The 55,201-nt window shown below is 61.8% G+C and carries 59 protein-coding genes (2 of these 59 cut by a window edge); 25 read left to right on the top strand and 34 right to left on the bottom strand.

The features are described from left to right. Both AC2FML_RS12560 and AC2FML_RS12555 read right to left on the bottom strand, forming a co-directional pair. Positions 1 to 590, bottom strand: the beginning of a protein-coding gene (locus AC2FML_RS12560; protein WP_496783382.1) for an aminotransferase class I/II-fold pyridoxal phosphate-dependent enzyme. It extends 592 nt beyond the left edge of the window; the window shows 590 of its 1,182 coding nt (coding positions 1-590); it begins with the start codon at positions 588 to 590; its stop codon lies off the left edge, out of view. Between the two features lie 109 nt (positions 591 to 699). Then, complete coding sequence (locus tag AC2FML_RS12555) at positions 700 to 2,028, bottom strand: amidase (RefSeq protein WP_496783380.1); 1,329 nt, start codon at positions 2,026 to 2,028, stop codon at positions 700 to 702. 57 nt (positions 2,029 to 2,085) lie between these two features. Here AC2FML_RS12555 and AC2FML_RS12550 point away from each other — a divergent pair, with 57 nt between their 5' ends. Beyond that, positions 2,086 to 3,348 (top strand): FAD-dependent monooxygenase, encoded by a 1,263-nt coding sequence (locus AC2FML_RS12550; protein WP_496783378.1) that lies wholly within the window; start codon positions 2,086 to 2,088, stop codon positions 3,346 to 3,348. On the opposite strand, the gene AC2FML_RS12545 is transcribed toward AC2FML_RS12550, so the two are convergent. The 5 genes from AC2FML_RS12545 to AC2FML_RS12525 form a co-directional block, all read right to left on the bottom strand. After that, on the bottom strand, positions 3,345 to 3,530 hold the full coding sequence (locus AC2FML_RS12545; RefSeq protein WP_093964266.1) for a Trm112 family protein: 186 nt from the start codon (positions 3,528 to 3,530) through the stop codon (positions 3,345 to 3,347). The two genes, AC2FML_RS12550 and AC2FML_RS12545, sit on opposite strands and share 4 nt — an antisense overlap. Continuing rightward, positions 3,527 to 4,168, bottom strand: coding sequence for an LON peptidase substrate-binding domain-containing protein (locus AC2FML_RS12540; protein ID WP_093964265.1), 642 nt, complete (start codon positions 4,166 to 4,168; stop codon positions 3,527 to 3,529). The genes AC2FML_RS12545 and AC2FML_RS12540 overlap by 4 nt, the downstream gene beginning before the upstream one ends. Before the next feature lie 27 nt (positions 4,169 to 4,195). Next, the gene (locus tag AC2FML_RS12535) at positions 4,196 to 5,113 is read right to left on the bottom strand and encodes a thioredoxin family protein (RefSeq protein WP_170360825.1); all 918 of its coding nucleotides are present in this window, start codon (positions 5,111 to 5,113) and stop codon (positions 4,196 to 4,198) included. 88 nt (positions 5,114 to 5,201) lie between these two features. Further along, on the bottom strand, positions 5,202 to 5,990 hold the full coding sequence (locus AC2FML_RS12530; protein WP_496783377.1) for an exodeoxyribonuclease III: 789 nt from the start codon (positions 5,988 to 5,990) through the stop codon (positions 5,202 to 5,204). Between the two features lie 192 nt (positions 5,991 to 6,182). Beyond that, positions 6,183 to 6,869, bottom strand: coding sequence for a response regulator transcription factor (locus AC2FML_RS12525; RefSeq protein ID WP_093964262.1), 687 nt, complete (start codon positions 6,867 to 6,869; stop codon positions 6,183 to 6,185). A 162-nt stretch (positions 6,870 to 7,031) separates the two neighbouring features. Between AC2FML_RS12525 and ribA the strand changes: the two genes are divergently transcribed. Next, positions 7,032 to 8,126 (top strand): GTP cyclohydrolase II, encoded by a 1,095-nt coding sequence (ribA, locus tag AC2FML_RS12520; protein WP_170360820.1) that lies wholly within the window; start codon positions 7,032 to 7,034, stop codon positions 8,124 to 8,126. Beyond that, a complete protein-coding gene (locus tag AC2FML_RS12515) occupies positions 8,123 to 8,623 on the top strand; it encodes a L,D-transpeptidase family protein (RefSeq protein WP_496783375.1) in 501 nt (166 codons plus the stop codon). The genes ribA and AC2FML_RS12515 overlap by 4 nt, the downstream gene beginning before the upstream one ends. Here the strand turns inward: AC2FML_RS12515 and AC2FML_RS12510 are convergent. Both AC2FML_RS12510 and AC2FML_RS12505 read right to left on the bottom strand, forming a co-directional pair. Further along, a complete protein-coding gene (locus tag AC2FML_RS12510) occupies positions 8,607 to 9,266 on the bottom strand; it encodes a YggS family pyridoxal phosphate-dependent enzyme (RefSeq protein ID WP_496783374.1) in 660 nt (219 codons plus the stop codon). The two genes, AC2FML_RS12515 and AC2FML_RS12510, sit on opposite strands and share 17 nt — an antisense overlap. A 103-nt stretch (positions 9,267 to 9,369) precedes the next feature. Further along, positions 9,370 to 10,461: a porin gene (locus tag AC2FML_RS12505; protein ID WP_496783470.1), complete on the bottom strand. Its 1,092-nt coding sequence runs from the start codon at positions 10,459 to 10,461 to the stop codon at positions 9,370 to 9,372. Positions 10,462 to 10,741: 280 nt separating this feature from the next. On the opposite strand from AC2FML_RS12505, the gene AC2FML_RS12500 reads away from it, so the two are divergent. The 5 genes from AC2FML_RS12500 (at position 10,742) to AC2FML_RS12480 (ending at position 16,030) form a co-directional block, all read left to right on the top strand. Beyond that, positions 10,742 to 11,230 (top strand): DUF3576 domain-containing protein, encoded by a 489-nt coding sequence (locus AC2FML_RS12500; protein WP_170341302.1) that lies wholly within the window; start codon positions 10,742 to 10,744, stop codon positions 11,228 to 11,230. A 72-nt stretch (positions 11,231 to 11,302) separates the two neighbouring features. Beyond that, positions 11,303 to 13,840, top strand: a complete 2,538-nt coding sequence (leuS, locus tag AC2FML_RS12495; RefSeq protein ID WP_496783372.1) for a leucine--tRNA ligase — start codon at positions 11,303 to 11,305, stop codon at positions 13,838 to 13,840. Then, on the top strand, positions 13,827 to 14,327 hold the full coding sequence (lptE, locus tag AC2FML_RS12490) for an LPS assembly lipoprotein LptE (protein ID WP_170342238.1): 501 nt from the start codon (positions 13,827 to 13,829) through the stop codon (positions 14,325 to 14,327). The genes leuS and lptE overlap by 14 nt, the downstream gene beginning before the upstream one ends. Next, entirely contained in the window at positions 14,324 to 15,352 is a 1,029-nt protein-coding gene (gene holA, locus AC2FML_RS12485; RefSeq protein WP_496783370.1) for a DNA polymerase III subunit delta, read from the top strand. Before lptE ends, holA begins: the two co-directional genes overlap by 4 nt. Positions 15,353 to 15,433: 81 nt before the next feature. Then, the gene (locus AC2FML_RS12480; RefSeq protein ID WP_496783368.1) at positions 15,434 to 16,030 is read left to right on the top strand and encodes a glutathione S-transferase family protein; all 597 of its coding nucleotides are present in this window, start codon (positions 15,434 to 15,436) and stop codon (positions 16,028 to 16,030) included. Here the strand turns inward: AC2FML_RS12480 and AC2FML_RS12475 are convergent. Continuing rightward, positions 16,027 to 17,217, bottom strand: coding sequence for a TIGR03862 family flavoprotein (locus AC2FML_RS12475; protein ID WP_496783366.1), 1,191 nt, complete (start codon positions 17,215 to 17,217; stop codon positions 16,027 to 16,029). The two genes, AC2FML_RS12480 and AC2FML_RS12475, sit on opposite strands and share 4 nt — an antisense overlap. A gap of 48 nt (positions 17,218 to 17,265) precedes the next feature. Between AC2FML_RS12475 and AC2FML_RS12470 the strand changes: the two genes are divergently transcribed. Then, the gene (locus AC2FML_RS12470; RefSeq protein WP_170342229.1) at positions 17,266 to 17,562 is read left to right on the top strand and encodes an HNH endonuclease; all 297 of its coding nucleotides are present in this window, start codon (positions 17,266 to 17,268) and stop codon (positions 17,560 to 17,562) included. Here AC2FML_RS12470 and AC2FML_RS12465 read toward each other — a convergent pair whose 3' ends face one another. From AC2FML_RS12465 to AC2FML_RS12455, 3 genes are read right to left on the bottom strand one after another with little or no spacing between them, the layout of a single operon-like run. Next, complete coding sequence (locus AC2FML_RS12465; RefSeq protein ID WP_496783365.1) at positions 17,563 to 18,297, bottom strand: VOC family protein; 735 nt, start codon at positions 18,295 to 18,297, stop codon at positions 17,563 to 17,565. Further along, on the bottom strand, positions 18,294 to 18,902 hold the full coding sequence (locus tag AC2FML_RS12460; RefSeq protein ID WP_496783363.1) for an enoyl-CoA hydratase/isomerase family protein: 609 nt from the start codon (positions 18,900 to 18,902) through the stop codon (positions 18,294 to 18,296). The genes AC2FML_RS12465 and AC2FML_RS12460 overlap by 4 nt, the downstream gene beginning before the upstream one ends. After that, the gene (locus tag AC2FML_RS12455; RefSeq protein WP_496783361.1) at positions 18,899 to 19,648 is read right to left on the bottom strand and encodes an SDR family oxidoreductase; all 750 of its coding nucleotides are present in this window, start codon (positions 19,646 to 19,648) and stop codon (positions 18,899 to 18,901) included. The genes AC2FML_RS12460 and AC2FML_RS12455 overlap by 4 nt, the downstream gene beginning before the upstream one ends. Before the next feature lie 133 nt (positions 19,649 to 19,781). Here AC2FML_RS12455 and AC2FML_RS12450 point away from each other — a divergent pair, with 133 nt between their 5' ends. After that, complete coding sequence (locus AC2FML_RS12450) at positions 19,782 to 21,305, top strand: DUF2125 domain-containing protein (protein ID WP_496783359.1); 1,524 nt, start codon at positions 19,782 to 19,784, stop codon at positions 21,303 to 21,305. Positions 21,306 to 21,383: 78 nt separating this feature from the next. Here AC2FML_RS12450 and AC2FML_RS12445 read toward each other — a convergent pair whose 3' ends face one another. Continuing rightward, positions 21,384 to 22,310: a hypothetical protein gene (locus tag AC2FML_RS12445; RefSeq protein ID WP_480434335.1), complete on the bottom strand. Its 927-nt coding sequence runs from the start codon at positions 22,308 to 22,310 to the stop codon at positions 21,384 to 21,386. 210 nt (positions 22,311 to 22,520) lie between these two features. Here AC2FML_RS12445 and AC2FML_RS12440 point away from each other — a divergent pair, with 210 nt between their 5' ends. The 4 genes from AC2FML_RS12440 to lpxK are packed head-to-tail and all read left to right on the top strand — an operon-like array spanning position 22,521 to position 26,871. After that, complete coding sequence (locus AC2FML_RS12440) at positions 22,521 to 23,867, top strand: TldD/PmbA family protein (RefSeq protein WP_496783356.1); 1,347 nt, start codon at positions 22,521 to 22,523, stop codon at positions 23,865 to 23,867. Next, a complete protein-coding gene (locus AC2FML_RS12435) occupies positions 23,854 to 24,654 on the top strand; it encodes a 3'(2'),5'-bisphosphate nucleotidase CysQ (protein ID WP_496783354.1) in 801 nt (266 codons plus the stop codon). The genes AC2FML_RS12440 and AC2FML_RS12435 overlap by 14 nt, the downstream gene beginning before the upstream one ends. Beyond that, positions 24,651 to 25,886, top strand: coding sequence for a 3-deoxy-D-manno-octulosonic acid transferase (locus AC2FML_RS12430; RefSeq protein WP_170433969.1), 1,236 nt, complete (start codon positions 24,651 to 24,653; stop codon positions 25,884 to 25,886). Before AC2FML_RS12435 ends, AC2FML_RS12430 begins: the two co-directional genes overlap by 4 nt. Next, positions 25,873 to 26,871 carry a tetraacyldisaccharide 4'-kinase gene (gene lpxK / locus AC2FML_RS12425; RefSeq protein WP_170420008.1) on the top strand — a complete coding sequence of 333 codons (999 nt, stop codon included), beginning with the start codon at positions 25,873 to 25,875 and terminating at the stop codon, positions 26,869 to 26,871. Before AC2FML_RS12430 ends, lpxK begins: the two co-directional genes overlap by 14 nt. Here the strand turns inward: lpxK and AC2FML_RS12420 are convergent. Genes AC2FML_RS12420 through AC2FML_RS12410 form a run of 3 tightly spaced genes read right to left on the bottom strand, consistent with a single transcriptional unit; the run spans position 26,868 to position 29,165 of the window. Next, the gene (locus AC2FML_RS12420) at positions 26,868 to 27,980 is read right to left on the bottom strand and encodes a CaiB/BaiF CoA transferase family protein (protein WP_496783351.1); all 1,113 of its coding nucleotides are present in this window, start codon (positions 27,978 to 27,980) and stop codon (positions 26,868 to 26,870) included. The genes lpxK and AC2FML_RS12420 overlap by 4 nt on opposite strands. Next, a complete protein-coding gene (locus tag AC2FML_RS12415; RefSeq protein ID WP_170360782.1) occupies positions 27,980 to 28,645 on the bottom strand; it encodes a DsbA family protein in 666 nt (221 codons plus the stop codon). The genes AC2FML_RS12420 and AC2FML_RS12415 overlap by 1 nt, the downstream gene beginning before the upstream one ends. Positions 28,646 to 28,658: 13 nt before the next feature. Beyond that, on the bottom strand, positions 28,659 to 29,165 hold the full coding sequence (locus AC2FML_RS12410; RefSeq protein WP_496783348.1) for a DUF721 domain-containing protein: 507 nt from the start codon (positions 29,163 to 29,165) through the stop codon (positions 28,659 to 28,661). Positions 29,166 to 29,246: 81 nt separating this feature from the next. Here AC2FML_RS12410 and mutY point away from each other — a divergent pair, with 81 nt between their 5' ends. Further along, positions 29,247 to 30,338 carry an A/G-specific adenine glycosylase gene (mutY, locus tag AC2FML_RS12405; protein WP_496783345.1) on the top strand — a complete coding sequence of 364 codons (1,092 nt, stop codon included), beginning with the start codon at positions 29,247 to 29,249 and terminating at the stop codon, positions 30,336 to 30,338. 23 nt (positions 30,339 to 30,361) lie between these two features. Beyond that, the gene (locus tag AC2FML_RS12400) at positions 30,362 to 31,498 is read left to right on the top strand and encodes an alkane 1-monooxygenase (protein ID WP_496733634.1); all 1,137 of its coding nucleotides are present in this window, start codon (positions 30,362 to 30,364) and stop codon (positions 31,496 to 31,498) included. Between the two features lie 6 nt (positions 31,499 to 31,504). Here AC2FML_RS12400 and AC2FML_RS12395 read toward each other — a convergent pair whose 3' ends face one another. From AC2FML_RS12395 to AC2FML_RS12380, 4 genes are all read right to left on the bottom strand, one after another. After that, positions 31,505 to 32,890: an adenylate/guanylate cyclase domain-containing protein gene (locus AC2FML_RS12395; protein ID WP_170341274.1), complete on the bottom strand. Its 1,386-nt coding sequence runs from the start codon at positions 32,888 to 32,890 to the stop codon at positions 31,505 to 31,507. A gap of 145 nt (positions 32,891 to 33,035) precedes the next feature. Next, the gene (locus AC2FML_RS12390) at positions 33,036 to 34,139 is read right to left on the bottom strand and encodes a site-specific DNA-methyltransferase (RefSeq protein WP_170341272.1); all 1,104 of its coding nucleotides are present in this window, start codon (positions 34,137 to 34,139) and stop codon (positions 33,036 to 33,038) included. 106 nt (positions 34,140 to 34,245) lie between these two features. Continuing rightward, positions 34,246 to 34,863, bottom strand: coding sequence for a ribonuclease HII (gene rnhB / locus AC2FML_RS12385; RefSeq protein WP_480637289.1), 618 nt, complete (start codon positions 34,861 to 34,863; stop codon positions 34,246 to 34,248). A 111-nt stretch (positions 34,864 to 34,974) separates the two neighbouring features. After that, complete coding sequence (locus tag AC2FML_RS12380) at positions 34,975 to 35,439, bottom strand: hypothetical protein (protein ID WP_496783343.1); 465 nt, start codon at positions 35,437 to 35,439, stop codon at positions 34,975 to 34,977. Between the two features lie 176 nt (positions 35,440 to 35,615). Here AC2FML_RS12380 and AC2FML_RS12375 point away from each other — a divergent pair, with 176 nt between their 5' ends. From AC2FML_RS12375 to AC2FML_RS12365, 3 genes are all read left to right on the top strand, one after another. Further along, a complete protein-coding gene (locus AC2FML_RS12375) occupies positions 35,616 to 35,903 on the top strand; it encodes a hypothetical protein (protein ID WP_093964235.1) in 288 nt (95 codons plus the stop codon). Continuing rightward, on the top strand, positions 35,875 to 36,576 hold the full coding sequence (locus tag AC2FML_RS12370; RefSeq protein ID WP_093964234.1) for a winged helix-turn-helix domain-containing protein: 702 nt from the start codon (positions 35,875 to 35,877) through the stop codon (positions 36,574 to 36,576). Before AC2FML_RS12375 ends, AC2FML_RS12370 begins: the two co-directional genes overlap by 29 nt. 103 nt (positions 36,577 to 36,679) lie before the next feature. Further along, positions 36,680 to 38,251, top strand: a complete 1,572-nt coding sequence (locus AC2FML_RS12365; protein WP_170360768.1) for a DUF427 domain-containing protein — start codon at positions 36,680 to 36,682, stop codon at positions 38,249 to 38,251. Positions 38,252 to 38,359: 108 nt separating this feature from the next. Here the strand turns inward: AC2FML_RS12365 and AC2FML_RS12360 are convergent, their stop codons facing one another. The 6 genes from AC2FML_RS12360 to AC2FML_RS12335 form a co-directional block, all read right to left on the bottom strand. Beyond that, complete coding sequence (locus AC2FML_RS12360) at positions 38,360 to 39,121, bottom strand: DUF1217 domain-containing protein (RefSeq protein WP_496733626.1); 762 nt, start codon at positions 39,119 to 39,121, stop codon at positions 38,360 to 38,362. Between the two features lie 32 nt (positions 39,122 to 39,153). Beyond that, positions 39,154 to 39,555, bottom strand: a complete 402-nt coding sequence (flbT, locus tag AC2FML_RS12355) for a flagellar biosynthesis repressor FlbT (RefSeq protein WP_496783341.1) — start codon at positions 39,553 to 39,555, stop codon at positions 39,154 to 39,156. Continuing rightward, the gene (gene flaF / locus AC2FML_RS12350) at positions 39,555 to 39,929 is read right to left on the bottom strand and encodes a flagellar biosynthesis regulator FlaF (RefSeq protein ID WP_170370107.1); all 375 of its coding nucleotides are present in this window, start codon (positions 39,927 to 39,929) and stop codon (positions 39,555 to 39,557) included. The genes flbT and flaF overlap by 1 nt, the downstream gene beginning before the upstream one ends. Before the next feature lie 78 nt (positions 39,930 to 40,007). Next, positions 40,008 to 41,255 (bottom strand): flagellin N-terminal helical domain-containing protein, encoded by a 1,248-nt coding sequence (locus tag AC2FML_RS12345; RefSeq protein ID WP_170360760.1) that lies wholly within the window; start codon positions 41,253 to 41,255, stop codon positions 40,008 to 40,010. A 207-nt stretch (positions 41,256 to 41,462) separates the two neighbouring features. After that, positions 41,463 to 41,822 (bottom strand): flagellar biosynthesis protein FlgN, encoded by a 360-nt coding sequence (locus tag AC2FML_RS12340; RefSeq protein ID WP_170360758.1) that lies wholly within the window; start codon positions 41,820 to 41,822, stop codon positions 41,463 to 41,465. Beyond that, on the bottom strand, positions 41,812 to 42,087 hold the full coding sequence (locus AC2FML_RS12335; protein WP_170391183.1) for a rod-binding protein: 276 nt from the start codon (positions 42,085 to 42,087) through the stop codon (positions 41,812 to 41,814). The genes AC2FML_RS12340 and AC2FML_RS12335 overlap by 11 nt, the downstream gene beginning before the upstream one ends. Positions 42,088 to 42,198: 111 nt before the next feature. On the opposite strand from AC2FML_RS12335, the gene AC2FML_RS12330 reads away from it, so the two are divergent. Genes AC2FML_RS12330 through AC2FML_RS12320 form a run of 3 tightly spaced genes read left to right on the top strand, consistent with a single transcriptional unit; the run spans position 42,199 to position 45,028 of the window. After that, entirely contained in the window at positions 42,199 to 43,440 is a 1,242-nt protein-coding gene (locus AC2FML_RS12330; protein ID WP_496783338.1) for a flagellar hook-length control protein FliK, read from the top strand. A 3-nt stretch (positions 43,441 to 43,443) separates the two neighbouring features. Beyond that, entirely contained in the window at positions 43,444 to 44,109 is a 666-nt protein-coding gene (locus AC2FML_RS12325; RefSeq protein ID WP_496783336.1) for a flagellar hook capping FlgD N-terminal domain-containing protein, read from the top strand. A gap of 25 nt (positions 44,110 to 44,134) precedes the next feature. Then, positions 44,135 to 45,028: a phosphotransferase gene (locus AC2FML_RS12320; protein WP_496783334.1), complete on the top strand. Its 894-nt coding sequence runs from the start codon at positions 44,135 to 44,137 to the stop codon at positions 45,026 to 45,028. 12 nt (positions 45,029 to 45,040) lie between these two features. Here AC2FML_RS12320 and AC2FML_RS12315 read toward each other — a convergent pair whose 3' ends face one another. The 5 genes from AC2FML_RS12315 to AC2FML_RS12295 form a co-directional block, all read right to left on the bottom strand. Beyond that, positions 45,041 to 46,342 (bottom strand): NAD(P)/FAD-dependent oxidoreductase, encoded by a 1,302-nt coding sequence (locus AC2FML_RS12315; protein WP_496783332.1) that lies wholly within the window; start codon positions 46,340 to 46,342, stop codon positions 45,041 to 45,043. Beyond that, entirely contained in the window at positions 46,339 to 47,157 is an 819-nt protein-coding gene (locus tag AC2FML_RS12310) for an ABC transporter permease (RefSeq protein ID WP_496783331.1), read from the bottom strand. The genes AC2FML_RS12315 and AC2FML_RS12310 overlap by 4 nt, the downstream gene beginning before the upstream one ends. Further along, the gene (locus AC2FML_RS12305) at positions 47,154 to 48,044 is read right to left on the bottom strand and encodes an ABC transporter permease subunit (protein ID WP_170342177.1); all 891 of its coding nucleotides are present in this window, start codon (positions 48,042 to 48,044) and stop codon (positions 47,154 to 47,156) included. The genes AC2FML_RS12310 and AC2FML_RS12305 overlap by 4 nt, the downstream gene beginning before the upstream one ends. Beyond that, positions 48,044 to 49,171 carry an ABC transporter ATP-binding protein gene (locus AC2FML_RS12300; RefSeq protein WP_170342175.1) on the bottom strand — a complete coding sequence of 376 codons (1,128 nt, stop codon included), beginning with the start codon at positions 49,169 to 49,171 and terminating at the stop codon, positions 48,044 to 48,046. The genes AC2FML_RS12305 and AC2FML_RS12300 overlap by 1 nt, the downstream gene beginning before the upstream one ends. Before the next feature lie 74 nt (positions 49,172 to 49,245). Then, positions 49,246 to 50,331 carry a polyamine ABC transporter substrate-binding protein gene (locus AC2FML_RS12295; protein WP_093964222.1) on the bottom strand — a complete coding sequence of 362 codons (1,086 nt, stop codon included), beginning with the start codon at positions 50,329 to 50,331 and terminating at the stop codon, positions 49,246 to 49,248. 140 nt (positions 50,332 to 50,471) lie between these two features. Between AC2FML_RS12295 and AC2FML_RS12290 the strand changes: the two genes are divergently transcribed. Both AC2FML_RS12290 and AC2FML_RS12285 read left to right on the top strand, forming a co-directional pair. Continuing rightward, the gene (locus AC2FML_RS12290; protein WP_093964408.1) at positions 50,472 to 51,155 is read left to right on the top strand and encodes a GntR family transcriptional regulator; all 684 of its coding nucleotides are present in this window, start codon (positions 50,472 to 50,474) and stop codon (positions 51,153 to 51,155) included. Positions 51,156 to 51,230: 75 nt separating this feature from the next. After that, the gene (locus AC2FML_RS12285) at positions 51,231 to 52,628 is read left to right on the top strand and encodes an aspartate aminotransferase family protein (protein WP_170433940.1); all 1,398 of its coding nucleotides are present in this window, start codon (positions 51,231 to 51,233) and stop codon (positions 52,626 to 52,628) included. 50 nt (positions 52,629 to 52,678) lie between these two features. Here AC2FML_RS12285 and AC2FML_RS12280 read toward each other — a convergent pair whose 3' ends face one another. Both AC2FML_RS12280 and AC2FML_RS12275 read right to left on the bottom strand, forming a co-directional pair. Beyond that, positions 52,679 to 53,992 (bottom strand): lytic murein transglycosylase, encoded by a 1,314-nt coding sequence (locus AC2FML_RS12280; RefSeq protein WP_170588557.1) that lies wholly within the window; start codon positions 53,990 to 53,992, stop codon positions 52,679 to 52,681. 65 nt (positions 53,993 to 54,057) lie between these two features. After that, positions 54,058 to 54,771 carry a helix-turn-helix transcriptional regulator gene (locus AC2FML_RS12275; RefSeq protein WP_170360739.1) on the bottom strand — a complete coding sequence of 238 codons (714 nt, stop codon included), beginning with the start codon at positions 54,769 to 54,771 and terminating at the stop codon, positions 54,058 to 54,060. Positions 54,772 to 54,853: 82 nt separating this feature from the next. Here AC2FML_RS12275 and AC2FML_RS12270 point away from each other — a divergent pair, with 82 nt between their 5' ends. Continuing rightward, a protein-coding gene (locus tag AC2FML_RS12270) for a glutathione S-transferase family protein (RefSeq protein ID WP_496783327.1) crosses the window boundary here: on the top strand, positions 54,854 to 55,201 show its 5' end (the start). 351 nt of this gene lie beyond the right edge of the window; the window shows 348 of its 699 coding nt (coding positions 1-348); it begins with the start codon at positions 54,854 to 54,856; the stop codon falls past the right edge of the window.

Genomic DNA, 55,201 nt, shown 5'->3' with positions numbered 1-55,201 from the left:
TCGGCCAGCCGGATCAGCTCGGCCCAGTAGTCGCGCGAGGCGACGGCACCCTGCGGGTTGGCGGGCGAACAGATATAGGTGACGGCGGTGCGGTTCAGCACATCCTCTGGCAGGCCGGCATAGTCCGGTAGATGCCCGGTGGCCGCGGTGGCCGGCACGAAATACGGCTGCGCCCCGACCGAGATCGAGGCCACCATGTAGACTTGATAGAACGGGTTGGGGCACAAAACGATCGGCTGCTGGCCGTTCTTCTGCTCGGGGCAGAGCGCCATGGCGGCGTTATACAACCCCTCGCGCGTGCCGTTCAGTGCCATGATGTTGGTCTCGGGGTCCATCCGCACGCCATAGCGACGGTCGATCCAGTCGGCGATGGCCCCGCGCAGCGCGTCGGACCCCTCGTTCGGCGGGTATTTCTGAAATCCGGCGGCATTTTCCACGATGACATCGGTCACCCAGGGCGGAAAGTCATGCTTGGGCTCGCCAATCGTCATATGCACGACATCACCGCCCGGCACGTGATGGTCGAGCAGGGCGCGTAGACGCGGAAAAGCATAGGCCGGTAGGTTCGAAAACCGCTCGGGGAAATTCATGACTGCTGCCTCGATACCGGGATCATTGGCGCCCCGGTTTTCCAGCAGATTACAGGCCGAACCCCCGCGCGTCCAGACAAAGAGGTTCCGAATCAGGGGATTGTGGCATTCAGGTCAGAACCGCCTCGGCCGCCGCGCCCAGCCGCAAAAGCGCCTCTTCCGAGCCCGGATAGCCCAACATCATCAGCCCGCAGGACGGTATCGTGGTGGGCAGCGACAGCGCCGCCAGCCCCATCAGGTTGCCGATCCGGGTGTTGCGCAGGGCCAGAAGGTTCTCGGTGACGTAGTAGTCATGGTCGTTCATCAGCCGGTCCAGATCCGGCGGCAGGATCGGCGCGGTGGGGGCCAGAACCGCGTCAAAGCCGGCGGTGGCCGCGTCCCAGGCCGACCGGCAGGCTTTCAGCCGCGACCACGCGGCCACGTAATCCGGGCCGGAATGCCCCTTGCCCGCGCGGAACCGTTCAAGGATTTCGGGATACATCGCCTCAGGGTTGGCCTCGATCACGTCACGCCACAGGCCATAGGCTTCGGTGGTGTAGAGAACACCGGACAGGCCCATCGCCTCGACCAGTTCCGGCACCTCCAGCGGCACGATTTCGGCCCCTGCATCACGCAAGCGGTCCAGCGCCTCGGCATAGGCCTGGCGTGGCGCGTCGCGCAGATCGTCCTGCGCGATGGTCTGCAGATCGGCAAACCGCCGCCCCTTCAGGCTGGCGCCCCGCAGATCGGCCGGCGTTCCGCCTTCCAGCAGCGCCAGCATCTGCGCCGCATCCTCGACCGACCGCGCCAGCGGGCCGACCGTGTCGAACCGCAGGCATAGGGGCACCACGCCCTCGAGGCTCAACCGCCCCGACGTGGTTTTCAGCCCCACCAAGTCGTTCCACGCGGCCGGAATGCGCACCGATCCGCCCGTATCCGAGCCGATTCCGCAGGCCGCCAGACCAAAGGCCACCGACGCCACCGCACCCGAGGACGACCCGCCCGGAACCGCCTTTTCGTCATTCACGCAGGGCGGCGTCGCGGTGACGGGGTTCAGGCCAAGGCCCGAGAAGGCCAGCTCGCTCATATGCGTCTTGCCCAGACAGACCGCGCCCATGGCCGTCGCGTTGCGCAGAACGGTTGCGTCATGGTCGGGAACCCGGCCGCGCAGCAGGGTCGATCCGGCCTCGGTTCCGATCCCGGCGGTGTCGAACAGATCCTTCCAGCTGATCGGCACCCCATCCAGCAGGGACCGGCGCAGCCCTTGGGCCACCCGTTCCTTGGCCGCGCGGGCTTCGGCGCGGGCGCGGTCATGCGTGACGCGGGCATAGATGCGATCGCGGTGCGGATGGGCGTCGATGGCCGTCAGATAGACCTCGGTCAGTTCCTCGGGATCGATCTGCCCCATGCCGATCCCCCGGCCCAGGTCACATGCCGTCATGGTCAGCCAGTCCTGCATCTTTGCCCCCTTGTCGGAAAAATTCGTGTTTCGGCGACGGTAGCGACAGGACTGCACATGGACAATCCCGAAAGGGCGCGCATATTGCACCGCATGACACAGGTTTCCGATATCTTGATCGTGGGCGGCGGGCTGAACGGCCCTGCCCTGGCGCTGGCGCTGGCGCAGACCGGGCACAGCGTCACCGTGATCGACGCGCTGGCCGAGAAGGTGCGCAAGAACGCGGCGTTCGACGGGCGTGCCTATGCGCTGGCGCTGGCCTCGCAACGGTTGCTGGCCGCGATCGGCATTTGGGAGCGGGTCGCGGACCACGCCCAGCCGATGTTGGAGATCAAGGTCACCGATGGCCATGCGGGCGCAGGCCCGTCGCCGTTTTTCATGCATTTCGACCATGCCGAGATCGAGGAAGGCCCGATGGGCTATATGGTCGAGGACCGTCACCTGCGGCGCGCGTTTCTTGCGGCGATGGAGGCAGAACCGGCGATCACTCGGGTCGATGGCAAAACCGTGGTTGCGCAGGAAACCGGGCCTGGTGGCGTGACCGTGACGCTGGATGACGGATCGGCGCTGTCCGGTCGGCTTCTGGTGGGGTGTGACGGCCGCCGCAGCGGCACCGCCGCCCGCGCCGGGATCAAGCGGACCGGATGGGACTACGGCCAGACCGCGCTGGTCTGCGCCATCGAACACGACCTGCCGCATCACGGCATCGCACATCAGTTCTTCATGCCCCCCGGCCCGCTGGCGATCCTGCCGCTGACCGGCAATCGCAGCTCGATCGTCTGGAGCGAACGCTCTGACACCGCGCAGCGCATCAACGCGCTGGACGAGGCCGAGTACCTTCAAGTTCTGCGGCCCAGATTCGGCGATTTTCTGGGTAACATCCGCCTGCAGGGCGACCGGTTCACCTATCCGCTGAACCTGACCATCGCCAATTCCTTCATCGCCGAGCGGCTGGCGCTGGTGGGTGATGCGGCCCATGGCATGCACCCGATCGCCGGTCAGGGGCTGAACGCCGGGTTGCGCGACGTCGGCGCGCTGGCCGAGGTTCTGACGCTGGCCGGGCGGCGCGGCGAGGACATCGGCTCGGTGCTGGTTCTGGAGCGCTATCAGGAATGGCGCCGCTTTGACACGGCGGCCCTGGCAATGGCGACGGATGTGTTCAACAAGCTGTTTTCGAACGACAATCCGATACTGCGGCTGGGGCGCGACATCGGAATGGGCATCGTGGGCTCCCTGCCCAGCCTGCGCCGCGGCTTCGTGCGCGAGGCCGCCGGTTTGACAGGCGACCTGCCCAAGCTGCTGCAGGGCCGCCCGATCTAGTCGAGCTTGCGCGCCTCATCCACCAGCATCACCGGAATCCCGTTGCGGATGGGAAAAGCCAGACCAGCGGCTTTCGAGACCAACTCCTGCCGCTCGGCGTCATATTCCAGCGTGGTATGAGTCTGTGGGCAGATCAGCGCCTCGAGCATGTGGCGGTCGAATCCCGGTTCCGTCTCTGTCATTGCAATTGTTCCTCGTTTGAACCCCCGCGCAGCGAGAATTCGATCAGTGTGACAAGCGTTTCGCGCCGGGTGCGCAGACAGGGCGCCTCAAGCAGGGCCTGCTTGTCCTCAGGGTCGAAATCCAGAAGCATAGACAGGGAATTGACCAGCAATTCGTCATCCGCCTCGTTCAGTGACTCCCAATCGGTCGACAGTTGGCGGGCGGAAAAGTAACGCCCCAGCAGACGCAGGAAACCGGACCGGTCGAACGTATCGTCTATTTCCCCTTTGCCCAGATCGCGGTCGAACCCGTCCCAGGTAACGGCGCAGCGACGATACGGCGTGAAACCATCCAATTCGGATTGGATGCGAAACCGGGACACACCGGACAGAGTGATCAGATAGCGCCCGTCTTCGGTCTCGGAAAACTGCGTGACACGTCCGGCGCATCCGATCCGATGCAATTTGGTGTCGTCGTTCTGACAAGGGTTCGGCTGGACCATGCCGATCAACCGCTCTTTGGTTTTCAAGGCGTCATCCAGCATTTGCAGGTAGCGGGGCTCGAAAATATGCAGCGGCAGGCGTGACCGGGGCAGCAACAGCGCCCCGGGCAGAGGAAACACGGACACCGTGTCCGGCAGATCGGCGGGATGCATCATGTTTCCGACTCTAGCTCTGATGCGCGGTTAGGCAAATATCATCGAGCTGAGTTTGCGGCGACCGTTCAAAACGATCGGGTCATTGGCCTTGAGCGCATCGAAGATGGTGAACAGCTGCGCCTTGGCTGCGCCATCATTCCATTCCCGATCGCGGCGGAACAGCTCCAGAAGCTGGTCAACCGCCTCGGCGGCCTTGCCGTTGGCATAGAGCGCCTGCGCCAGGTCGAACCGGACCTGATGGTTGTCGGGATCTGCTTCGACCGCTGCCGTCAACTCGGCCACCGGCCCGGCATTTGCGGCCTGCTTGGCCAGTTCCAGCTGCGCGTGGGCAGCTTCCAACTCGGCCGTCGTTGAAATCTCGGCCGGAGCGCCGTTCAGGATCGCCTCGGCCTGATCAAGGTCACCCATCGCGATATGCGCCCGCACCAGGCCGCCATAGGCCGCGGCATGTTTGGGGTCTTCGCCAAGAATGGCGGCAAAGGTCTGGGCCGCATCCACTGCCGCGCCATCATTCAGCATCTCTTCGGCGGCCTCCACGGCCTCGTCCAGCTGGCCGCCCGGGCTCTGGCCCCCGGCAGCCTCGATCACACGGTCGATAAAGGCCTTGATCTCCGATCCTGGCAAAGCGCCTTGGAATCCGTCAACCGGCTGCCCCTTGAAGAAGGCGTAGACGGTCGGAATCGACTGGATACGCAATTGCGAGGCGATCATCTGCGCCTCGTCCACGTTGATTTTCACCATCTTGACCGCGCCCTTGGCCGCGGTCACGGCCTCTTCCAAGGCCGGACCCAAGGTCTTGCAGGGACCGCACCAGGGCGCCCAGAAGTCGACGATAATGGGCAATTCCTGCGATGCCTCGACGACATCGGCCATGAAAGTGGCCTCGGTTCCGTCTTTGATCAGATCGGTGGCTGCGGGGCTGCCTGCGCCGTTCAGAAGTTCCATGGCATTCACTCTCCGGATTCAGTCTTGCGCCTTATATGCAACCAGCCGACCGGGAAACCAAGGGCCGAGTTGCGGAATCCCGCACCGATCAAAGATCGAAACTGGCAAAGACGGGCGCGTGGTCGCTGGGCTTCTCCCAGCCGCGCGCGTCGCGCAGGACGCAGCTGGAATGGCCGGCGTTCGAGATATCAGGCGTCGCCCAGACGTGATCCAGGCGCCGCCCCTTGTCAGCCGCATCCCAGTCGCGGGCGCGATAGGACCACCAGCTGTAGAGCTGTCCCTCGGGGATGTCCTGCCGGGTGATATCGACCCAGCCGCCCGCATCCTGCGTCTCGGCCAGTTGCGCGACCTCGATCGGCGTGTGCGACACGACCTTGAGCAGTTGTTTGTGCGACCACACGTCGTCCTCGCGCGGGGCGATGTTCAGGTCGCCGACCAGAATGGATTTCTGCGGCTTTTCGGCGTGGAACCAGTCGCGCATGTCGGTCAGGTAATCCAGCTTCTGGCCAAATTTCTCGTTCACCTCGCGATCGGGAACGTCGCCGCCTGCCGGGACGTAGAAATTGTGGATGATCACCCCGTTTTCCAATCGCCCCGCCACATGCCGGGCATGGCCCAGCCCGGCAAAGTCCTGATCGCCCAGATCCGTGATCGGCAGGCGCGACAGGATGGCCACGCCGTTATAGCCCTTCTGACCGCGGGCGATCATATGGGTGTAGCCCAGTTCCGCGAAGCCCTCGGTCGGGATCTTGTCGACCGGCGATTTGCATTCTTGCAGGCACAGCACGTCCGGCGCTTCCTCCTGCAGCAATTTCAGCACGATCGGCTCGCGCAGGCGAACGGAATTGATGTTCCAGGTGGCCAGAGTGAAAGGCATGATCGGGGTTCCCTTGTCGCGACTCGGGCAAACTAGCGCGGCAGGTGCCGGGGTGCCATCCGAAAAAAAGCCGGGCCAAAGGCCCGGCAGTCCAACAGGGAGGTACATGTCATGACCCGGACATGCACGGGATGGGATTATCCTAAAGATGCTTGCAGAGTATCACTTTGATCCACATCAATCCACCTATGGTTACGACACCAGTCGATATCCACCAGATTCTGTGACCAAAAGGCGCGCATTGGAGGGATCGGGCTCGATTTTCTGACGCAGCCGGTAGATGTGCGTTTCCAGCGTATGTGTGGTTACACCGGCGTTGTAGCCCCAGACCTCGTGCAGCAGCACATCGCGCGCCACCACGCCGTCGGTCGAGCGATAAAGGAACTTGAGAATGTTGGTTTCCTTCTCCGTCAGCCGAATCTTGCGGTCGTCCTCGGTGATCAACATCTTCATCGCCGGCTTGAAGGTGTACGGCCCCAGGACAAAAACGGCATCTTCAGACTGTTCGTGCTGGCGCAGCTGCGCGCGGATCCGGGCCAGAAGCACCGGGAACTTGAACGGCTTTGAAACATAGTCGTTGGCGCCCGCATCCAACCCCAAAATCGTATCGGCATCGCTGTCATGGCCGGTCAGCATCAGGATCGGGCTTTTGACCCCCTGCTTGCGCATCAGGCGGCACAGCTCGCGCCCATCCGTGTCGGGCAACCCCACATCGAGGATCACAAGGTCATAGATGGCTTCGCGCGCCCGCTCCATCGCGGATTGGCCGTCGGAGGCTTCGAATACATCAAAGTCCTCGGTCATCACCAACTGCTCGCTGAGCGCCTCGCGCAGGTCTTCATCGTCATCGACCAGCAGGATTTTCTTGAGTTGCGCCATGTCCCGGTCCTCCTAAACCTTTTGCTACACTTGAGCGTGGAAGATGCAATCAACAAGTTTTGCTGCAATGCTCTCACGCCCTCGTGTCTGGTGGGCCGGAAATGTTTCACATTTCCTTTCGAACGGGCTAGGACGAGGGTCGAACGTTACAGGATAACATCAATGAGTCTCATTCCAGACATCGCCGAGTTGCTGGCCCGGGCGCGTGCCGACCTTCGGATGGGCGTTCCGGTCGTGCTGACGGATGACGGGGATTTCAGCGTTGTCGCCGTCGCCGCAGAGACACTCAACCCGCAGCGTCTGGCGGACCTGAGAGGTCTGGGCGACACGCCTGTGGTTGCCATCACCGGACGACGGGCCGAAACGCTAAAAGCCCGCGCCTATGACGGTGATCTTGCTCGGGTCGTGATCCCGGCGGAAGCTGATCTGGGGTGGGTGCAGGCGGTTGCAGACCCGTCCGATGACCTGAATGCCCCGATGAAGGGACCCCTAATGACTCAGCGCCAGGGCAATGCACACCTGCATCGCATCGCAATCGCACTGACCAAATCCGCCCGCCTGCTGCCCGCCGCGGTGGTGGTTGCGGTCGAAAACGGCCGGGCCTTTGCGGCGACACACGGTCTGACCTGCATCGACCACACACGCGCCGCGCCGCATCTGGCCGATCGCAGCCCCTTGCACGAGGTGGTGGCCGCGCGCCTGCCGATGGAGGTGTCCGAGGCCGGTCGTCTGCACGTCTTCCGCCCAGAGGACGGTGGTGAGGAGCACTATGCCATCGAAATCGGCCGCCCGGATCGCTCGAAACCTGTTTTGGCACGGTTGCATTCGGCCTGTTTTACCGGTGACCTGATGGGCAGCCTGAAATGCGACTGCGGCCCGCAACTGCGCGGTGCCCTGGCCCAGATGGGGGCCGAGGGGCATGGGGTTCTGCTGTATCTCAACCAGGAAGGTCGCGGGATCGGCCTGGCCAACAAAATGCGCGCCTATTTCCTGCAGGATCAGGGCTTCGACACCGTCGAAGCCAACCACCGGCTTGGGTTTGAAGATGACGAGCGCGATTTCCGCCTTGGATCGGACATCCTGAAATCGCTCGGGTTCAGTTCGGTCCGGTTGCTGACCAACAACCCCGCCAAGATCGCAATGATGGAACGGACCGGGATTGCCGTTACCGAGCGTGTGCCGCTTAAGGTCGGGGAAACTGCCCACAACCGGGCCTATCTGGCGACCAAGGCCTCGAAATCGGGCCACCTGCTGTGAGCCCTCTTGATCTGGTGGTAACGCCGACCGGAGTGCGGTTCTTCGGCCGCAGGTTTCCCTGCACCATCGGCAAAGGCGGCCTGAGCAACCACAAGCGCGAGGGCGACGGGGCCACCCCCACAGGGCACCACCACATTGTCGGAATGCTGTACCGCCCGGATCGGATTGCGCCTCCCGCCCCGTGGGCTTTGCCCATCGGGCCGGGCGATCTGTGGTCGGATGACGATGGGGATCAGGACTACAATCAACACGTTCGCGCGCCCTATCCATGCAGTCACGAACGCCTGCGTCGGGCTGACCCGCTGTACGATCTGGTGCTGATTACCGATTGGAATTGGCCCGTCGCCACACCGGGCAGCGGATCAGCGATCTTTCTGCATCAGTGGCGCAGACCGGGTTATCCGACCGAAGGCTGCGTGGCGTTCCGGCGCGACGATCTGCACTGGATCGCGCGGCGCGTCGCACCCGGAACCCGGATCATCATTCCGCGGGTTTGACCCGGTCACCAAAAATGGCCGACCCCACCCGGACATGAGTTGCACCCAGCGCGATCGCGGTTTCAAAATCGCTGCTCATCCCCATGGACAGGCCATCCAGCCCGTTTCGGCGCGCGATCTTGGCCAGCAAAGAAAAATGCAGCGCGGGCTCTTCGTCGACGGGCGGAATACACATCAACCCACGCACCGGCAGGTCAATTGATCGACATTCGGCGACAAAATCATCGGCCTCGGCGGGTATAACTCCGGCTTTCTGAGCCTCTTCGCCAGTATTTACCTGAATGAATAGATCAGGACACTGCCCCACCTCTTGCGCCAGCCGCGCAAGGGTTTTGGCCAGTTTGGGACGGTCGACCGAGTGGATCGCGTTGCACAGTTCCATCGCCTGCCGCGCCTTGTTGGTTTGCAGCGGACCAATCAGATGCAGATCAATATCGGGATAGCTTTCACGGAAGGCGGGCCACTTGCCGGCGGCCTCCTGCACCCGGTTTTCACCAAAACACCGGTGACCCTGCTTCAACACGGCCTCGACCCGGTCGTTGGGCTGCACCTTGGATACGGCAATCAGCCGGACCGAGCCCTTGGGGCGGCCGGCTGCGGCTTCGGCCTTAGCGATGCGGGCGGTGATTTCTTGCAGCGACATGGATTCCCTCTGTTTCCATTTGTCCGCAGAAAAACACCATGTCGGCGCAAAAGAAAAGGGCGGGTCCGAAGACCCGCCCTCAAACCTTGCGGTTCAGATCAACTTAGAAGTTGAACTGAGCACCGAAGTCAGCGCGCAGGCGGCCGTCGCCGTCGCCAACTTTCGTCTGGCCGATACCACCGCGCAGCGATGCACCGCCGCCCAGGTCGTAGATGGCGCCAATGCCGTACTGCTGGGTGTCGTTGTCAGCCGAACCGTCGCCGTAAGCGAAGGTCAGGGTGGTTGCAGCGCCAACGTTGTAGGCTGCCGACAGACCGTATGCAGTGCCGTTCAGCGAGTCGTCTGCAACGTCATCGTCTGCGACGAAGATGGTGCCCGAGAAGTCGCCGAATTCAGCACCCAGGGTCAGAACTGCCAGGCTCTGCTTCTCGATCGCGTCACCGATGGCGCTGGTTTCACCATAAGCAACAGCTGCGGTGAAGTTGTTGAAGCTGTAGGTGAAGCTGATGTCCCAGCGGTCTGCGCTGTCTGCAACACCGTTCAGACCAAAGGTTGCCTGGTCGTACGATGCGCCAAAGGCGAAGTCACCAACTGCGTACTGGAAGAACACAGCGTTCGAACCTGCACCGGTCGACGAGTAGCCCAGGAAGCTGTAGTCAACGCCCGAGTACTGGCCGATGAAGTTTTCCAGGCCCGGCTCGTTACCGTAGTAGTTTGCCAAGTTGTCGAACGAACCAGCAACGTTGCCGGCGTCAACACGCAGACCACCGTAGATGACCGAGAAGCGAGCGCCGTTCAGGCCGGCTGCGTTTGCTTCGCCGGTGCTGGCGTTTTCGTCAGCCTGCAGACGAACACGTGCTTCAAAGCGGACGCCACCGTCGGTTTCCGCGATGCCGTCGATGTTCAGGCGGAAGCGCGAGACCAGGATGGTTTCGTCGGTTGCAACGGTTGCGGTGTTGGTGGTGGTCTGGTCGGTCAGCGTGGTGGTCTGACCAGTGTTGGTCGCACCGCTGGTGGTCGTGGTGGTCACGCCGGTGTTGGTGACGGTCACGCCGGTGTTGAAGTTGGTCACAACGCCGGTACGGTCTTCCAGGTAACCGATACCAAAGCGGCCATAACCGCTGAACTTAACTTCGGCCGCGGCAACCGATGCGGTTGCGATCAGTGCGGTCGATGCGAAGAGAACTTTTTTCATCTTGTTTCCCTCGGTTTCAATAATTTCTACTCGACACATACCTGCTGCATATGTCTCAGCACGCAGACCGTTTCGCTCTTTTTGCCCCTGTTGCGCAAGCATGCCTTGGACAGCTTCGGTTCTTTGACCCCAAATTGGTGCAAGGATGCCACAGTCGAATTCACCCCGATATTTCAGCAGCACGGGTACGTAAGCCAAGAATGGGGTTGTTGCAGCACAGTACGTTGTCTAGGAGTATCTCCTAGCAAAGCAAAACATGTGAAAACAGGACCTGCCGACGATGCGCCTGCTGACGATTTTGGGTTTGACCGTTTTGACTGCCTCCGTTTCTGCGTGCGGACAGAATCGGAGCACGTCGCCCAACCCCAATGTTCTATCCGCCGACGGCAGCTCGTCCGAGGCCCGCGAGCTCAACGATCCGAATCGTTCGACCATCTGGGATGTGTTCGGCCCCAACAACTCGGAACAGGTCACCCAGGTCAACCGGTACCTGTGGGCGGCGTCGCTGGATGTGCTCAGCTTCCTGCCAGTACAGGAGGTGGATCCGTTTACCGGCGTTATCATAACGGGTTACGGCAAACCGCCGGGCGGCGGGCGGTCCTATCGGGCGACGGTGCACATCAGTGATCCGGCCCTGGCGGCGCGGTCCCTTTCGGTGGCTCTGCAGACCAGCGGAGGCGCTCCGGTCAGCGCGGCGACCACGCGTGCGGTCGAAGATGCGATTCTTTCGCGGGCGCGTCAGCTGCGGATCGCGGACAACAAGCTCTAGCAACCCGCAGAAAATCACAATATTACCACGCCGGGCCCCTGCCCGGCGTTTTCATTCACGAAGGACCGCATGATGTCGCGTTACTCGGCCAACGAAATCGAAGCAAAATGGCAAGAGGCCTGGGACAAGGCCGGGATCTTCACCGCCAAACGGACGGCGGACAAGCCGAAATACTATGTGCTGGAAATGTTCCCCTATCCGTCGGGGCGCATCCACATGGGGCATGTGCGCAACTACACCATGGGTGACGTGATCGCGCGCCACAAGCTGAGCACCGGGCACAACGTTCTGCACCCGATGGGCTGGGACGCTTTCGGGATGCCGGCGGAAAACGCGGCCATGGCCATCGGCGGCCACCCCAAGGACTGGACCTATGGCAACATCGCCGACATGCGCGCGCAGATGAAGCCGCTGGGCCTGTCGATCGACTGGTCGCGCGAATTCGCGACCTGTGACCCGGAATATTACGGCCAGCAGCAGGCGCTGTTCCTCGACATGCTGGATGCGGGCCTGGTCTATCGCAAGAACGCCGTGGTCAACTGGGACCCGGTGGACATGACCGTGCTGGCCAACGAACAGGTGGAAAGCGGCCGCGGCTGGCGCTCGGGCGCATTGGTCGAGCGGCGCGAGCTGACCCAGTGGTTCTTCAAGATCTCCGAGTTCTCGGAAGAGCTGCTTGATGCGCTGGATACGCTCGACAACTGGCCCGCCAAGGTGCGGCTGATGCAGGAAAACTGGATCGGCAAGTCACGCGGGCTGGAGTTTTCCTTCGAGCGCACCGACGGCAGCGCACCCATCACCGTCTATACCACGCGACCGGACACGCTGTTGGGGGCGTCTTTCGTGGGTATCTCGCCCGATCACCCGATCGCCAAGCAGCTTGAGGCCGCGAACCCCGAAGTCGCTGAATTCGTTGCCGAATGCCGCAAGGGCGGCACCACGGAAGAGGCCATCGAGACCGGCGAGAAGCTGGGTTTCGACACCGGCATCCGCGTCAAACACCCGCTGGACCCGAACTGGGAACTGCCGGTCTGGATCGCGAATTTCATCCTTATGGATTACGGCACCGGCGCGATCTTTGCCTGCCCCGCGCATGACCAGCGCGACCTGGATTTCTGCCGCAAATACGACCTGCCGGTAATCGACACCTTCTTTGCCCTGGATGACGACACGCCGGTGGACAAGATCGCCTTCGTCCCGCCGAAAGAGCAGAAGGTGCGCTGGGTCAACCATTTCGCCGGTCTGACCGAGGCCACCGGACAGGAAGCCATCGACGCGACTATCGACTTTGCTGAGAAGGCCGGCTGGGGCAAAGGCGTGACCAAGTACCGCCTGCGCGATTGGGGCCTGTCGCGCCAGCGCTACTGGGGCTGTCCGATCCCGGTGGTACATTGCGACGATTGCGGCGTGGTGCCGGAGAAAAAGGAAAACCTGCCGATTCGCCTGCCCGACGATGTCACCTTCGACAAACCGGGCAACCCGCTGGATCGTCACCCGACCTGGCGCGACTGTGCCTGCCCGTCCTGCGGCAAACCGGCCAAGCGCGAAACCGACACGATGGACACTTTCGTCGATTCGTCGTGGTATTTCGCCCGTTTCACCGCCCCGCGGGCGGAAACGCCGACCGATCTGGCCGAAGCCGAGTACTGGATGAACGTGGACCAGTATATCGGCGGCATCGAACACGCGATCCTGCACCTGCTGTATTCGCGGTTCTTCGCCCGCGCCATGCACATCACCGGGCATCTGCCGAAAAAGGCGATCGAGCCGTTCGACGCGCTGTTCACCCAGGGCATGGTCACCCATGAAATCTATCAGACCCGCGACGACAAGGGCCGCCCGGTCTATCACCTGCCGGAAGAGGTCGAGGACGGCAAGCTGAAGGCGACGGGCGAGCCGGTCGAGATCATCCCCTCGGCCAAGATGTCGAAATCGAAGAAGAACGTGGTCGACCCGGTCAGCATCATCTCGGCCTTCGGGGCGGATACCGCGCGCTGGTTCGTTCTGTCCGATTCGCCGCCCGAGCGTGACGTGGAATGGACCGCCGCCGGCGCCGAGGCCGCGCACAAGCACCTCAGCCGCGTGCATCGCATCGTGTCCGAGATCGCCGCGTCCGACGCCCCAGCCAATGCCGAGGACGAAGCGCTGCTGCGCGAGATGCACAAGACCATCCATGACGTGACCGGCGGGGTCGAATCCTTCGGCTTCAACGCCTCGATCGCCAAGCTCTATGCCTTTACCAACACGCTGGCCAAATCCAAGGCGGGCGCGCAGGCCAAGCGGCAGGCTGCCAAGACGCTGGCGCAGCTGATGTCGCCGATGACGCCGCACCTGTCCGAAGAGCTGTGGCAGATGCTGGGCGGCGAAGGGCTGGTGGCGCTGGCGCCCTGGCCGGTGGCGGACGAGTCGATGCTGGTCGATGACACCGTCACCCTGCCCATCCAGATCAACGGCAAGCGCCGTGCCGAAATCAGCGTGGCCAAGGATCTGGACAAGACGCAGGTTGAAAGAATCGCGCTCAGCACCGAAGCTGTGCAAAAGGCGCTGGATGGCGCTGCTCCGAAAAAGGTGATCGTTGTTCCGGGCCGTATCGTGAATGTCGTTGTTTGACCGCAGAAACCTGCTGCTTTCGTTGGCGGCGTTGACCGTGGCGCCCGCTTGTGGGTTCCAGCCGGTTTATGCCCCGGGCGGCGCTGGCAGCGAATTATACGGCAAGGTCGCCGTGTCAGCGCCAGATTCGGTCGAAAGCTACCTTCTGGTGCAGAATCTGGAGCAGTCCCTCGGGCGCAGCGTCAGTTCAGCCAAGGATTACAGCCTGAATGTGCAGGTCTCTACGGTGACCCGCGGGGCCGCCATCACGACCTCGAACGAGACCAACCGGTATTCGATTGACGGGCGCGCCAGCTATACGCTGAGATCCAATGAAACGGGCCAGATCCTTGTGTCCGGCACTGTGGCCGATTTCGTAGGCTACTCCGCCGCGGGGTCCACCGTTTCCACGCTCGCTGATGAACGGGATGCCAAAGAGAGGCTGATGGTCATCCTGTCCGATCAGATCGTCACGCGCCTGTATTCCGCACCGGGCCTGGCTTCATGAAGCTGTCCCCGCGCGACGCCGAGGGGTATTTCGCCAAACCTGACCCCGACAAGACGGGATTGTTGATCTACGGTGCCGACGCGATGCGCGTTGCGCTCAAGCGCCAGCAGGTATTGGCTGCGCTGTTGGGCCCGGGCGCCGAAGAAGAAATGCGCCTGACCCGTCTTCCGGCCTCGGATCTGCGGGCGGATCCTGCCCTTCTGCTGGATGCCGTGAAGGCTGTGGGGTTCTTTCCTGGCGCGCGCGCCGTATTCGTCGAGGATGCAACAGACGCCGCAACCCCGGCGATCACCGCCGCGCTCGAGGATTGGGCGCCAGGCGACGCTCAGATCATTGTGACCGCCGGGCAGCTCAAGGCCAGCTCGAAGCTGCGCAAAGCGTTCGAAGGCCATCGGGCCGCCTATGCGGTCGGGATCTATGACGACCCACCGTCGCGCGCGGAGATCGAGCGTGTTCTGGTCCAAGCCGGACTTGCGAGCTTTCCCCGTGACGCGATGTCCGTGCTCAGCGATCTGGCGACCGAACTCAGCCCGGGCGACTTTGCACAAACCGTTGAAAAGCTGTCTCTTTACAAACGTGGTGATGCCACAGACGTTTCCGTCGAGGACATCGAGGCCTGCGCACCGCAATCCAATGAGGCGGCCCTGGATGACGTTCTCAACGTCGTTGCCGAAGGCCGATCCGGTGAAATCGGGCCCCTGATCCGGCGGTTGCAGGCGCAGGGAACCAATGCGGTGTCCCTGTGCATCGGCGCGACCCGGCATTTTCGCACGCTCTATGCCTGCGCCTCGGACCCCGGTGGCGCAGCGCAAGGGATCGGCAAACTCCGGCCGCCGGTTTATGGCAAGCGGCGTGACCGCATTCTTCGGCAGGCGCAGAATTGGGGCGCGCACAAGCTGCAGACGGCTTTGACCGTGCTGACGGATACGGATCTGTCTCTCCGGTCGGCAGGCCAGACTGCCCCGGCCATGGCCCTGGTCGAACGCGCTCTGATCCGGCTGGCCATGCTGGCGCGGTCACGCTGAATTGAACTGACGGCGCGTCCGACTTGACGCGGCGGCGCAGTCCCCCACCCTGACGCCAGAGCAACCACGCAGGAGCATGACATGTACAAGATTTACGGGCGCATCCAGAGCCGTGCCTCTCGGGTTATCTGGCTATTGGAGGAACTGGGGCAGGACTATGAGTGGATCGATGCGGGCCCGCACGACCCGCGCGTTCTGGACCTGAACGGCACGGGCAAGATTCCTGTCCTGCAAGATGGTGATGCAGTCATTTCGGACAGCGCGGCGATCATGACTTATCTGGCGGACAAGCACAGGGCCTTCACCTACCCCGCCGGCACCCCGGAACGGGCCGAGCAGGATTCGTTGTTGCACGCGCTGTTGGAAGAATTCGATGCTCCGCTGTGGCTGGCCGCCCGCCATATGTTCATTCTGCCCAAGGACAAACGCGTTACACAGGTCGTCGAAACCGCCCAGTGGGAGTTTGACCGCAGCTTTCAACACATGGGACAGCGATTCAAAGGGCCATTCCTTCAGGGCGAGCAGATGACGATCGCGGACATCCTGTGCGTTCACTGCATGAGCTGGGCAAAGTCGGCTGGATTCCCGATGAATTCAGACAGCCTGAAAGCCTACGGCAAGCGCGTTCGCGAGCGTCCGGCCTACAAGAAACTGGGTGAAATGGCCAAATCCGCCTAATCCGCTTGGGACAGCCCGGCCCATTCTGCAGCCGAGCGCCCCGCCCAACGACCTGTCGCCAGGCATGCGGTCAACAGATAGCCGCCGGTCGGGGCTTCCCAATCCAGCATCTCGCCTGCGCAGAACACGCCGGGCTTGGCTCTCAGCATCAGCCCCGAGTCCAGCCCGCTTTTCGCAACCCCGCCTGCGGTCGAAATGGCTTCGTCCAGCGGGCGCAAGCCTGCGTTGCGAACAGGCAAAGCCTTCAAAGTCTTGACCCAATCATCCCGGCGCAGATTCTGCCCATGTGTCATTTCGTGGAACAAGGCGATCTTTGGCGGCGGCAGTCGCAGGCCGTTCTTCAACCAACGGGTCAAAGTGGTTTTCGGGCCAGCTTTTGACAAACGCCTGGACAGATCCTGAATCGTGCGGTCCGGCGCGAGGTCCACATACAGATCAGCACCCTGCCGCAGCGCGGGTGTCAGCGGGTAAAGACCGCCCCCTTCCAGGCCTTTGGCTGAAATGACCGCCTCGCCACGGCTGGCAAGGTCGCCCGCGCGCCACCGAACAGATTTCAGCGCCTGACCGAAATACGCGGCCATATGGGGGCTCCATTCGACGGACAGTGCGGCGTTCGATGGTGCAAAAGGGACCAGCGGAACCCCGGCATCGGCCAGAGCCGGCGCCCAGGCGCCATCCGACCCCAGACGCGCCCAGCTGGAACCGCCAAGCGCCAGAACCGTGACGTCAGCAACCACTTTCTGCCGACCTGCCGGCGTATCAAAGACCAGCGCGGGGCCGTCCCAACCCAGCCAGCGCCAACGGGTACGGATCTCGACCCGCATCTCTTCCAGCCGCGCCAGCCAGGCGCGCAGCAATGGCGAAGCTTTTTTTGATTTGGGAAATACCCGCCCTGTGGACCCCGTGAACAGATCTTGGCCCAAGTCCCGCGCCCAGCTTTGCACGCTCTGCGCATCGAATGCGGCAATCATTGGGTACAACCAGTCCGCCGCATCGCCGTACGCCGAAATCAGGCGGTCAAACGGCTCGTCCTTTGTCAGGTTCAGACCGGACTTCCCCGCCATCAGGAATTTGCGGGCCACCGAGGGTTTGGCCTCGGCAACCAGCACATTGTGCCCGGCCCCGGCAAGTTCTTCGGCGGCCATCAGCCCGGCGGGGCCTGCCCCGATCACCACTGCCTGTGCCATATCTGCCCTCTTGCCTCACTTGCGTTCAGCCGCGACTGTGTTCCGGTGATGACGAACAGCGATCCGATCTGCCCGCTCTGCAACCGCCCGATCCCGAACGGGACCGGCAGCCTGCACCATCTGATCCCAAAACTCAAAGGTGGCAAGGGCGGTCCCACGGTTCTGCTGCACAAGATCTGCCACAAGGAGGTGCACGCCACCCTGACCGAAGCCGAGCTTGCGCGAGACTTCAACACTGTCGAAAGCCTGCGCACGCATCCCCGGCTGAACCGATTTCTGGACTGGGTACGCAAACGTCCGCCTGGATTTCAATCCAAAGTCCCGGGCCGACGCCGCGGCCGTTGATCAGGCTGGCAGGAACGGGTCACCCATCGGGTCTGTTTCCGTTGCAGCCAGGCCCTCGACCTCGATGCCCAGAAAGTCTGGCGCGGGAACGATCCGCGCATCGGGAATATGCTGATATTCCAGGGTGGTATAGGGACGTTTCCACAGCCATTCGCGATTTGCGACCGCCCAGAGATCAGGGTCCGGCGGCACCTCGGTCGTGAAGGCATAGAAATGCAGATCAAACCCGTGCGAGGCCACGTCCTGCATGGAAAGCAGGCGCAGGCCCAAATTCCTGCAAAACGCATCCTCTGCCGAAATGTCGCCGGTCCGCAGAGTGATCTGGCCCACGGCGGCCTGTCCGAACGGGTTCTCATCCCGCTGCTTTTTGGGCCGCTTCCCCTCAAAATCATGCTGAAGAAGCTCGATCGAGAAGCCTTCGAGGTCCGAGAGGTGGCACATGTAACCGATATCTCGAAACTGGGCCGGACGGCTGACGTTGATGCCAGCGCGCCGAAGCCATTCCGCCGCTTGGTCGAGATCTGGCAAGGTGATGCCGATCTTCCAGTATCTCTGACCCCGGTCGTGGGCGTATCCGCCGCCTTCGGGCAACAGCAGAAGGTCCGCGCTGGGCCCCGGATAGCCCACTCGCCGCGCATCTCCCTCGGCACGAACGACCATGCCGAAGTTTACCTTGTAGAACTCGGCCAGCCGTGCGGGATCAGCCACACGCAGGCGAAGGGCAGCGATCCTCATCCGCACATCCCGGCGATAACGGCCGCCGTCTGCGGATCAGCGGCTAGGCTGTCGGCAACCAGGTCCCGCGCGGCTTGCATCAGATCTTCCGGAGCGACCACCCGGTCCACCAGGCCAAAGGCAAGCGCTTCGTCCGCCGTGACCTTCTGGCCTGCCATCAGGATCAACTTGGTCCGGGCGGGGCCGATCAGCGCCCGCATGCGTTTCACGTCCGATGGCTGCGGCAGGAACCCCAACCGCATGACCGGGTAGAAGACCTTGGCCGTGGGCACCGCGATGCGCAGGTCACAGGCCAAGGCCATACCGTTGGCCCCGCCCGCCATGGTGCCGTTCAACGCAGCGACGGTCAGGCAGGGCAGCGCCGCGATGGCTCCGGACAGACGCTCCCACAGGTCCGAGGTCGCAAGGCCTGCCCGCGCCTCGTCCAGATCGGCGCCGGCACTGAACACCTTGCCCGCTCCGGTCAGGATCAGGGCGCGCGCCTCTTGGGCCGCTTCCGCGATCTGCAGCAGGTCCGACAACATGGCCCCGGTCAGGGCATTGGCCTTGCCGGGGTTGTTGATCGTGACCGTCCACAGACCGTCCTGCTGGGTCAGGTCGATCACGTCAGGCCGATCCTCTGGCGAATGTCATCACGGCGCAGCGAAATCTCGGTTCCCAGAAACTCGTCCGAATCTTCCGAGCACATCCACAGCAGCGCCCGCGCCGGCCAGTCGGCCGGGATGTGATCGTCCCAGTCCAACTGGCTGACCGGGTTGATGCCGCTGGCCTTGATGACCCGCTGCATGTCGGTCGCCACCGTGCCCGGGGACAGACCCATGGCACGTATGCCGTGATGCGCCTCTTCCAGGTGAAGACATTCAGTCAGCATTTTCGCCCCGGCCTTGGACGCGCAGTAGTGGCTCCAGGCCTCGACCGGGTTCGAGGCGGCTCCGGAGGAAACGGTCAGAACCGTCCCGCCGCCCGCCGCCCGCATCAGCGGCAGAACCGCGCGCTTCCCGTGGAACACACCTTTGAGGTTGATATCGATGGCCTTGCTCCAGGCTGCTGGATCGGCATTTGACAGGTGAAAGATTGGATCGATCACACCCGCATTGCCGATCAGCACGTCCACGCGGCCAAAGCGGTCGGCGCAATCCGCAACCGCTTGTTCCACCTGCGCAAAATCGCTGACGTCGCAGGACAGCGCGATGGCGTTCTCACCCAGTGCCGCGGCCAATGCATCGATCTGATCATGGCTGCGCGCTACCAGCGCGACATTGGCGCCGGCTGCGGCAAATACGCGCCCTGCTTCGGCGCCGATGCCGCGGCTGGCTCCGGTGATCAGTACTGTTTTGCCCTTCATATGCATCCTGTAATCCTTTTGGATTGAAATCGGGTAAAGTGGTACCGCGCAAACGGGGAAATCGTCCAGCCCTTGCCCCTTGACGGCAGCCGCGACAACCACGACCATGCGCGCAATTTTTACCGAGAAGGGTTCCCTAATGTCCGTTTTCTTCCGCCGCAGCTGCGGTGCCGCGCTGGCCTATGCCGTTGCAACCCAAGGCGCTTTTGCCGATCTGTCCGCCAACGATGTCTGGTCGGATTGGCAGGCCTACATGGGCAGCATGGGGTACACCATCACGGGCGAGCAGAACACCTCTGGCGACGTCACCACCATCACGAACATGACCATGAAGATGGACCTTCCCGAGGGAGAAGGCTCGTTCGACATGGTCGTTCCGGAAATGACCCTGACGGAAAACGGCGACGGAACGGTCAGCATCGAATTCCCCGAAAGCTTCCCCATGACGGTATCCGGCCAGGCCGAGGAGGAAGAATTCTCGGTGGATATCCTGTACTCGCAGACCGGGTTGAAAATGCTGGTTTCGGGGTCGCCCGACGACATGACCTATGACTACTCTGCCAGCAAGCTGGCGCTGGCGCTCGACAACATCATGGTCGATGGCGAAGCGATGCCCGACGACGCGCTGGATCTGGGTTTTGAGATGATCAACCTGGCCGGTGCATCCCGGATGCAGATCGGAGAGGGCCGCAAGGTCGACCAGAACTTCACCGCGGCAAACCTGACCTATGACCTGAGTTTCCAAGAGCCGGAAACGGGCGAAGATGCCCGCATCAACGGCAAGCTCGACCAGCTGGAGTTTGAAGGCAAGAACGTAATCCCCGAAGGCTTCAGCCTGGCGGACGTGGAAGGCGCATATGAGGCTGGTTTTGCCTTTGACGGGATCTTCACCTACGGCGCAGGCCAAACCAGCATCGCAGGCACCAGCGAGGGCGAGGCTTTCTCGATGGCCAGCAGTTCGGACGGTGGCCGCTTCGGTGCCAGCATCGACGCCGAGCGTCTGGCGTATGACGTCGAACAGAACAATGCAAAGCTGGAAGTAACCACGGCAGACCTGCCGTTTCCCATCGAGATTGCAATGGCGAAGGCCGGTTTGAAACTCGAGGCACCTATCCAGGCATCCGAAGAGGTCGAGCCGTTCGGCTTTGCGATGAACCTGACAGACTTCACCATGTCCGACATTCTGTGGAGCATGTTCGACCCCGCAGGCGCGTTGCCACGCGATCCAGCCACGATCGCGCTGGATGCAGCGGGCACCGCAAAGATTCTCCTGAACTTCCTGGACCCGGAAGTTGCCGAAGCATTGGAAGGCTCGGACGAGATTCCGGCCGAACTGCATTCGCTCAAAATCAATGAACTGCTGGTCTCGATGGTCGGTGCCAAGCTGACGGGCACCGGTGATTTCACCTTCGACAACTCGAACACCGAAGAGTTCGGAGGCGTTCCGGCGCCGGCGGGTGAGGCAAACCTCCAGTTGGTGGGTGCCAACGCCCTGATCGACAAGCTGATCGGAATGGGGTTCATGTCCGAGAACGACGCCATGGGCGCGCGCATGATGATGGGGATGATGGCTGTTCCCGGCGACCAGCCCGACACGCTGAACTCCAAGATCGAGTTCACCAAGGACGGCCAGATTTTGGCCAATGGTCAACGGATCAAGTAACCTCGCTTGGCCTGGCCTTCGACCAAGGGCGCGGTGTTCCGCGCCCTTTTTCTTTGGCTCGATGCAATCTCGGGCTTTTCAGGTCTTCAAATCAAGTTCCTGCACCAGAGCCCGGGCCATCCGCCGTGTGACTTTGCGCCCGTCGAACAGTGCTGGTACGGGATGCTCAGCCGCGATGCTCGCCATATGAAATCGGTGGTTTCCATCGTAGAACTTGAAGTTTGTTTCGCACAAGAACAGTTGACCGGTCTTGGCACAGGGAAGGATATCGTGGGCATAAAGCCCGACACCCAAAGCGGCCTTTACACCCCTCGCAATCGCGTTGATCCGGCCAATGTTGGGCGTGATCAGCAGCCTGTGAAAATACCTTATCATCTGAGGGTCTACGGGTGTGTCACGGGTATGGACGCTGGCTTCGCGTCCCGCTCTAACCCAAGAAAACAGAACCTGGTCGCCCACCGCTTGCGCACGAATGCAGACGTGCCACATCTCACCTTCATACTCGTGACGACAATCGACATACTCGGTGTTGTAACGATCCGGGTCCAACTCTGCGGCATTCCCGACAAGCTGAACCGGAACATGAGCGTTCGAAACTTCGTTCGAGAACGCAGTTTCAAACGAAGACCCAGTCTCGATAAGCCGGGGCATTGGAACCCCAGCCGCTGTCAGAACCTTGTTCTGACGGATCTTGTGCCCGACGACGCGGCCGTGTTCGACCGAGTGCAAAATCCTGTGGCCCAGTGCCTCGATTTCAGATTCCCGCGCACGCAGCCAGTCAACTTTTTCGTTCTGAACGACAAACAGCTCGTTGTAGTGAAGCAGAACGTAACTCTGCGGGTCGTCGATCGCACCGCGTGCCATCAAGTCGGCGAAGGGCAAAACCTCGGAGGGAACGCCCAGCTTACCCATCACCCGAGTCAGGCGCACGATGATGTTGCGGGACCCTTTGCCCTTGGCCAGGACGCCGGGCTCGTCAAACTCAACCACAAAGAAGCGCGCCAAACCTCATACCTCAAATTTCAGTGCCGCCGGGCGACCGGTCATTCTCTGCAGTCAGCTTACCCTGCAGCTGCGGCCCTTCCCAGCGGGATCTATTTCCGTAGACCCCGATTTCCCAACGTGCCGACACCATCCGTGACGCATTGGATACACCCAAGGGCTTGCGAGGCGGGTTGACCAAGGCTAGGTCCAATACAATCAATTGGAGGCACCATGACCCGATCACCCGAAGCAATCAGCCACGAAATGCTGGACCTGGCCCGCAAGGCCGGAGCCGAAGCGGCCGACACGATCGTGATCGACGGATCCTCGGTCTCGGTCGAGGTGCGTGGCGGCGCTTTGGAGCACGCCGAACGCGCCGAAAGCACCGACGTGGGGTTGCGTGTTTTCATCGGCAAGCAGCAGGCCATCGTGTCCGGCTCGGACAGTCGTCCCGAAACGCTTGCCGCCATGGCCGAACGGGCCGTAGCGATGGCGTGCGAAGCGCCCGAGGATCCGTTCGCTGGCCTTGCAGATCCGGAACAACTGGCCAGCGGTTTTTCCGTGGACTCCTTGGAGCTTTTTGACCCCACGCCCGAACCTTCAGCAGACGCACTGATGCAGGACGCGCTGACCGCCGAGGCTGCGGCCCTGGCGGTGGAAGGCGTTACCCAGGTATCTGATGCGGCGGCATCCTATGGCACCCACCGGGTTCATCTGTCCGCGACAAATGGATTTTCCGGTGGCTATGCGCGCAGCAGCCGCTCGGTTTCATGCGTGGCGATCTCGGGCGAAGGCACCGGGATGGAACGCGACTATGACGGAGACAGCCGCAGCTTTCAGTCCGACCTGCGCAGCCCCGACGAGATCGGCCGGATCGCGGGAGAGCGTGCCGTGCAGCGAGTGGGTGCCCGAAAGCCGGAAACAGGGCGTTTCCCGGTATTGTTCGACGAGCGGATCTCGTCCTCATTGATCGGACATCTTCTGGCGGCCAGCAACGGCGCGGCGGTGGCCCGCGGTGCCTCCTGGCTCAAGGACAGCTTGGGCCAGCAGGTGCTGCCTGCACATCTGTCGCTGATCGAAGACCCCCATCGCCCCAGAATTGCGGGAACGCGCCCGTTTGATGCCGAAGGATTGCCGACCGCGCGCCGGATGATCGTCGAAAACGGCGTGCTGACCGGATGGACCCTGGATCTTTCAAGCGCGCGCAAACTGGGCATGAATTCCACCGGGAACGCCGCCCGTGGCGTGTCCGGTCCTCCATCTCCCAGCAACTGGAACCTGAGCCTGACCCAGGGCGAAGCCAGCCGCGACGACCTGCTTCGCGACATGGGAACGGGATTGCTGGTGACCTCGATGATCGGTTCCACCATCAACCCAAATACCGGCGATTACTCACGCGGTGCGTCGGGTTTCTGGGTCGAAAACGGAGAGATCTCGCACCCGGTCAACGAATGCACCATTGCCGGAAACCTGCGGGACATGCTGATGCGGATCATCCCGGCCAATGACGCACGCACTTATCTGTCCCGTGTCGTGCCCTCGCTTCTGATCGAAGGGATGACACTTGCCGGAAACTGACCTGTCCCTGCTGATCGACGCCGCACGTGAGGCCGGCCGGATCGCCGTCGCCTATGCGGGCCGCGAGATGCAGAGCTGGGACAAACCCAAGGGCGCCGGTCCGGTGACCGAGGCTGATCTGGCCGTAAACGCGATGCTGGAACAACGCCTGCCCAGCGCGCGGCCCGGATATGGCTGGCTGAGCGAGGAGACCGAGGACAATCAGGACCGGTTGACCCGTGACCGAGTGTTCATCATCGACCCGATCGACGGCACCCGCAGCTTTGCCGAAGGGTCGCGCACCTGGGCGCATTCATTGGCGGTCGCCGATCGCGGACAGGTCATCGCCGGCGTGATCTACCTGCCGATGCGCGACATGCTGTTTGCAGCCGCGCGGGGACAGGGGGCAACCCTGAACGGTCAGCCGATCCGGGTGACCGCGGCGGCCACAGAGGCCGAAGCCGAGGTTCTGGCCGCAAAGCCGAACCTGAAACCGGATCATTGGCAGGACGGGGTCGCGCCGATCTTCCGTCGGGCCTATCGCCCGTCGCTGGCCTACCGTATGGCGCTGGTCGCACAGGGCAGGTTCGACGGGATGCTGACCTTACGCCCAAGCTGGGAATGGGACATCGCGGCCGGGGACCTGATCCTGCGCGAAGCAGGCGGCACCTGTACTGACCGTACCGGGCGCCCGCTGCGGTTCAACAACCCTAACCCACGGCTGAACGGTGTTGTTGGCGCCGGCTCCGAATTGCACGAGATTCTGTTAGAACGTCTGGATCAGCCAATTCAGGGGCAGCGGGCATGAGCAAACCGCGATCCCTCAGCCTGGCGGCCTATCGCGCGTTGTCCTGGGGTGTTCCCAAGCCCCCCGGACACAACACACCGCCTCGCCCCGCAGGTGAGTTGCTGTGGATTCATGTTGCCAACGTTCAGCGCCTGCGCGCGGTGAACGACTTTTGCAAGCGGCTGCAGCAGTCCCGGCCGGGGCTGTCGATTCTGTTGACCGTCCCGCCTGACGCTGACCTGACACGCTGGGCAGGCTGCGACATGGAACTGGTTCCGCTGCCTGACGAAAAAACCGGCGCGGCGCGTGGATTCCTGGAGCACTGGCAACCCGACATGGGGCTGTGGGTCGGCGGCGGCCTGATGCCCAACGTGATCACCCGCGCGGCCGAACGCGGTATACCCATGGTCCTGCTTGAGGGCGAGAACGACGTTCGTGTTGCCTTTGTCGGGAAATGGCTGCCGGACATCAACCGCTATACCTTTGACTGCTTCCGTGCGATCCACGTCACGTCCGAGGACGCAGCCCGGCAAATCCGACGTCTGGGCGTCCCGGCTTCGAAGGTGGCACTGTTTCCGCCGCTCAGTATCAGCCCCACCCTTCGCCCCTGGCCCGAGGACGAACTGATCGAGACGAACCATGCGTTGGCAGGGCGGCCGGTCTGGCTGGCGGCGTGGGTCGACGCCAAGGAATTCATCTCGGTTCTCAGCGCACATCGGCAGGCCATGCGGATGCTGCCGAGGCTGGCCCTGATCCTGCATGTTGCGGACATGTCCGAGGCGGCGCCCCTGCGCAAAAGGCTGGAAACGATGGACCTGCGCTGTGCCAACTGGGAAGATGGGGACATGATCGAAGACATGACCCAGGTCATCCTTGCGTCGGACCCCGAGGCCCTTGGCCTTTGGTATCGCGTCTCTCCGGTGACGTTCATGGGCAGCACGCTCGAGTCGGGAATAGGCGGGCATGACCCGATCGCGGCCGCAGCCCTGGGCTCGGCCCTGATCCATGGACCGGACGTGAGCGGCCACAAGGCCCTGTATGACGCGCTTGATGGTGTAGGAGCCGCTCGAGAGATTCGCACCGCCACCGAATTGGGCGACACTGTCGTTGAACTGCTGGCCCCGGACTTGGCCGCGAACATGGCCCTTGCCGGCTGGCAACTGGTGACTGAGAGCGCGCCCCAGGTGGATACTCTGATCGACATGGTACAGGAACATCTGGACCAGCACGGAGCGGAACATGAGGGCGCCTGAATTCTGGAACAACGCGCCGGATCACCCCGGCCTGCGCGCAAGACTGCTGGCGCCGCTGGGCCGCGTCTATGCGCGGGCTACGGCCCGGCGGGTGGCGTCGGGGCCCGGGGTTGATCCGGGTGTACCCGTGATCTGCGTCGGCAACCTGAATGCTGGCGGCACCGGAAAAACGCCGACGGCGATCTGGGTTCTTGAACAGCTGCGCGACGCGTATCACACGCCGCATGTGGTCACCCGCGGCCATGGCGGATCGCTTGAGGGGCCGGTTCGGGTCGACCCGGTCCGACACACGGCGGCGCAGGTTGGTGACGAGCCACTGTTGCTGGCGGCCTTCGCCGAGGTCTGGGTCGCCAAGGACCGTGCCGCCGGCGCCCGCGCCGCAGCCGAGGACGGCGCCACCGCGATCGTGCTGGACGACGGATTCCAGAACCCTTCGGTGGCCAAGACATTCTCGGTCGTCGTGGTGGACGCGGTCCGTGGCTTTGGCAACGGCTTGTGCCTGCCGGCCGGACCGCTGCGCGAGCCGGTCGACGTGGGGCTGCAACGGGCCGATCTAGTACTGTCGCTGGGCGACTTGGCCGCGCAGGAACAGTTCGCGCAGCAATGGGGCGACAAGCTGGGCGTTCCGCACGCAACCGGTCAGGTCATGGCACTGCAAACCGGGATGGACTGGAGCGAAACTCCGGTTCTGGCCTTTGCCGGTATCGGCCACCCCGAGAAGTTCTTTCAAACCTTGCGCCAACAGGGCGCGCGGCTGCTGCGGGCCGAGGCGCTGGACGATCACCAGCCGTTGACGCCGGCCCTGATGACCCGGCTGGAAAACGAGGCGCGGCTGCTGGGCGCGCAGATGGTCACCACCGAAAAAGACGCCGTTCGCCTGCCGCCCGCCTTCCGCAGCAAGGTCATCACCCTGCCGGTGCGCCTGCAGGTGTATCAAGCCGACGACGTGCGTCAGCGGTTGCTGACGGCCGCGCCGCCGCCCTAGTCGTCTTCGCCCAGTTTCGGGGCGGGGCGCGAAAGGTTCAGATCGGCATCCGAAAAGACGAATGGCGCGCGAATCCCCGGCACCCCGTCCAAGTCGATCTGCATGCCGCGTGCGATTACCTGCGGATCGGCCATGACCTCGTCCAGCGTATTGATCGGCCCGGCGGGGATGCCCTGCGCCTCGCAGGCGGCCAGCAGGTCGGCTTTGGCCCAGGTCGCCGTGGCCCCGTTCAGCCGTGCAATCAGGGTGCGGCGATTGGCCAGCCGGTCCTTGTTGTGCAGGTATTCGGGCGCCTCGGCCATGTCGGGCATGTTCAACACCTGGCACAGGCGCTGATATTGCCGGTCATTGCCGGTGGCGATGATGATGTGACCGTCGGCACAGTCGAACACCTGATAGGGCGCCAGGTTCACATGCGCGTTGCCCATGCGCTGCGGCACCTCGCCGGTGGTCAGATAGTTCAGCGCCTGGTTTGCCGTGACCGCCACGGCCACATCCAGAAGGGCCATGTCCACATGCTGCCCACGCCCTGTGCGCTGGCGCTGGTGCAAGGCGGCCAGAACCCCGGCCACCGCATAAATGCCGGTGAACACGTCGGTGATCGCCACGCCTGCCTTCTGCGGCTGGCCGTCGGGCTCTCCGGTCACGGACATCAGCCCGGACATGCCCTGGATGATGAAATCATACCCGGCCCGATGCGCATATGGCCCGGTCTGCCCGAACCCGGTGATGGAGCAATAGACGAGGCGCGGGTTCAACTGGCTGAGGTTGTCAAAGTCCAGCCCGTATTTCTTCAGCCCGCCGACCTTGAAATTCTCGATCACCACATCGGCGTCAGCGACCAGCGCGCGCACCTTCTGCTGCCCTTCGGGGGTCGAGAAATCGGCGATCACAGACGCCTTGCCGCGATTGGTCGAATGGTAATAGGCCGCCGAGACATCCTGATCGCGGGTCACGAAGGGCGGACCCCAGGCGCGGGTGTCGTCGCCGGCCGGGGATTCCACCTTGATGACCTCGGCGCCCAGATCGGCAAAGGTCTGGCCGGCCCAGGGGCCAGCCAGAATGCGCGCCAGTTCGACAACCTTGAGACCGGCCAGAGGCCCGGTCATCAGTTGCCCAGTTCCTTTTCGATCAGCGCCTTGAACTCGTCATAGGACTGGTTGTCGACCTTCTTGCCGTTGACGACAAAGGAAGGGGTGGCCTGGATACCGTCTTTCTCGGCGTTTTTCTGGTACCAGGCGACGAGGGTCTGCGCCTTGGTGCCGTCCTGCAGGCAGGCTTCCAGCTGATCGTTGCTCAGCCCGGCCAGACGGCCGATCTTGCGCAGTTCTTCCACGATCTCGGCCGGGCCGCCGGCGCGTGTCCATTCGGACTGGCCCTGATAGATCAGGTCAGTGATGCCAAAGAACTTTTCGGGGCCACCACAGCGCGCCACCATCGACGCCCAGATGCCGTAGCGGTCGAAATAGACCTCGCGGTAGATGAACTTGACCTTGCCGGTGTCGATGTATTCCTTCTTGAGCTGCTTGTACGGCCCCTGATGGAAGTTCGCGCAGTGCGGGCAGGTATAGGACGCGTATTCGATGATTTCGACCGGTGCATCCTCGGCCCCCTGCACCATCTCGACGATGGTCGAGGTGTCCAGATCGGCGTTTTGCGCTTCGGCGCTGCCGACCAGTTGTGGCACAGGCACGGTGCTTGGCGATTGGGTCAGCCAATAGCCGCCTGCGGCCAGCGCCACGGCCGCGCAGATTACGGTTGCAATACGGCTCATACTCAGCCCTTTCTCAGCGTTTTTGTTTGGATAGAACGTTCCGGCCCAGTCGTTCAAGGGCCGCGCGCAAGTCTTGGTCGTGAACCTCGCGCGTCACTTTGTCTGCCTCGGCAACGACTTCCGGTGCGATGGTGGGTTTCGCCTGTTTCGACCGATGCTCGAAACTGGCCTGCCCCTCGGCAAATCCTGTAGGAGCAGTCTGGGTGATGCGGATGCGGCTGATGGCACTGTAGCCATAGACGGCATTCACTTTGTCGCGCAGACGGTCCTTCTGCATCTCGAGCATCGGGGCCTGCGGTCCGGTGGTCAGCACGGTCAATGTGGCGCCGAACCCACCCTTTCCATAGCCCACCTTGACCGGTCGGGCGATGGCGGCGATGTCGGGGCCCACGATATCGGCCCAATGGGTCAACAGGCGCGACACGGCAAAGCCGCGACTTTCACCGGCTTTGCGGATCCGATCGCTCAGCAAGGACGCGGTGCGTTTGAACCCGCGGGTGGTGGACCGTCTTGGTTGCATCTGGTTTCCAACTCCTGCGCCGCTATTGTAATGGGCGTGCATCCGGGCGCCAGCGAAACTCGACAGAGAAATGGATAAAACTTGCGTGACACCGCCACTTTCGACCTGAGCCGCAGCCTGCTTGCCTGGTACGACCGTCATGCCCGCGATCTGCCGTGGCGGGTCAGCCCCGCCAACAGGGCCGCGGGCGTGCAACCCGACCCCTACCGCGTGTGGCTGTCCGAGGTGATGCTGCAGCAGACCACGGTGGCCGCCGTGCGGGATTATTTCCTGCGCTTCACCTCGCGTTGGCCGGATGTCCGGGCGCTGGCCGCCGCACCCGATGACCAGGTGATGGCGGAATGGGCCGGGCTGGGCTATTATGCCCGCGCCCGCAACCTGCTGAAATGCGCCCGCGCGGTGGTGGAGCAGCACGACGGGCGCTTTCCAGACAGCCATGATGCGCTGCTGAAGCTGCCCGGCATCGGCCCTTACACCGCCGCGGCCATCGCGGCCATCGCCTTTGACCGGCCGGAAACCGTGCTGGACGGAAATGTCGAGCGGGTCATGGCCCGGCTGCATGACATCCACGACCCGTTGCCGAAGTCGAAACCTCTGCTGAAGGCGAAGGCCGCCGCGCTGACCCCTGACGAACGCCCCGGCGACTATGCCCAGGCGGTGATGGATCTGGGGGCCACGATCTGTACGCCGAAATCTCCGGCCTGTGGCATCTGCCCCCTGCGAGACCCGTGCGAGGCCCGCGCTGCCGGAACACAGGCCGACCTGCCGCGCAAAACACCCAAAGCGCCGAAGCCCACCCGTCTTGGCCACGTCTACATCGCGCAGCGCGCCGATGGCGCAATCCTGTTGGAGCGCCGACCGGAAACGGGGCTGTTGGGCGGGATGCTGGGCTTTCCGGGCTCGGACTGGGCCGAGGACGCGGCCGAGACGCCGCCCTTTCCGGCTGATTGGACCCTGTTGCCCGCCGAGGTGCGCCATACCTTTACCCATTTCCACCTGATCCTGCGCGTCTGGACCGCCGCCGTACCCGCAGAGGTGGACCCCGTGGGGTTGGTCGTGACGCCCATACATGCCTTTCGCCCCGGCGATCTTCCGACCGTGATGCGCAAGGCGCATGATCTGTGGCGCGGCAGTTCTGCATCTGGGAAAATGGATCGGGCAGGATTATCCTGACGGCAGAGTTTCGGAGCCTGACCATGATCTCGACTGACACCCTGTCGCGCTGGCAAACAGCCCTTCCTTTCTGGGTTTCGTTCCTATTGATCCCGATCCTGTGGTTCACCGCTTTCGCCGGCGGCTGGTGGGTATTGCTGGTGCCGCTGTCCACCTGGTGGTTGTTTGCAGCGCTGGACGGGCTGACCGGGCTGAACCTTGAAAACGCCGACCCCGAAACGCCCGAGGACGCGCTGCGCTGGTACGTCCTGCTGACCAAGGCCTGGGTTCCGGTCCAGTTTTTCACGCTCTATGGCCTGATCTGGTACGCCACCCGCGCCGAACATCTGTCATCACTGGAAAAGATCGGGCTGTTCTTCGGGATGGGCGTGATCTCGGGCACGATCGGCATCAACTACAGCCACGAACTGATGCACCAGAAGGGCCGGCTGGAGCGGTGGCTGGGCGACATCCTGCTGGCGATGGTTCTGTATTCGCATTTCCGCTCCGAACACCTGCTGGTGCATCACCGCTATGTGGGCACGCCGCGCGACCCCGTGACCGCACGCTACAACGAAGGGTTCCACCGCTTCTACCCGCGCGTCCTGCGCCAGTGCCTGGTGTCCGCGTTTCAGGCCGAAAAGGCCAAGCTGGCGCGCAAGGGGCTGAACTGGACGGACCGGGCGAACCCGTTCTGGCGGTATTGGGCGCTGCAGGGATTGATGCTGGCGCTGGCGCTGCTGCTCGGCGGGTGGGCGGGGCTGGGGCTGTTCCTGGTTCAGGCCGGCACTGCGATCTGGCAGCTGGAGCTGGTCAACTATGTCGAGCATTATGGGCTGACGCGCAAATACTTGGGCGACGGCAAGTACGAACATGTCCGGCCGCGCCATTCGTGGAACGCCGCGCACAAGGCCTCGAACTGGCTGCTAATCAATCTGCAACGCCACTCGGACCATCATTACAAGCCCAACCGGCGGTTTCCGCTGCTGCAGAACCACCCTGCCGAAGCGGCCCCGCAACTGCCCTATGGCTATCCGGTGATGACGATCGCGGCGATGGTCCCGCCGCTGTGGCGGCGTGTGATGAACCCGCGGGTGCGGGCTTGGCGGCGACAGTACTACCCCGAGATCACGGATTGGAAGCCGTACAACAAGGCAATGCTTCCGATGCCACGGTCCTGAGAGCGGTCAACGCAGCGCCCAGATATCGACCGGCCGCTCGACGCCGCCAACCGCCTGTGCATCGTGGCGCTGGAACCCGTTCATCAGATCGGCAGCCGTCGACGCTTCGCTTAGGGCCTTTTCGCGCAGCGCGTCGCTGATGACAATCCGCGCACCCATCTTTCGCGTCATTGCTTCAAGCTTGGCAGCCAGATTGACCGCGTCTCCGATCACCGCGAATTCCAGCCGGTTGGCCCCGATGTCGCCCAGAACGACCGGACCGTAGTGAACACCGATGCCAACCTGAATCTCCTGCTCGCCTGCCCGTCGGCGTTCCAGATTCCAACGGTCGATGATGTCAGCCATTGACCGCGCGCAGGACAGGGCGTTGACCGCGTCCAGCGGGGTTGGAACCGGCGTGCCGAACGTGGCCATCAGCCCGTCGCCCAGATACTTGTCCAAGGTTCCGTGGTGATGGAACACCTCGGCCTCCATTCGCGCATGGAAGCCCCGCAGCACCTCGATCACCTCATACGGGTCGCGGCCGGCAGCGAATTTCGTGAAGCCCACGATGTCGATGAACAGAACCGCGATGTTTTCCTTGCGCACCTGCTTGAGCGGTTCGTCGTTCTGGCTCAGCTCCTCGACCACGTTGGGCGAGAAGTATCGCGACAGGTTGGCGCGTTCCCGCTCCAGTCCGGCATTTGAGATCAACAGGCGATTGAGCCGCCGCATCGACACGCCCAGCGTAACCGCGACCATCATGAACACGATCACCTCTTGCACGCGCATCGGAACCATGAAGCTGTTGGGGTCCAACAGTTCGGCCACGGCCGGATAGCCCTGCAACGCGGTGGCAACCTTTTCGCTGAGGCCAGAGATGGGCGTGGCCACCCACCAGGCGACGATCCAGCCCGCCGTCCACATCAGGGCCGTCCAGCTGCCCATGGCGATCACCGTGCGCCAGGAATAGGCCAGCGTACCTGCGGCCAGGATGATGAAGAAATACTGGAAATTGTCGAACCGGTACTGCATCGCCAGCGGGCGCACATCGTCGCTGAACGGGTTGGGAACGACCATGCCCAGCGTCATGATCAGCAGATCGGCGAAAATCAGCAGAAGCTCGATCCGGGATTGGCCCACACGGCCAGCGCGCCGGATCAGCCAGCCGTTGCCGCAGAGCAGCAGCAGGATGAAATGATACCACATCACATCCCAGTTCGGATTCAGAAACACTAGCAGGACACCGGTCAACGCCATGGCGATCCAGCGGGCGCGGACGGCCAGTTCCAGCCCCTCGCGCTTGTGCCGTTCCAGCGCGGCTTCGGTGTATTTGTTGTCCAAATTGAATTTGTCCGGCGTGGTCACGAAAAACCGCTGAAACCGGGATTGGCTGGCCGTGGTATCAGACATTCCTGATGCTCCCTCGCTATGTAGCGGGATATGGGGTCGCACCATCCAAACATCACGGGGCACAAAACAAAAGACCCCGCCGGGTTCGGCGGGGCAAGGCTTGGTACCATGTGTCAGGCCACAGGCACCGGCGGTATTGGTGTGATCAGTTGTGCAGTTCGGCCCGGATCTGCTGGCGCAGCACGTCGATCGGAACGGTTTTTCCGTCGCGCTTGAAGCACCAGTATGTCCAGCCATTGCAGGACGGCGCGTTTTCCAGATGCGCGCCCACCTGATGGATCGAGCCCTTGATGTTGTCGCCCACCAGCGTACCGTCGGCCCGCACCTTGGCCTTGTGCCGCTGGTTCATCGAATACAGCTCTTCGCCCGGGCGCAGCATGCCGCGTTCGACCAGCTGGCCGAAGGGCACGCGCGGCTCGGCGCGTTTGCTGGCGCTGACCTCGAGCGCGTCACGGTCAAACTTGCGCACCTTGGCGATGCGCTTTTCGGCCACCTTTCGATAGCTGTCCTCACGCTCGATCCCGATGAACTCGCGGCCCAGCATCTTGGCCACCGCGCCGGTGGTTCCGGTGCCGAAGAACGGGTCAAGCACCACGTCACCCGGATTGGTCGAACCAACCAGAACCCTGTGCAACAGCGACTCGGGCTTTTGCGTAGGGTGCGCCTTGTCACCATTTTCATCTTTCAGGCGCTCGTGGCCCGTGCAGATCGGCAGCACCCAGTCGCTGCGCATCTGCACGCCTTCATTCAAGGCCTTCAGCGCCTCATAGTTGAAGGTGTATTTCGCCCCTTCCCGCTTGCTGGCCCAGATCATCGTTTCATGCGCGTTGGTGAACCGCTTGCCCCGGAAATTCGGCATCGGGTTCGACTTGCGCCAGATCACGTCGTTCAAAATCCAATAGCCCGCATCCTGCAGGGCCGAGCCCACGCGGAAGATGTTATGATACGAGCCGATCACCCAGATCGCCCCATTGGGCTTGAGCAGGCGATGCGCGGCCTTCAGCCACTCGCGGGTAAACTGGTCATAGGCGGCAAAGCTCGAGAACTGGTCCCAATGATCATCGACCGCATCCACCTGGCTGTTGTCCGGGCGATGCAACTGTCCTTTCAGCTGCAAATTATACGGCGGATCCGCAAAAATCAGGTCAACCGACGCCTCGGGCAGACTGTTCATCACCTCGATGCAGTCGCCAGATAGAATCGTGTTTAAAGGGAGCGCGGATGCGCCCTTTGTCTTGGTAGTTGTCATGTCTCTGCCTCAAGTTCCACGGCGCTTTTGCGCTCATTTGGTTGAGACTAGGATGAGTCAAACCGGATTCGGCGTCAAATTCTTTTTTGAATCAGAGGGTTACGATTTACTCTTGATACAAGATATTGTGGACGGGCTTGAACGAACGTCTATGGTGTGGGGTTACCCCAAGATATTGCAGCGCCTCGCGGTGTTGTTTGGACGGATAGCCCGCATTGGTTTCCCAGCCGTAGCCCGGATGCTGTTGCGCCAAATCCACCATCAGTTGATCGCGCCAATTCTTTGCAAGGATCGACGCCGCCGCAATCGAGACTGACTTCGCGTCCCCTTTGACCACGGCCTGCGCCGGCAAGGTCAGCCCTTTGGGGATCAGATTGCCGTCGATCAACAGGTAGTCCGGCGCAGGATGCAGGGCGGCGACGGCGCGCTCCATCGCCAGATGAGAGGCATACAAGATATTGAGGTCATCAATTTCCTCAACCGACGCCTCGGCAATGGCAAACTCGGCCCGGGCGCGCAGATCTTCGTCAAGGGTGCGCCGCCTTCGCGCCGTCAGCTTCTTGGAGTCATTCAAACCGTCGGGGATGTCTTGCGGATTCAGAATGACCGCGGCCGCCACGACCGGACCGGCCAACGGGCCGCGGCCCACCTCGTCTACACCGGCTATTCGGGGGTAGCCCTGCGCAATCAGCGCCTGTTCCAATTCAAACGTCGGAGTCGTCATCCCCTCGGCAAACCGCTTTTTGGTCCGAACCGCAACAAAAAAGAAGGAGGCGACCCAGGCCGCCCCCTTCCCGCACAGCGCTTCTGCGGCGCTGCTCCTGCTCGAAACCGATTACTGGTAAACCATGCGGTATCCTTTCTGGCGCAGGCAGGCGGGTTCGTAGGCCCGCTTCACCTTCTTGCCGTCCCAGAACCCCACTTTGCACTGTTGTGGCAGGCTATTGGCATGATTGTAGTGTTTCTCGAGGCAATTCGGCCCCAGCAAAGGACGTTTCTTCGAATAGCCTTTGTAGGTCTTCAGGCAACGCTGCGGCAGGTCATAGCGGGCGACACGCCGGGGCAGCGGGCGGATATGATCGGGCCGAACGTTTTGCGGCTGGTAGACATAGTTGTTCTGCCGGGTGACACGCTCTTTGCGCTTTTCCTTGTTATAGTGATTGACGGCCGCACCGATGATGGCAATGGCCGCCAACCCGCCCAGAATATCATGGGCGTCGGCCGCCTTGGCCTGGGATGCGGAAACGCCGGTGATGGCGACTGCGGTGGCGACGACGAGGGCGATGAACTTCCGGTGCATGACAAGTGTCCTTTCAAAGCTGGACGCGGCGCCACTGGCTGACCGCGAAACTGATGCAACAGCTTTCGGCCACCCGCCGACAGACAAGCAATAACGGCCCAGTGTTATCCGATATCATCGCCGCAAACCCTTTGAGATATTGAATATCGTGCCAAGCCATGCGCAGTATGCAGCCTATGAAACAGATCCTCTCTTTCCTGGTCGTTGCGACGTTGATATCGCTGAGCACCACCGTTTCGGCGGCCGAATGCTATGCCGATTACAAGGCCAAACAGGACAACCCGCTGCGCCTGCACTATGGCGTGATGCAGGTGTCCGCCTGCAAAAAGGGGCAAGCCAAGCAAGAGGTGGCCAAAAGGCTGAAATCCTCGGGGTGGACGTTGCTCAACGTGATCAGCGTTTTTGGACCGGAAGGGTTGGATCAAAGGAAGGCCAATGCCGGAAAATTCTATCTCCGTTTCTGAGGCTCGGCGGTCTGGCACCCGGCTGGTCGGAGCAGGCATCGCCGCAATCGTTGTGATCCTGATCACGGCCGCAGCCTTTTTGTTCTGGACCCTGCCCGATGCCAATGCTTTTAACGCACGGGTCGAGCGGCTGTTCGTCGAAAGCGATCTGACCACCCAGGCTGAAATCCGATTGCTGGAGATCCTCGCGCAATCCGGAACCGCATTTGCCGACACGCTGGCCAGCTACCGGATGGTGATCTTCGTGCTGCTGATCTTTGCCACGGCCATGCTGTTGGCCGCCTTGGTCTTTCTGGTGATGCTGGTGACGTTGAACCGTCGAATGGCCCAGATCGAGCGCACGGGAATCCAGGTCACGTCGCTGCTGATCAGTCGCGAAGAGAACACCGTCTACCTGAACAACATGGATTTCAAGCTGACGCCCGCAGCGATGGAAACACTGGCCGTCTTGGCCGAGTCCCGTCTCGACGACGAAGTGCTGTCGGGGGTTCAGATCGAAGCCATGATCTCTGGCCGAGACATATCGGACTGTGACGAAGCTGCCGGGGCCACGCGCATCAAACGGCTGCGGGACGCGCTGGGAAATCAGATGGTCAGCGAGCTGTTGGTCAAAAACATCGCCAAAAAGGGCTATATGCTGGCGATCGAAAAAGACGTGATCCAGATGGTCTGACCACCTCGGCCGTGGATCGCGATCGGTAAATTCTGTGTTGCGCCCCTTGGAAATCGGGCTGCAAAAGCCCATCCTCTAGGGACCCGGGCAAGGGAGACGGCCGATGAATGTCCACGCCACACGGAATACGAACGGCTACGGAATTTCGATCGAAACGCTTGACGGCAGGGTTGCCATCTACCGCGATGACATCCTTCTGGCTGAAAGCACGAATGCCAAGGTCATGTATGAAACCCGGCTGCCGCCTGCGATTTATGTTCCGCGCGAAGACGTGCGCGTTGATCTGAGCGGCGAGACCGAGTTGCAGACCTTCTGCCCGTTCAAAGGCACGGCAACCTATCACGATGTCCTGATTGGCGATGAACGGTTGGCAAACTCGGTTTGGGCCTACGAGGATTCCCTGCCTGAAAGCAAAGCCATTCAGGGTCACATCGGCTTCATGCCGGCGGCCTACACTCATATCGATCTGGGCGACAATCAATTGCGCCAACCGCGAGACGGCAACATCAGCGGCCCGTTGATCGATTGGTTGATGCGTGGCGCGGGGTCGATCTCAACACCGGAAGATTTCACCAAGACCCTGGCCGAAAAAATGCTGGAACACGGCATCGCCATTCAACGTCTCAGCATCCTTGTCTGGTCGCTGCATCCCCTGATCGCAGGCAAGCACTACATCTGGGAAAAGGGTGCCGAGGAGATTTCGACCAATATTCCAACCTACGAGATTCACGACCACCCCGCGTTCATCAACAGCCCCTTGCGGCATGTCTCGAACGGATTGGGCGGCGTTCGGCAACGGCTGAACGTAGACAACCCCCACAACAGTTTCCCCATCATGGAGGACCTGCGCGCAAAGGGGGGCACCGATTACGTGGCAATGCCTCTGCCGTTTTCCGACGGGCGTATCAATGTCCTGACGTTGACCTGCGACCACCCCAACGGCTTTACCACGGAAAACCTGGGGCTTGTCTTTGAGTGCTCGGCCGTCATCGCCCGCTACTATGAGGTGTTCATGCAGCGCGAGAATTCTCAGGCCCTTCTCGAGACCTATGTGGGCAAACGAACCGGGGCCCGCGTTTTGGGCGGCGACATTCGTCGCGGCGACGGCGATGACATCGACGCGGCCATCATGTTCTGTGACCTGCGCAACTCGACCAGCCTGGAAGAGGATCTGGGCCGCACGGAATACATCAACCTGTTGAACGAATTCTTCGAAACGGTGTCCGGCATCGTCCACGACAACGACGGTGAGGTTCTAAAATTCATCGGCGACGCCGTTCTTGCGGTTTTCCCGGCAGGTGAGGACCCCGGCAAGGCACGGTCAGACGCTCAGCGCAGTGCCGTTGAAATCGTCGAGAAATTGGCCGAGCTGCGTCGCTCCGACAAGAACCGGCAATGCGATTGCTCGATCGGCGTATCGTTCGGGCGTGTTACGTACGGAAATGTCGGTTCGCGCGAGCGGCTTGATTTCACGGTGATCGGACATGCAGCCAATGTCGCGGCGCGGTTGGGCGAGTTCGGCAAGCTCAATGGCCATCGGATCGTCGTTTCCGAAGATATCGAGCCGGCCTGTTCCCGGGCCGTTCCATTGGGGCCGGTCGACTTGCACAACGTTTCGCATCCGGTGATGTCTTTTGCCTTGCAGACATCCGCTGACACGGTTCTGGATGCCTGAGCATCCGGCACCCTTGCCCCCCCGATCCCAAATAGCCATTCATAGCTGCGCACGGCACTGGTGCGCTTTCTGATCCTGGCGCGAGGTACTGACCTTAGCCCGAACGGTTCAACTTGCGGCGCCCAGCAAAATCAACGCAGTTTGCGCGGGAGAAATCGAACTCTGCATCTGTGCGATCTGAGTTCGGGCGAGATAAGTATCCGTCAGTTCGGCAATTGCATCGGCATCGACGAACTGCGAAAGGTTCGGCGAACCGGTCACTCTGCTCAGCTTGTCCCGAAATACGTCCAGCTGCTTGTCGATATCCAGCTGGCCAAAGCTTGACGGCAGGCCCAACGCTGTTTCCATCATGCTGCGCAACGGCGGCAGGCTCATCAGATCGTACCACTTCTTGGTCTCGCTTCCGGACTGCCCGGCAAGGTCTTTCAAAGCGTGCTGGGCAAAAAGTGCGATCCGCATCGAGTCGTCGGTTTCTCCGACCGAGCTTTCGAACCGGGCGACGACATTCTTCTGAGCGATCTTGTCCATGTCAGTGATCAGTGCGGTTTTCCGAACTTCGCCCGGACCCAAGCCGAATGCTTCGGAAAACTCCCGATATCTGCTGTCAGCAAGCCGGTTCGCAAGGGCGTCATCCGAACTCGTACCGTCTGACAAGACCTTTTGAATGAAGTACCGATTGTCCAGGTCACCTTCCAATCCGAACGCGCCCAACGCGACCTGCAGCAGGCGTCGGTCAGAGACCAGATCTTCTGCCGAGCGGACGTTTCGGATGTTTTCCACAAAATACTGCGTGTCCCGGTCATTGACCGCCGAGGTGGAAAAGGCCTGCAACTGGGCGTCATAGGTGCGCTGCAAAAAACGCCACCCCACGATACCCCCAGTTGGAATGACCGGCAGGAATGTCATTGCCGATAGGCCATCAGACGCTCTTCGCGCGGCAGCAACGATCGAAGCGCCTTCAGGCATTTGTAGTACTGCTCGGTTACCAGGGCTTCGGTCGCCTGTGCCAGGACCTGGCGACTGTCGGCATCCGTGAAGACCTGGCTCAGTTCCTCGATCCGTCGCAGCAGCTGTTGTTTTGCGTCTCCGGCTTCCAGATCTCCGGACAGGACCAGCTGGGCCGCGTAACACACGCGCCGGACCGGGGTTGTCACTTCGTCGGGATGTATCGCGTCGCGCAACCGAAGGACATTTGCCTCGGGCGTCATAATTGAAAAGCGGGTCCGTCGGTCGCCGTTCTCGATCACTACGCCATTGATCAGAACCCGCTCTTTCGGAGCCAGCTTCAGAACCAGCCCGCCCATCACGCGGTCCCCCGCTGACGCAGCCCGCGCAAAACCGCCAGATTGATTTCAAGCAGCGGCTCGACCCCAGCCTTGCTGGCCAGAACCTGGCCCGTGTGCTGCTCGGTGAACTCGGCCAGATAGAAGATCCGCGCGCGCAGCTCATTCGGCAGTGCATTGTCCGAATCCACGACGCCGTTGGCCAGAACGGACCACAAGCGGCGGTTTTCATGCAGGGCCTGAACAAAGCCCGAGAAATCCGAGGCTTTGCGCGCAGCCGCTGCCTTGAGCCGATGCGTGATCTTTGAAATCGCCTCATATTCGGTATCACGCGGGGTTCGCGTCGGGGCGGCGGACTGAGCATATGCCCGTTGGGCAAGCGTTTGCGGGGTCACTTGAAATCCTTTCAAAAGGCCGTCGTGTTTGCAGTCACAGCCGGGGCGCGTTGGTCACACCCCGACCAAGTTTCCGCCTTAGCGGAACAGCGACAGGATCGACTGCGGGGCCTGGTTGGCGATCGACAGCGATTGTGTCGCCAATTGCTGCTGTACCTGCAGGGCCTGCAGACGGGCCGAGGTCTCTTCCATATCGGCGTCCACCAGCGAGCCGATGCCGGATTTGAAAGAGTCAGTCAGGTTCGAGATGAACTCCTTCTGCGTCTCGATCCGCCCTTGCGCCGAACCGAACGCGGCCGACGCGTCAATCGCCGTATCGATCAAGGTTTCGATCGTGCCCAGTGCTGCGGCAGCGCCGGCGCTGGTCGAAACGTCAATCGACGACAGCGCGCCAAGACCGCCAGAACCGGCATTGGTGAACTGGGCCGAAACGGTTACGTCGCGATCTGCGTCAGCACCAGCGGTTGCTGTCCCGGTCACGAAGGACAGGGTGCCCGGCGCGCTGGAGTCATAGTCGATCGCTACACCGGTGATCCCAAGCGCGTCGATCTGGTTCTTCAGCCCCACTGCCACGATGGCATCTGTGTAGGCAGAGTCATAGGTTCCCGAAGGGTCCAGATCGCTGGCCTGCACGGTGTATGATGCAACTTTGTCCCCGATGGTGATCGACACTTTGTCACCGACGGCGAAGTTGTCTGTCGAACTGTCGATCACGATGTCACCGGACCCGCCGGACTTGTCCATTGTGAACCCGGCGGCGTCATTGTCAGTGGTCGCGTTGTCCGAGCCGGCCAGAACGCCCTTGCTGGCATATCCACCGGTCGACAGGTCCTGGCTGGCCACCGAAATCGACGACGCGGTCACGTTGCCAGCGCTGTCGCGATCCAGCGACGACAGGATCGATGCGGTGCCCGCTGACCCGTCCACAAGATTGAGGCCGTTGAACTGTGCGGCACCGACAACCGATGCGATCTGGTCCCGCAGGGCGGCTACGTCATCATTGATCTTGCCGCGGTCGACGTTGTCCTCCTGCGCGGCGACGATCTTGTTCTTCATCTGGGTCAGCAGGTCGGTCACGGTTTCCGAAGCGTTCCGGGCCACGGCGACAGTCGATTCACCCAGTGCCAGGCTATCCTTGATCGCATTGAAACCGTTGACATCGGATTCCATCACCTTGGAAATCGCCCATACGGCCGAGTTGTCCTTGGCCGTAGCGACATCCTTACCCGTCGAAATCGCGTTCTGGGTTGCTGCAAGGTTCTTGTTGACCGATTTCAGAGTCTGCAGCGCAACCATCGCGCCGTTGTTTGTCAGAATGCTGGACATGTTTTTCATCCTTTTCCATTCGGGCATTCTTCGCCCAGTGACGCCCGACCATCATTGGCGGACGTGTTGTCGTTCTGACCTGTGCGAGCTACCGATCGGTGGTCGCGCCACCTTCTTTCGAGGTGCGGGACCACTTTTGGGCCTGATCTCCTAACGGAGTGCTAAGGCGGTCCGACGGAAAAAGACGGATTTGAATCAAACCCGCCGCTAGGCACGTTTTTCCAGCTTGGGATCCTGACGGACGGCGAAGCCATTGCGTTGCCCGGCCGCGTCATAGGTCGTGAATTCCTGCCGGATTTTTCTGAGTTCAGCCATCCGGTTCATGACCGCCCGAATCCCTTCGGCCGCGCTGGTCAGCAGGCCCTGATTGCGCTCGACCTTCTTGTGCAGTCGAATCAAGTCGTCACTGTCGTGCACCTGCATCTCGTTGAGTGCGCCGATCAGTTTTTCCTTCTGCGGCATCATCTGGCCCAGCCGATCCAGGTCCCCTTCGACCAAAGCCCTGCGCTCGAGATCGAGAACCTCCTCGAGAGCCTTAATCAGTCCCTGCTTGTGCTCAGTCGGCATGGGTCTTCTCCATCATTGCATTGAAAAGGGTTTCCGACAGTCCGATCCCGCCGGATCGGGCCAATTGCCTGGCCTGCTCCTGCAACAGGAAAGACGCGAACTGGTCTTCGCCCGCGCCACCTCCGAAAGCTTGCCGCGCCTTGCCCAGGCCTGCGGCCTTCAGCATTTCGGCTAGAAAAGTTGCCTCAAGCTCGACCGCTGCGGCCTTGAGTCTTTGTTCGGTCATATTGCTGCGCGGTACCGGCGCGAAGTTTGGGATTTCCATCGCCCTCTCCGAAAATTGTTTCGATCTTTGTCGATCAAAGCGAAGAGCGGTTAAAATATACGTAACTACCTTGAGGGCAGGTTTGGGCCAAACAACCGGAGCCGGAGCAAAATGCCCAACGCCCTGACCATGATGACCAATGTGATTTCCGGCGGAAAGCCGGATTGGGCCGCAAAGTCCGAGCCCCCAACAAAAGGCGACTCTGATTTCGCGGAGCTCATGGCCGAAGATGAGATGCTGAACCTAGAGGCCGAGGCGAAACCTCATCCGGACAGCCGCGCGGGTCCGAAAATCGTGGATGGCGATGAAAACACCGACCCTGACGTCCCGCAGGTCGAACCCGATTTGGCTGAACCGCTGGAATTGCAGGGATCACAACAGGACGCTCGACAGAAAGACACGCCTCTGCCCATGGCAACGCCCGGTGAACTTCCAAAGCGCGAGGCGACGGCGCACGCCACTCTCGAGGCCAGCCCTCCGGCGGAGGGACGCCAGTCAACTGCCGCCGCGGCCATGCGCGCAGTAACCTCTGATCCCGATCGCCGATCGCTCGCGGGCGACACGGGCAAGGGAGCCGAAGCGCCCGAGCGTGCCGCGAGCACAGCGCCCCAACCTGCGTCAGCCGCAAAAGAGCAGTTGAACGCCACCGAACCTGGAGTGAGTGGAGGGCTGCAGAACCGAAAGGACGAATTGCGCACTGCAACCGGTAAAGAAGCCAGGCGCGACGAGCAGGCCACCGGATCGTGGGGGGTGGATCAACGGCCGGCCAAACCTGCTGGCCAGGGAACGGAATCCATCATCCGGGCGCAGATCGTCGGTACATCGGAATGCGCAGCACTGAAGGACCCGATGCCAGAGGACAGTCTGCACGATCGGATGCCAACGCAGGACTTGGGTACGACCCCAGCGCAAAGGGATACAGGCCCGACCAACAGCGCCCCGCTCTCGGGCCGGGCAGAAATTGCTCGGGCGGTCGCCGTGCAAATGGCGGCCAGCATCGTCGCAAAGCCGGGAAGCGGAAGCGTGGAAATCGCACTGACTCCGGAAGAGCTGGGCAAAGTTTCGATCAAGGTGACCGGGCGCGAAGACGGGTTGCACATGATGATCGTCGCCGACCGGCCTGAAACCATGGACCTCATGCGCCGGCATATCTCGATCCTGTCAGCCGAATTCAAAGAGATGGGGCTGGGCGATCTTTCCTTTGATCTGGGCACCTCGGCGAACCCAGAGCAGGACGCTGAGCCAACTGAACGAAGCACATTCATCACCACAGGGGAGCTTGACCCTGCAACCGAAACACCCGCTCTGGCCCGCCCAACTCAGGTGGACCGGGCGTTGGACCTGAGGCTTTGAACCATGATCACCACTGCGGCATACACGACACAAACACCCTCAACAGCGCAACCAACGGGAACCTCAGCAGCGACAGGGCTGACCTCGGACTTCGAGACGTTTCTCATGATGTTGACGGCGCAGGCGCGCAACCAGGATCCTCTGGAGCCACTGGATTCGTCGGAATATGCGTCGCAACTCGCCCAGTTTTCGATGGTCGAGCAGCAGGTGCAGACCAACGACCTTCTGGCAACCCTCACCGCCGCCCTGAGCAGCGTCAATCTGGATGAGCTGTCCAACTGGATTGGGGTCGATGTTCAGGGGGCAGCCTCCTTCCGGTTTGATGGCCAGCCACAGACCATATTCACTCAGCCTGACCTGGGCGCGGATGCGTCTGTGCTGGTCATCAAGGATTCTGACGGAACCGAAATCGACCGAATCTCTGTTCCGGTGTCCGAGACCGAGTTTCTTTGGGCTGGAGTGGATGCATCGGGCAATCCGCTGCCCAACGGCACCTATTCCGCAACGCTGGAAAGCTATTTGGGGGATGAACTGCTCTCGGCGCGGCCTGCGGCCACCTACAGCCGCGTCGTCGAAGCCCAAGTCGGGGCCGGTGTCGTCATGTTGACCTTGGACAGCGGCGTCGTGATTCCGGCAACCGACGTCGTTGCCGTTCGTACCGGCGCTTGAACTCGGGGGCGCTGCGGGCCAAGGATTGGCCGTCCAGATTCGCAACGCTCCGGTGTCTCAACTGTCCGTTCCAACCGCTCCTCCACCCGGCCTTGCAGACCAACTTGTCGAAAGCGGGTTGATCGCAAAAGACGCCCAGTTCGAAACGCTGTATGGCGGACGCACGAACCAGGTGTGGAAGGTATTGGACGCCGAGCCGGACCGGGTTTTGAAGTTCTATCGGTCTTCCCTTCAAAACCCGCTGTTTCGCAACGACGCCCAACTCGAAGCAGCCTGTCTGCACGCACTTGCTGCGACGGGGTTTGTTCCGCGGCTTCGCGCCTCGGGCAGCTTTGGCCCGGATCGCTGGGTTTTCTATGACCATGCGGCTGGCACTCCGTGGCGAGAAGGGACCGCGCAGGTGGCGAAACTGCTGCATGATCTGCACGCCCGAGAAATCGTGCTAGAGGTCCCTAAGGGATGCAATGGAAGCGTTGATCTCGATCATCACGGCACCCGTATTTTGAACGGTTGCCGCTCGGAACTCAGCGCCGTTCTGGCCGAACGCAAACCCAGGGTCCGGGTGCCGCCGACCCCCCGAGTATGCCTGATCCATGGCGACCCGGTGGCCGGCAACATCCTCGTCTCCTCTGCGGGGCTGACACTGATCGACTGGCAATGCCCGGCGATGGGTGACCCATGCGAGGATCTTGCCCTGTTCCTGTCACCCGCCATGCAGCATCTCTATCGCGGCAAGGCGCTGACCCCCGAGGAAGAGGCTACGTTTCTGTCGGCCTATGACAGCCCGCCGACGGTGCGCCGATACCTCGAGCTAAAGCCCTGGTACAATTGGCGTATGGCTGCCTACTGCCTGTGGCGGGCCGAGAATGGTGCGCCAGCCTATAGGGCCGGGTTTGACCTTGAGGTTGCGGCCCTCTGACCCTGGGCCGTATCACAAATCGGCAAGAGCCATGGCCGCATAAGCCGGTGGCATCAGCAGTCGCCGCCAGCGCCCGAATGGGAACTTTGACGGCGGTTTGGCGATGACGTCCGGAATATTCGCGGGCTCACCCAAAACCAAGCGGGCCAATGCCCGCCCGCAATAGCTGCCCATCGCCACGCCGTTCCCGTGATAGGCCAGACCGGCAAACAAGCCCGGGTGGCCCGGAACCTCCCCGACAAAGGGCAGCAGGTCACGGGTCAGGCAAACCATACCTGACCACATATGAGTTGCCTCAACCTCGGCCCAACCCGGGAACATGCGATCAAAGTCACTGCGTACTTTGCGACGGATCGCAGCTTCGGCGCGCGGCGAGGACATTAGGCCTCCTCGCATTCCGAAAAGGAACCGGTTGTCCGGCATCAGACGGAAATAGTGCAGCAGGTTGCGCGTGTCGTACGCCATCTGGCGCGATGTCCACCCCTGTGCCTGCAATTCAGCTTCGGTCAACGGACGTGTCACCATGACCGTAGACTGTGCAGGCATGTAACGGGCGGCCAACCAGTCGGGCAGATCGTCGCTGGAATAACCATTGGTGCAGATCAACACCGTCTTGGCCTGAACACGGCCCGTGGGGGTGTTCATCTTGTACCCGGACCCGGCTTTTCCGATGTCCTGAACCGGGCTTTTCGAGAATACTGCGGCACCTTGCGCCTGCGCGGCCCGGGCCAACCCGAACAGGTATTTCTGCGGGTTCAGCCCAAAGCCGACCGGGTCGGTATATCCGCCAAAGAAACGGCCCCCCATACCGAGGCGTTCCAAATCCGACGGCTCATGCAGAACCCCACCGCTTTCCGCGTGACGCCGCAGCCGCTCCATCGCGCGCGGGCTGTGCGCAAGCTGCGTCTCTCCTTCGGAGTGAACGTCTGCGTCGATCCGAAAGCGCTGCAAAAGATCCGCAACCAAGGCGACCGCGTCGGTTTCGGCCTGCGCGTAATCCTGTGCCGCCGAAATCCCATAGCGCCGCGCAAGTGTCGCCGAACCAAGCTTGGACCCTCCTTGGCAGCAAAACCCACCATTGCGCCCCGAAGCGCCCCAGCCCAGAGTTTCGGCCTCGAACACTGCGACAGAAACACCGCGTTCGGCGAGGTGCAGGGCCGCAGACAATCCGGTGAACCCGCCGCCGACAATCGCAACGTCGGTCGACAAATCACCCGAATGAACGGGCCAGTCAGGCGCCGTAGTGGTTTCATCCCACCAACACCCCCCACGGGGGCCGGGGCCATAGGTATAAGCCGGAAAGATCCGCCTCATTCGGTGCGCGCGGCGGCTTGTTCCTCTTGCCGCTGCCGGACCATCGCACGTTTCGACACCAGCGACGCAGTGATCACACCGACGGTGACCACGGCGATCATGATGGTCGACAGCGCGTTGATTTCCGGGCTGACCCCCAGACGCACCGCCGAGAAGATCTTGATCGGCAGGGTCGTGGCCGAGGGGCCGGACGTGAAGGACGCGATCACCAGGTCATCCAGCGACAGGGTGAAGGCCAGCAGCCACCCCGAGATCACCGCAGGCGCGATGATCGGGAGCGTCACCAACCTGAAGGCCTGCGCCGGCGAGCAGCCCAGATCCAGCGCCGCCTCTTCCAGCGAATGATCGAACGTCACCAGCCGCGAGGACACCACGACCGAGACGTAGCACATCGAAAAGGTCGTATGCGCCAGCACGATGGTCAGGATGCCTCGGTCCAGCCCGATGCCGATGAACAGCAGTAGCAGCGACAGGCCGGTGATCACCTCGGGCATCACCAGCGGCGCATAGATCATCCCGGAGAACAGCGTGCGGCCAAAGAACCGCCCGCCCCGCACCATGACATAGGCGGCCATGGTGCCCAGAATGGTCGCCAGCGTGGACGAGAACACGGCAACGCGAACGGTGACCCAAGCCGCATCCAGAAACGCCTGGTTCTGCATCAGTTCGCCATACCATTTGGTCGAGAACCCGGCCCAGACCGTGACCAGCTTGCTTTCATTGAAGCTGAAGATGATCAGGATCACCATCGGGATGTACAGAAACGCAAAGCCCAGCGTCAGCGAGACCGTGTTGAACCAGCTCAGCCTGTTCATTGCTCTGCCTCCGCCTGTTTCTGCTGGTTGCGCTGGAACAGCACGATCGGGATCACCAGGATCAGCAGCAGGATCACCGCCACGGCGCTGGCCACCGGCCAGTCGCGGTTCGAGAAGAACTCCTCCCACAAGACCTTGCCTATCATCAGCGTGCCCGACCCGCCCAGCAGCGAGGGGATCACGAATTCACCGATCACCGGGATCATCACCAGGAAGCATCCCGCAATGATGCCCGGGCGCGACAGTGGGATGGTCACCAGCCAGAAGGCCTGCGTGCGCGAACAGCCCAGATCCTCGGCCGCCTCGATCAGCGAGCCGTCCAGCCGATCGAGCGCGGCGTAGATCGGCAGGATCATAAACGGCAGATAGGTGTAGACGATGCCGATATAGACGGCCGTCTGCGTGTTCAGAATGGTCAGCGGGGTCGAGATGATGCCCGTCCACAGCAGGAACTGGTTCAGGTAGCCTTCGTTCGACAGGATCCCCATCCACGCATAGACGCGGATCAGGAACGAGGTCCAGAACGGCAGGATCACCAGCATCATCAGCGTCGGACGCCATTCCTCGGGCGCGCGGGCCATGCCATAGGCGATGGGATAGCCCACCAGCAGGGTCAGCGCGGTCGCGATCAGCGCGATCTTGACGCTGGACAGGTAGGCTTTCCAGTACAGGTCATCCTCGGTCAGCCAGACGAAATTCTCGAAATCCAGTAGGCTGAAGAATTCCTTTATCCCGGCCCAGCCCTGCGACAGATCAAGGGTCGGGGTGTAGGGCGGGATCGCAAGCGCGATGTCCGACAGCGAGATCTTCAACACGATGAAGAACGGCACCAGGAACAGGGCCAGCAGCCAGACATAGGGAATGGCGATCAGGACCGCGCGGCGCATCAGTCTGCCAGCAGAACCGCCGCCGTGGCTGTCCAGGACAGCCAGACAGGGTCTTCCCAAGTAAAGGACCGGCGGGAAATCCGCCGTGTGTTGGCCGTTTGCGCCTTGATGATCGTCCCGTTTGGCAATTCGACATGGTAGGTCGACAGGTTGCCCAAATAGGCAATGTCATGCACCTTGCCCTGCACTGCGTTGACGGCATCGGCAGGACGCTCGGCCGAGATCGTTACCTTTTCCGGCCGGATGGCCAGGTGGCAGGTCTGACCGTTTCCGAAGCTTGCCGCGGACGTGGCGGTCAGAGGCGGCTGGCCCTCGGCCCATTCGATACTGTACGTGCCCTCACCGGCTGCGGTTGCACGACCTTCGATAATGTTCACGTCCCCGATGAAATCGGCGACATAGACGGAATTGGGGTTCTCATAAATGCGGTCGGGCGTTGCGACCTGCATCAGCTTGCCCTGATCCATCACCGCAACACGGCTGGCCACCGTCATCGCCTCTTCCTGGTCGTGGGTCACGATCACGAAGGTGGTGCCGGTCTTTTCCTGAATGTCCATCAGTTCGAACTGGGTGTCCTGGCGCAACTTTTTATCCAGTGCACCAAGAGGTTCGTCCAGCAGCAGCAGTTTGGGCGCCTTGGCCAGCGACCGGGCCAGCGCCACGCGCTGACGCTGGCCACCGGAAATCTGGTGCGGTTTGCGGCGGGCGAATTTCTCAAGACGGGTCAGGCGCAGCATCTCCTCGACCCGGTCTTCCAAATCATGCTTGGGCATGTTGTCCCGGCGCAGGCCAAAGGCGATGTTGTCCCAGACGTTCAGATGGGGAAACAGCGCATAGGACTGGAACATCATGTTGACCGCCCGCTTGTTCGGCGGCACCGGGTCGATGTCCTGACCACTCAGCATGATGTGGCCTTCGGTGGGTTTCTCGAACCCCGCCAGCATCCGCATCATCGTCGTCTTGCCGCAACCCGACGGCCCCAGCAAAGCAAAGAATTCCCGCTCGAAGATGTCCAGCGACAGATTGTCGATGGCAGTAAAGTCCCCGAATCGCTTGGTCACATTTTTGAACTGGATCAAGGGTTTCGCCTGCGGATCTTCCCACGGCGCAAAGACGGTAGAGTTCAAATCGGCCCCCGTAAGTCAGCCTGTACAGGTTGTGCGCAAGGCAGAACCATTCTGCCTTGCGCAATCATTTCGGATCAGGTGCCCGATTTGATCTTGGTCCACAGGCGGGTCACGACCCGCTGCGTTTTGGCCGGGTAAGGCGTGGTGATGTAGAGGTTCTGCATCGTGGCATCATCCGGGTAGATCGCCGGATCGCCGATCACGTCTTCTTCCAGAAACTCCTGCGACGCCTTGTTGCCGTTGGCGTAGTAGACGTAGTTCGACGCCGCCGCCATGTTGTTGGCATCCAGGATGAAGTTCAGGAATTTATGCGCGCCGTCCGGGTTGGGTGCATCCACCGGAATGGCCATCTGGTCGAACCACATCAGCGAGCCTTCGGCAAACGGATGGTATTCGATGGTCACACCGTTGTCGGCCTCATCCGCCCGATCGCGGGCCTGCAGAATGTCGCCCGACCAGCCCACGGCCACGCAGATGTCCCCATTGGCCAGTGCATTGATGTATTCCGAGCTGTGGAACTTCTGAATGTAGGGACGCACGCCCGTCAGCACCTCTTCGGTCTTGGCGATCACGTCGGTGTCATGGCTGTCCGGATCTTCGCCAATGTACTGGAGTACCATGGGAATGATCTCGGACGGCGCGTCCAGGAAATGGACGCCGCATGAGGCCAGCTTTTCCATGTTCTCGGGCTTCAGCACCAGGTCCATGCTGTTCAAGGGCGCATCGTCGCCCAGCACTTCCTTGACCTTGTCGACATTCACGCCCAGCCCCGTGGTGCCCCACATGTAGTTGATCGAATAGGCGTTGTCCGGGTCATATCCGGCCGTACGTTCCTGGATCACATCCCAGAGGTTAACTGCATTGGGCAGCTTGGACATGTCCAGTTTCTGGAAGGCTCCAGCCTGGATCTGGCGCTGAAGGAAGGTGCCCGACGGCACCACCACATCGTAACCGGATCCTCCGGCCAGCATCTTGGTTTCCAGAACCTCGTTGCTGTCGAACACGTCGTAGATCAGGGTCAGACCCGTCTCTTCCTGGAATTTGCTCAGCAACTCCTCGTCGATGTAGTCCGACCAGTTGTATACGCGCACCTCTTCCGCAACAGCGGCCGACGTCCCCAATGCGACAATTGCCGTCATCGTCAGCGTTTTGATTTTCATTTTCTTCTCCCTGCAAGTGTACGGGCATTTTCCCGTTTTTTTGGATTTGATCAAGTTTTGCGTTTTCCCTCGATACGTCGTATGGTTTCACGGGGCAAGAAACCTGACAAGCCGGGAGCATTGGGATCGGGGTGAACCAATTGGATTTGATCAAAAATAAGGCATCTGCTGCAGTGACCCAGACCGAAAAACGACCAGCACATGAACAGGTGTACCAGACACTGAAGTCGCAGATCATGTTCGGCGATCTGGTGCCGGGGCAACCGGTCACGATCCAAGGCTTGACCGATTCGCTGGGCGTGGGCATGACCCCGGTGCGCGAGGCTATCCGGCGCCTGATCTCGGACGGTGCGCTGATCTTTCAGGGCAACCGGCGGGTCAGCGTTCCCCTTCTGACCGCAACAGATGTCGAACAGATGATTTTCGCCAGAAATGCCGTAGAATCAGAGCTTTCCCGGCGCGCAGCAGTCAACATGACCACGGCGGATATCGACCAGCTTGAAAAGATCGACGAACAGCTGGATCGCACGATCGCCGACGGGGACGTTGGCGGCTATCTTCGCCTGAACCATGCATTCCACGAAAAACTCTATGACCATGCCGGCGCGCCGATTCTAAAGGATTTGGCCGAGCGCCTGTGGCTGCGATTCGGGCCGTCCTTGCGCGTCGTCTGCGGGCGCTTCGGCACCCAGAGCCTTCCAGACCGGCACAAGGACATCATCGATGCCTTGCGCGCCAGCGACGCTGAAAAAGTCGCAAAAGCAACGACCCAGGATATCGAACAGGGCATGGAACTGATGGCCGAGGCGCTGGCGACCGAATAGGTCAGCGCGATTCGATTGACAGGAAAAAATTTGATCATATTGTGACGGCAACCGCTGTTGCAGGAGTAGAGACCGATGTCGACCATCACCAACCACATGCCGACCGCCGAATTGCAGGCCCTGGATGCGGCGCATCACCTTCACCCGTTTTCGGCCAACGGCGCACTGGGCAAGGAAGGCGCGCGCGTCATCACCCGAGCCAAGGGCGTCTATCTGACCGACAGCGAGGGCGAAGAGATCCTGGATGCCATGGCCGGCCTGTGGTGCGTGAACGTCGGCTATGGCCGCGACGAACTGGCCGAAGTGGCGGCGCGCCAGATGCGCGAACTGCCCTACTACAACACCTTCTTCAAAACGACCCATGTCCCGGCGATCGCGCTGGCGGCCAAGCTGGCCGAACTGGCACCGGGTGACCTGAATCATGTCTTCTTCGCCGCCGGCGGGTCCGAGGCCAATGACACCAACATCCGTCTGGTCCGTACTTATTGGGCGGAAAAGGGTCACCCCAACAAGAACATCATCATCAGCCGCCACAACGCCTATCACGGGTCGACCGTCGGGTCGGCTTCGCTGGGCGGCATGGCCGGCATGCACGCGCAGGGCGGCATCCCGATCCCGAACATCCACCACATCAACCAGCCCAACTGGTGGGCCGAGGGCGGCGACATGACGCCCGAAGAGTTCGGTCTGGCCCGCGCACGCGAGCTGGAAGAGGCGATCTTGGAACTGGGCGAAGACCGCGTTGCCGCGTTCATCGCCGAGCCGGTCCAGGGTGCGGGCGGCGTGATCGTCGCGCCCGACACCTACTGGCCGGAAATCCAGCGCATCTGCGACAAGTATGACATCCTGCTGATCGCCGACGAGGTGATCTGCGGCTTTGGCCGCACCGGAAACTGGTTCGGCTCGCAGACCATGAACATCCGCCCGCATATCATGACCATCGCCAAGGGGCTCAGCTCGGGCTATGCGCCCATCGGCGGCTCGATCGTCAATGACGAGATCGCCGAGGTGATCGGCGGGACCGAGTTCAACCACGGCTATACCTATTCGGGCCACCCCGTCGCGGCGGCCGTCGCGCTGGAAAACCTGCGCATTCTGGAAGAAGAAAAGATCGTCGAGCATGTGCGCGATGTCGCGGCCCCCTATCTGAAACAGAAATGGGAGGCGCTGGTCGAGCACCCGCTGGTGGGCGAAGCCAAGATTGTGGGCATGATGGCCTCGATCGCGCTGACGCCGGACAAGGCCAGCCGGGCCAAGTTCGCCTCCGATCCGGGCACGGTCGGGTACATCTGCCGCGATCGCTGCTTTGCCAACAACCTTATCATGCGCCATGTGGGCGACCGGATGATCATCTCGCCGCCGCTGATCCTGACCCCGGCAGATATCGACGAGATGTTCGTGCGCATCTACAAGTCGCTGGACGAGGCGCAGGCCGAGATCATCGCCCAAGGCTTGATGAAAGCGGCCTCCTGATCTCAGGAAAAAATCGCAAACGGGCGGTCCGATGGGCCGCCCTTTTTCGTTCAGCGCATCCGTTCCAGCAATTGCACGGTGGCATACCCATCCGGCAAAAGACCTCGCGCCATTTGGTAGGCCCGCAGCGCATTGATGGTGTTCGGACCGATCCGCCCGTCGATGGCCTGCGTGTCGAACCCAGCCAGGGTCAGGCGCAGCTGCAACTCCTTGCGTTCGGTAAAACTCAGCACCCGGTCGCCGCGCGGCCAGCTTGCGCGGAACGGACCCTGCCCGGCCAGCCGGTCTGACAGGTGGCCGATGCCGATCACATAGGCATCGGCGCCGTTGTAACGCTCGATCACGCTGAAATTGTCAAAGATCATCAGGGCCACGCCGCCGCTGCCGGCCGGCAGCAGGATCGAGGCGGGTCCAAAATCTGGGATGTCACCGCCGTTCGCAGCGCGGACGCCGCGTGCGGCCCATTCCGAAGGCAGCAAACTAACGTCCCGACTGGCGCTGGCATAGTCGAACCCTTTGGGCAAACGCACCTCGACCGCCCATGGCTGACCTTTGGTCCACCCGAACTTGGCAAGGTAGGCGGCAGCAGACGCAAGCGCATCCGTAGGATCATCCGACCAGATGTCGCGGCGTCCGTCGCCGTCGAAGTCAACCGCGTGCTCGAGGTATGAGGTCGGCATGAATTGCGTGTGCCCCATGGCACCCGCCCAACTGCCCGTCATTCGGTCCGAGGTGATGTCGCCGGCCTGCACGATTTGCAATGCCGCGAGCAACTGTGTTTCAAAAAACTGCGCGCGCCGCCCGTCATGGGCAAGCGTTGCAAGCGACCGGATTGTCTGGCTGCTGCCCCGATACGTGCCGTAGGATGTTTCCAGCCCCCAGACCGCGACCACCACCTCTTTTTCGACCCCGTACCGGGCTTCGATCCGGTCCAGCGTATCCTTGTACCGCACCAGCGCCTTGCGCCCATTCGCGATGCGCAGGTCTGACACGGCCGAATCCAGATACTCCCAGATCGGTTTCGAGAACTCGGCCTGACTGCGATCGCGCTTGATGGCGTCGTTGTCGTAGGTCAGGCCTGACAATGACCGGTCCAGGACCTGCGGCCGGATACCTGCCGCAACTGCCCGGTGCCGGAAGGCGTTCAACCAAGTCTCGAAGCTGGTGTTGCCTTCGACGACCACCCGGTGCATGCCGGTGGTCGGCCTTGGCACCGGCCGGATCGAAACCGTCAGATCGGCCGACGCCAACTGGATCGAATCCAGCGCCGGTCTGATCTGTGGTCGTTTGGTTGTATTCGAAGTCTCCGCCTGCAAGATGGATGCCCAAAATGCGGCGGCCACAAAGCCACACACATATTTCATGATTCAGGTTTTCCTGATTACTGCTCGCAGACAGGGTACCCCAGATTGCGCAAATCACAAAGCGCTCAGGACTGGCTCTCTTGATCTTTTGCTTCGCGCTCGGCCCGGATCTTGGCCAGCGCCTCTCGCAGCAAAGGCACGCGGTTGGGGCGGAAACTGTCTTGGGTGACGGACATCGCGCGCATCCGGTCCAACCGAAACACGCGAAAATCCCGCCTCAGATGGCACCAGCTGAGCAGTACGCTGGCATGATCCATGTACACGATGCTCAGTGGGCTCACGCGGCGCTGGGTGTCGTCACCTTTCGCATCGGTATAGTCGAACTCGACCACACGCTCGTCCCACGTCGCCTGCCGCAGGTCGGCAACTTCGATGCTGGGTGCGGCAGGACGGTCGAACCGGGTGGCGGTCAGCACTGCGTGGCTCAGGCGGTGGGATTGGCGGTGTGGCAGCCGGCCCTGCAGTTTGCGCAGCGCCGCACCGGCGGCGTCCGACAGAGCCGGGTCTCCGATCAGTTGCACCTCGCGTAGGCCAAGAACCAGCGCCTCCAACTCGTCATCGGTGAATCCCAGCGGCGGCAGTGTCGCGTCTTCGATCAGGGTGAACCCGAACCCGGCCTCGCCATCAATGACTGCACCGAGACCACGCAGAGCGTCGATGTCGCGATGCACGGTGCGTGCCGAAACCCCCAGATCCTGCGCCAACTGCGCCGAGGTCTTGGGCGACGGGCCAGACCGCAAGGCCTGCATCAATTGGAACAGTCGGGCGGTGCGGGACATGATGTCATTCAATCTAAACCTAATGACAGAAACTGTCATTAGCCCGCGATAGACCGGCGGCACCCCAATTTCGGAGCCTATTATGTTGACCCTTCTTACCTACCCTTCCGCTTTCGGACTTTTCAGCGCCAGCCCCTTTTGCGTCAAAACCGCCTATATGCTGCAGCTGGCCAGGCTGCATTGGCGCCGTTCGGACATGGTCGATCCGCGACAGATGCCGCACAGCAAGTTGCCGGTTTTGCGCACACCCGAACGTCTGGTGCCGGACAGCGACCAGATTCGCGACTGGTTGGAAGCGCAGGGCGCCGAATTCGACCGTGGCCTGAGCGATGTGCAAAAGGGCCAGTCCCGCGCGTTGATCCGCATGGCCGAGGAACATCTGTACTTCCAGATCGTCATTGACCGCTGGGCCAACGACGAGGTTTGGCCA

The organism is Ruegeria sp. BHSC029, assembly GCF_059613085.1.
This window is presented reverse-complemented; position numbering and strand designations above follow the sequence as displayed.

Coding starts and splice junctions, on each gene's coding strand:
- AC2FML_RS12530 (WP_496783377.1), bottom strand. CDS start 5,990: ATGCCTTTCACTCTGGCCACCTGGAACATCAATTCCGTTCGCCTGCGC.
- AC2FML_RS12400 (WP_496733634.1), top strand. CDS start 30,362: ATGATCTCGACTGACACCCTGTCGCGCTGGCAAACAGCCCTTCCTTTC.
- AC2FML_RS12525 (WP_093964262.1), bottom strand. CDS start 6,869: ATGGCGCAACTCAAGAAAATCCTGCTGGTCGATGACGATGAAGACCTG.
- AC2FML_RS12305 (WP_170342177.1), bottom strand. CDS start 48,044: ATGCGCCGCGCGGTCCTGATCGCCATTCCCTATGTCTGGCTGCTGGCC.
- rnhB (WP_480637289.1), bottom strand. CDS start 34,863: ATGACGACTCCGACGTTTGAATTGGAACAGGCGCTGATTGCGCAGGGC.
- AC2FML_RS12330 (WP_496783338.1), top strand. CDS start 42,199: ATGCCCAACGCCCTGACCATGATGACCAATGTGATTTCCGGCGGAAAG.
- AC2FML_RS12395 (WP_170341274.1), bottom strand. CDS start 32,890: ATGTCTGATACCACGGCCAGCCAATCCCGGTTTCAGCGGTTTTTCGTG.
- AC2FML_RS12295 (WP_093964222.1), bottom strand. CDS start 50,331: ATGAAAATCAAAACGCTGACGATGACGGCAATTGTCGCATTGGGGACG.
- AC2FML_RS12325 (WP_496783336.1), top strand. CDS start 43,444: ATGATCACCACTGCGGCATACACGACACAAACACCCTCAACAGCGCAA.
- AC2FML_RS12410 (WP_496783348.1), bottom strand. CDS start 29,165: ATGCAACCAAGACGGTCCACCACCCGCGGGTTCAAACGCACCGCGTCC.
- AC2FML_RS12335 (WP_170391183.1), bottom strand. CDS start 42,087: ATGGAAATCCCAAACTTCGCGCCGGTACCGCGCAGCAATATGACCGAA.
- AC2FML_RS12540 (WP_093964265.1), bottom strand. CDS start 4,168: ATGATGCATCCCGCCGATCTGCCGGACACGGTGTCCGTGTTTCCTCTG.
- AC2FML_RS12380 (WP_496783343.1), bottom strand. CDS start 35,439: ATGCACCGGAAGTTCATCGCCCTCGTCGTCGCCACCGCAGTCGCCATC.
- AC2FML_RS12275 (WP_170360739.1), bottom strand. CDS start 54,771: ATGTCCCGCACCGCCCGACTGTTCCAATTGATGCAGGCCTTGCGGTCT.
- AC2FML_RS12510 (WP_496783374.1), bottom strand. CDS start 9,266: ATGTCGCTGCAAGAAATCACCGCCCGCATCGCTAAGGCCGAAGCCGCA.
- AC2FML_RS12500 (WP_170341302.1), top strand. CDS start 10,742: ATGCGCCTGCTGACGATTTTGGGTTTGACCGTTTTGACTGCCTCCGTT.
- AC2FML_RS12365 (WP_170360768.1), top strand. CDS start 36,680: ATGAATGTCCACGCCACACGGAATACGAACGGCTACGGAATTTCGATC.
- lpxK (WP_170420008.1), top strand. CDS start 25,873: ATGAGGGCGCCTGAATTCTGGAACAACGCGCCGGATCACCCCGGCCTG.
- AC2FML_RS12315 (WP_496783332.1), bottom strand. CDS start 46,342: ATGAGGCGGATCTTTCCGGCTTATACCTATGGCCCCGGCCCCCGTGGG.
- AC2FML_RS12450 (WP_496783359.1), top strand. CDS start 19,782: ATGTCCGTTTTCTTCCGCCGCAGCTGCGGTGCCGCGCTGGCCTATGCC.
- AC2FML_RS12550 (WP_496783378.1), top strand. CDS start 2,086: ATGGACAATCCCGAAAGGGCGCGCATATTGCACCGCATGACACAGGTT.
- AC2FML_RS12480 (WP_496783368.1), top strand. CDS start 15,434: ATGTACAAGATTTACGGGCGCATCCAGAGCCGTGCCTCTCGGGTTATC.
- AC2FML_RS12440 (WP_496783356.1), top strand. CDS start 22,521: ATGACCCGATCACCCGAAGCAATCAGCCACGAAATGCTGGACCTGGCC.
- AC2FML_RS12375 (WP_093964235.1), top strand. CDS start 35,616: ATGAAACAGATCCTCTCTTTCCTGGTCGTTGCGACGTTGATATCGCTG.
- AC2FML_RS12430 (WP_170433969.1), top strand. CDS start 24,651: ATGAGCAAACCGCGATCCCTCAGCCTGGCGGCCTATCGCGCGTTGTCC.
- AC2FML_RS12470 (WP_170342229.1), top strand. CDS start 17,266: ATGACGAACAGCGATCCGATCTGCCCGCTCTGCAACCGCCCGATCCCG.
- flbT (WP_496783341.1), bottom strand. CDS start 39,555: ATGGGCGGGCTGGTTCTGAAGCTGGCTCCGAAAGAGCGGGTTCTGATC.
- AC2FML_RS12555 (WP_496783380.1), bottom strand. CDS start 2,028: ATGCAGGACTGGCTGACCATGACGGCATGTGACCTGGGCCGGGGGATC.
- AC2FML_RS12535 (WP_170360825.1), bottom strand. CDS start 5,113: ATGGAACTTCTGAACGGCGCAGGCAGCCCCGCAGCCACCGATCTGATC.
- AC2FML_RS12390 (WP_170341272.1), bottom strand. CDS start 34,139: ATGACAACTACCAAGACAAAGGGCGCATCCGCGCTCCCTTTAAACACG.
- AC2FML_RS12415 (WP_170360782.1), bottom strand. CDS start 28,645: ATGAGCCGTATTGCAACCGTAATCTGCGCGGCCGTGGCGCTGGCCGCA.
- AC2FML_RS12465 (WP_496783365.1), bottom strand. CDS start 18,297: ATGAGGATCGCTGCCCTTCGCCTGCGTGTGGCTGATCCCGCACGGCTG.
- AC2FML_RS12505 (WP_496783470.1), bottom strand. CDS start 10,461: ATGAAAAAAGTTCTCTTCGCATCGACCGCACTGATCGCAACCGCATCG.
- ribA (WP_170360820.1), top strand. CDS start 7,032: ATGAGTCTCATTCCAGACATCGCCGAGTTGCTGGCCCGGGCGCGTGCC.
- holA (WP_496783370.1), top strand. CDS start 14,324: ATGAAGCTGTCCCCGCGCGACGCCGAGGGGTATTTCGCCAAACCTGAC.
- leuS (WP_496783372.1), top strand. CDS start 11,303: ATGTCGCGTTACTCGGCCAACGAAATCGAAGCAAAATGGCAAGAGGCC.
- lptE (WP_170342238.1), top strand. CDS start 13,827: ATGTCGTTGTTTGACCGCAGAAACCTGCTGCTTTCGTTGGCGGCGTTG.
- AC2FML_RS12455 (WP_496783361.1), bottom strand. CDS start 19,648: ATGCATATGAAGGGCAAAACAGTACTGATCACCGGAGCCAGCCGCGGC.
- AC2FML_RS12420 (WP_496783351.1), bottom strand. CDS start 27,980: ATGACCGGGCCTCTGGCCGGTCTCAAGGTTGTCGAACTGGCGCGCATT.
- AC2FML_RS12370 (WP_093964234.1), top strand. CDS start 35,875: ATGCCGGAAAATTCTATCTCCGTTTCTGAGGCTCGGCGGTCTGGCACC.
- AC2FML_RS12280 (WP_170588557.1), bottom strand. CDS start 53,992: ATGAAATATGTGTGTGGCTTTGTGGCCGCCGCATTTTGGGCATCCATC.
- AC2FML_RS12475 (WP_496783366.1), bottom strand. CDS start 17,217: ATGGCACAGGCAGTGGTGATCGGGGCAGGCCCCGCCGGGCTGATGGCC.
- AC2FML_RS12345 (WP_170360760.1), bottom strand. CDS start 41,255: ATGTCCAGCATTCTGACAAACAACGGCGCGATGGTTGCGCTGCAGACT.
- AC2FML_RS12545 (WP_093964266.1), bottom strand. CDS start 3,530: ATGACAGAGACGGAACCGGGATTCGACCGCCACATGCTCGAGGCGCTG.
- AC2FML_RS12340 (WP_170360758.1), bottom strand. CDS start 41,822: ATGCCGACTGAGCACAAGCAGGGACTGATTAAGGCTCTCGAGGAGGTT.
- AC2FML_RS12285 (WP_170433940.1), top strand. CDS start 51,231: ATGTCGACCATCACCAACCACATGCCGACCGCCGAATTGCAGGCCCTG.
- AC2FML_RS12310 (WP_496783331.1), bottom strand. CDS start 47,157: ATGAACAGGCTGAGCTGGTTCAACACGGTCTCGCTGACGCTGGGCTTT.